Annotated in this window: 57 protein-coding genes (2 of these 57 cut by a window edge); 28 read left to right on the top strand and 29 right to left on the bottom strand. The window is 65.5% G+C overall.

What is annotated here, in order from left to right; genetic code table 11:
* From NDK18_RS11900 to NDK18_RS11915, 4 genes are all read left to right on the top strand, one after another.
* On the top strand, positions 1–329 hold the final stretch of the coding sequence (locus NDK18_RS11900; protein WP_250627896.1) for a peptidylprolyl isomerase. It extends 379 nt beyond the left edge of the window; the window shows 329 of its 708 coding nt (coding positions 380–708); its start codon lies beyond the left edge, outside the window; its stop codon occupies positions 327–329.
* A complete protein-coding gene (gene lpxH / locus NDK18_RS11905; RefSeq protein ID WP_250623747.1) occupies positions 326–1,054 on the top strand; it encodes a UDP-2,3-diacylglucosamine diphosphatase in 729 nt (242 codons plus the stop codon). The genes NDK18_RS11900 and lpxH overlap by 4 nt, the downstream gene beginning before the upstream one ends.
* A 56-nt stretch (positions 1,055–1,110) precedes the next feature.
* Positions 1,111–1,986, top strand: coding sequence for an ion transporter (locus tag NDK18_RS11910; RefSeq protein WP_250623748.1), 876 nt, complete (start codon positions 1,111–1,113; stop codon positions 1,984–1,986).
* 98 nt (positions 1,987–2,084) lie between these two features.
* Positions 2,085–2,405 carry a hypothetical protein gene (locus NDK18_RS11915; RefSeq protein ID WP_250623749.1) on the top strand — a complete coding sequence of 107 codons (321 nt, stop codon included), beginning with the start codon at positions 2,085–2,087 and terminating at the stop codon, positions 2,403–2,405.
* On the opposite strand, the gene NDK18_RS11920 is transcribed toward NDK18_RS11915, so the two are convergent.
* From NDK18_RS11920 to NDK18_RS11950, 7 genes are read right to left on the bottom strand one after another with little or no spacing between them, the layout of a single operon-like run.
* The gene (locus tag NDK18_RS11920; protein ID WP_250623750.1) at positions 2,400–3,218 is read right to left on the bottom strand and encodes a ferritin-like domain-containing protein; all 819 of its coding nucleotides are present in this window, start codon (positions 3,216–3,218) and stop codon (positions 2,400–2,402) included. The two genes, NDK18_RS11915 and NDK18_RS11920, sit on opposite strands and share 6 nt — an antisense overlap.
* Positions 3,190–4,665, bottom strand: a complete 1,476-nt coding sequence (gene purF, locus NDK18_RS11925; protein WP_250623751.1) for an amidophosphoribosyltransferase — start codon at positions 4,663–4,665, stop codon at positions 3,190–3,192. Before purF ends, NDK18_RS11920 begins: the two co-directional genes overlap by 29 nt.
* Before the next feature lie 21 nt (positions 4,666–4,686).
* The gene (locus NDK18_RS11930; protein WP_250623752.1) at positions 4,687–5,268 is read right to left on the bottom strand and encodes a CvpA family protein; all 582 of its coding nucleotides are present in this window, start codon (positions 5,266–5,268) and stop codon (positions 4,687–4,689) included.
* A 47-nt stretch (positions 5,269–5,315) separates the two neighbouring features.
* Entirely contained in the window at positions 5,316–6,335 is a 1,020-nt protein-coding gene (locus NDK18_RS11935) for an SPOR domain-containing protein (protein ID WP_250623753.1), read from the bottom strand.
* Between the two features lie 51 nt (positions 6,336–6,386).
* A complete protein-coding gene (folC, locus tag NDK18_RS11940; RefSeq protein ID WP_250627897.1) occupies positions 6,387–7,595 on the bottom strand; it encodes a bifunctional tetrahydrofolate synthase/dihydrofolate synthase in 1,209 nt (402 codons plus the stop codon).
* Positions 7,596–7,612: 17 nt separating this feature from the next.
* Complete coding sequence (locus tag NDK18_RS11945; RefSeq protein ID WP_250623755.1) at positions 7,613–8,533, bottom strand: copper resistance protein B; 921 nt, start codon at positions 8,531–8,533, stop codon at positions 7,613–7,615.
* Complete coding sequence (locus NDK18_RS11950; RefSeq protein WP_345777079.1) at positions 8,530–10,248, bottom strand: copper resistance system multicopper oxidase; 1,719 nt, start codon at positions 10,246–10,248, stop codon at positions 8,530–8,532. The genes NDK18_RS11945 and NDK18_RS11950 overlap by 4 nt, the downstream gene beginning before the upstream one ends.
* A 234-nt stretch (positions 10,249–10,482) precedes the next feature.
* Here NDK18_RS11950 and NDK18_RS11955 point away from each other — a divergent pair, with 234 nt between their 5' ends.
* From NDK18_RS11955 to mfd, 4 genes are all read left to right on the top strand, one after another.
* Positions 10,483–11,526, top strand: coding sequence for a 23S rRNA (adenine(2030)-N(6))-methyltransferase RlmJ (locus tag NDK18_RS11955; protein WP_425502695.1), 1,044 nt, complete (start codon positions 10,483–10,485; stop codon positions 11,524–11,526).
* A 95-nt stretch (positions 11,527–11,621) separates the two neighbouring features.
* Positions 11,622–12,122, top strand: coding sequence for a Slp family lipoprotein (locus NDK18_RS11960; protein WP_250623756.1), 501 nt, complete (start codon positions 11,622–11,624; stop codon positions 12,120–12,122).
* Between the two features lie 35 nt (positions 12,123–12,157).
* Positions 12,158–13,066 carry a cation diffusion facilitator family transporter gene (locus tag NDK18_RS11965; RefSeq protein WP_250627898.1) on the top strand — a complete coding sequence of 303 codons (909 nt, stop codon included), beginning with the start codon at positions 12,158–12,160 and terminating at the stop codon, positions 13,064–13,066.
* Positions 13,067–13,133: 67 nt separating this feature from the next.
* A complete protein-coding gene (gene mfd / locus NDK18_RS11970; protein ID WP_250627899.1) occupies positions 13,134–16,583 on the top strand; it encodes a transcription-repair coupling factor in 3,450 nt (1,149 codons plus the stop codon).
* Between the two features lie 19 nt (positions 16,584–16,602).
* On the opposite strand, the gene egtD is transcribed toward mfd, so the two are convergent.
* Positions 16,603–17,571, bottom strand: coding sequence for an L-histidine N(alpha)-methyltransferase (gene egtD, locus NDK18_RS11975; protein WP_250623759.1), 969 nt, complete (start codon positions 17,569–17,571; stop codon positions 16,603–16,605).
* Entirely contained in the window at positions 17,568–18,836 is a 1,269-nt protein-coding gene (egtB, locus tag NDK18_RS11980; RefSeq protein WP_425502802.1) for an ergothioneine biosynthesis protein EgtB, read from the bottom strand. Before egtB ends, egtD begins: the two co-directional genes overlap by 4 nt.
* Positions 18,837–18,982: 146 nt before the next feature.
* Between egtB and NDK18_RS11985 the strand changes: the two genes are divergently transcribed.
* The gene (locus tag NDK18_RS11985; RefSeq protein ID WP_250627900.1) at positions 18,983–19,432 is read left to right on the top strand and encodes a DUF6491 family protein; all 450 of its coding nucleotides are present in this window, start codon (positions 18,983–18,985) and stop codon (positions 19,430–19,432) included.
* A gap of 60 nt (positions 19,433–19,492) precedes the next feature.
* Here NDK18_RS11985 and NDK18_RS11990 read toward each other — a convergent pair whose 3' ends face one another.
* Genes NDK18_RS11990 through NDK18_RS12000 form a run of 3 tightly spaced genes read right to left on the bottom strand, consistent with a single transcriptional unit; the run spans position 19,493 to position 22,602 of the window.
* Positions 19,493–19,876, bottom strand: a complete 384-nt coding sequence (locus NDK18_RS11990; RefSeq protein ID WP_343219659.1) for a hypothetical protein — start codon at positions 19,874–19,876, stop codon at positions 19,493–19,495.
* Positions 19,877–19,930: 54 nt separating this feature from the next.
* Positions 19,931–22,084, bottom strand: coding sequence for a bifunctional 23S rRNA (guanine(2069)-N(7))-methyltransferase RlmK/23S rRNA (guanine(2445)-N(2))-methyltransferase RlmL (gene rlmKL / locus NDK18_RS11995; RefSeq protein ID WP_250623761.1), 2,154 nt, complete (start codon positions 22,082–22,084; stop codon positions 19,931–19,933).
* Positions 22,081–22,602 (bottom strand): alpha/beta hydrolase, encoded by a 522-nt coding sequence (locus tag NDK18_RS12000; RefSeq protein WP_250627901.1) that lies wholly within the window; start codon positions 22,600–22,602, stop codon positions 22,081–22,083. Before NDK18_RS12000 ends, rlmKL begins: the two co-directional genes overlap by 4 nt.
* Before the next feature lie 66 nt (positions 22,603–22,668).
* Between NDK18_RS12000 and NDK18_RS12005 the strand changes: the two genes are divergently transcribed.
* The 4 genes from NDK18_RS12005 to NDK18_RS12020 all read left to right on the top strand — a co-directional run bounded on the left by NDK18_RS12005 (position 22,669) and on the right by NDK18_RS12020 (position 25,311).
* Entirely contained in the window at positions 22,669–23,226 is a 558-nt protein-coding gene (locus tag NDK18_RS12005) for an N-acetylmuramoyl-L-alanine amidase (RefSeq protein ID WP_250623763.1), read from the top strand.
* Positions 23,227–23,276: 50 nt separating this feature from the next.
* Positions 23,277–24,140 carry an acyl-CoA thioesterase gene (locus tag NDK18_RS12010; protein WP_250623764.1) on the top strand — a complete coding sequence of 288 codons (864 nt, stop codon included), beginning with the start codon at positions 23,277–23,279 and terminating at the stop codon, positions 24,138–24,140.
* A gap of 6 nt (positions 24,141–24,146) precedes the next feature.
* Positions 24,147–24,545 carry a hypothetical protein gene (locus NDK18_RS12015; RefSeq protein ID WP_343219658.1) on the top strand — a complete coding sequence of 133 codons (399 nt, stop codon included), beginning with the start codon at positions 24,147–24,149 and terminating at the stop codon, positions 24,543–24,545.
* Positions 24,546–24,606: 61 nt separating this feature from the next.
* Positions 24,607–25,311, top strand: a complete 705-nt coding sequence (locus NDK18_RS12020) for an arginyltransferase (RefSeq protein ID WP_250627902.1) — start codon at positions 24,607–24,609, stop codon at positions 25,309–25,311.
* Here NDK18_RS12020 and NDK18_RS12025 read toward each other — a convergent pair.
* Together NDK18_RS12025 and purT are read right to left on the bottom strand one after the other, a co-directional pair.
* The gene (locus NDK18_RS12025; protein WP_250623766.1) at positions 25,308–26,819 is read right to left on the bottom strand and encodes an FMN-binding glutamate synthase family protein; all 1,512 of its coding nucleotides are present in this window, start codon (positions 26,817–26,819) and stop codon (positions 25,308–25,310) included. The genes NDK18_RS12020 and NDK18_RS12025 overlap by 4 nt on opposite strands.
* A gap of 20 nt (positions 26,820–26,839) precedes the next feature.
* Positions 26,840–28,021: a formate-dependent phosphoribosylglycinamide formyltransferase gene (purT, locus tag NDK18_RS12030; protein WP_250627903.1), complete on the bottom strand. Its 1,182-nt coding sequence runs from the start codon at positions 28,019–28,021 to the stop codon at positions 26,840–26,842.
* 142 nt (positions 28,022–28,163) lie between these two features.
* On the opposite strand from purT, the gene NDK18_RS12035 reads away from it, so the two are divergent.
* From NDK18_RS12035 to NDK18_RS12045, 3 genes are read left to right on the top strand one after another with little or no spacing between them, the layout of a single operon-like run.
* The gene (locus tag NDK18_RS12035; protein ID WP_250627904.1) at positions 28,164–29,657 is read left to right on the top strand and encodes a transglutaminase-like domain-containing protein; all 1,494 of its coding nucleotides are present in this window, start codon (positions 28,164–28,166) and stop codon (positions 29,655–29,657) included.
* A gap of 59 nt (positions 29,658–29,716) precedes the next feature.
* Positions 29,717–30,586, top strand: a complete 870-nt coding sequence (locus NDK18_RS12040) for an SPFH domain-containing protein (RefSeq protein ID WP_250623769.1) — start codon at positions 29,717–29,719, stop codon at positions 30,584–30,586.
* A gap of 4 nt (positions 30,587–30,590) precedes the next feature.
* Complete coding sequence (locus NDK18_RS12045) at positions 30,591–30,767, top strand: type II toxin-antitoxin system antitoxin (RefSeq protein WP_250623770.1); 177 nt, start codon at positions 30,591–30,593, stop codon at positions 30,765–30,767.
* Between the two features lie 3 nt (positions 30,768–30,770).
* Here the strand turns inward: NDK18_RS12045 and NDK18_RS12050 are convergent, their stop codons facing one another.
* The gene (locus NDK18_RS12050; protein ID WP_250623771.1) at positions 30,771–31,154 is read right to left on the bottom strand and encodes a DUF423 domain-containing protein; all 384 of its coding nucleotides are present in this window, start codon (positions 31,152–31,154) and stop codon (positions 30,771–30,773) included.
* A gap of 74 nt (positions 31,155–31,228) precedes the next feature.
* Here NDK18_RS12050 and NDK18_RS12055 point away from each other — a divergent pair, with 74 nt between their 5' ends.
* Both NDK18_RS12055 and NDK18_RS12060 read left to right on the top strand, forming a co-directional pair.
* Entirely contained in the window at positions 31,229–31,834 is a 606-nt protein-coding gene (locus tag NDK18_RS12055) for an SCO family protein (RefSeq protein WP_250623772.1), read from the top strand.
* A complete protein-coding gene (locus NDK18_RS12060; protein WP_250623773.1) occupies positions 31,831–32,283 on the top strand; it encodes a copper chaperone PCu(A)C in 453 nt (150 codons plus the stop codon). The genes NDK18_RS12055 and NDK18_RS12060 overlap by 4 nt, the downstream gene beginning before the upstream one ends.
* Positions 32,284–32,298: 15 nt before the next feature.
* On the opposite strand, the gene NDK18_RS12065 is transcribed toward NDK18_RS12060, so the two are convergent.
* The 7 genes from NDK18_RS12065 to NDK18_RS12095 all read right to left on the bottom strand — a co-directional run bounded on the left by NDK18_RS12065 (position 32,299) and on the right by NDK18_RS12095 (position 40,377).
* Positions 32,299–33,147, bottom strand: coding sequence for a cytochrome c oxidase assembly protein (locus NDK18_RS12065; RefSeq protein WP_250628038.1), 849 nt, complete (start codon positions 33,145–33,147; stop codon positions 32,299–32,301).
* A gap of 97 nt (positions 33,148–33,244) precedes the next feature.
* Positions 33,245–35,098: a GldG family protein gene (locus tag NDK18_RS12070; protein ID WP_250628039.1), complete on the bottom strand. Its 1,854-nt coding sequence runs from the start codon at positions 35,096–35,098 to the stop codon at positions 33,245–33,247.
* On the bottom strand, positions 35,095–35,829 hold the full coding sequence (locus NDK18_RS12075; RefSeq protein ID WP_250623775.1) for an ABC transporter permease subunit: 735 nt from the start codon (positions 35,827–35,829) through the stop codon (positions 35,095–35,097). The genes NDK18_RS12070 and NDK18_RS12075 overlap by 4 nt, the downstream gene beginning before the upstream one ends.
* On the bottom strand, positions 35,826–36,755 hold the full coding sequence (locus NDK18_RS12080) for an ABC transporter ATP-binding protein (protein ID WP_250623776.1): 930 nt from the start codon (positions 36,753–36,755) through the stop codon (positions 35,826–35,828). Before NDK18_RS12080 ends, NDK18_RS12075 begins: the two co-directional genes overlap by 4 nt.
* A gap of 138 nt (positions 36,756–36,893) precedes the next feature.
* Positions 36,894–38,264, bottom strand: coding sequence for an SRPBCC family protein (locus NDK18_RS12085; RefSeq protein WP_250623777.1), 1,371 nt, complete (start codon positions 38,262–38,264; stop codon positions 36,894–36,896).
* A 201-nt stretch (positions 38,265–38,465) separates the two neighbouring features.
* The gene (locus tag NDK18_RS12090; protein WP_250623778.1) at positions 38,466–39,107 is read right to left on the bottom strand and encodes a response regulator; all 642 of its coding nucleotides are present in this window, start codon (positions 39,105–39,107) and stop codon (positions 38,466–38,468) included.
* Between the two features lie 52 nt (positions 39,108–39,159).
* On the bottom strand, positions 39,160–40,377 hold the full coding sequence (locus tag NDK18_RS12095) for a sensor histidine kinase (RefSeq protein ID WP_250623779.1): 1,218 nt from the start codon (positions 40,375–40,377) through the stop codon (positions 39,160–39,162).
* A gap of 124 nt (positions 40,378–40,501) precedes the next feature.
* On the opposite strand from NDK18_RS12095, the gene NDK18_RS12100 reads away from it, so the two are divergent.
* From NDK18_RS12100 to NDK18_RS12120, 5 genes are all read left to right on the top strand, one after another.
* The gene (locus tag NDK18_RS12100) at positions 40,502–41,119 is read left to right on the top strand and encodes a GNAT family N-acetyltransferase (protein ID WP_250627905.1); all 618 of its coding nucleotides are present in this window, start codon (positions 40,502–40,504) and stop codon (positions 41,117–41,119) included.
* Between the two features lie 2 nt (positions 41,120–41,121).
* Complete coding sequence (gene minC / locus NDK18_RS12105; protein WP_250627906.1) at positions 41,122–41,898, top strand: septum site-determining protein MinC; 777 nt, start codon at positions 41,122–41,124, stop codon at positions 41,896–41,898.
* A 63-nt stretch (positions 41,899–41,961) separates the two neighbouring features.
* A complete protein-coding gene (gene minD / locus NDK18_RS12110) occupies positions 41,962–42,774 on the top strand; it encodes a septum site-determining protein MinD (RefSeq protein WP_250623782.1) in 813 nt (270 codons plus the stop codon).
* 3 nt (positions 42,775–42,777) lie between these two features.
* The gene (minE, locus tag NDK18_RS12115) at positions 42,778–43,038 is read left to right on the top strand and encodes a cell division topological specificity factor MinE (RefSeq protein WP_250623783.1); all 261 of its coding nucleotides are present in this window, start codon (positions 42,778–42,780) and stop codon (positions 43,036–43,038) included.
* A gap of 6 nt (positions 43,039–43,044) precedes the next feature.
* Complete coding sequence (locus NDK18_RS12120; RefSeq protein WP_250627907.1) at positions 43,045–43,503, top strand: hypothetical protein; 459 nt, start codon at positions 43,045–43,047, stop codon at positions 43,501–43,503.
* Here the strand turns inward: NDK18_RS12120 and NDK18_RS12125 are convergent.
* On the bottom strand, positions 43,500–44,711 hold the full coding sequence (locus NDK18_RS12125; RefSeq protein ID WP_250623785.1) for a multidrug effflux MFS transporter: 1,212 nt from the start codon (positions 44,709–44,711) through the stop codon (positions 43,500–43,502). The two genes, NDK18_RS12120 and NDK18_RS12125, sit on opposite strands and share 4 nt — an antisense overlap.
* A gap of 15 nt (positions 44,712–44,726) precedes the next feature.
* On the opposite strand from NDK18_RS12125, the gene crcB reads away from it, so the two are divergent.
* Entirely contained in the window at positions 44,727–45,152 is a 426-nt protein-coding gene (crcB, locus tag NDK18_RS12130) for a fluoride efflux transporter CrcB (RefSeq protein WP_425600640.1), read from the top strand.
* Positions 45,153–45,205: 53 nt separating this feature from the next.
* The gene (cfa, locus tag NDK18_RS12135; RefSeq protein WP_250623787.1) at positions 45,206–46,324 is read left to right on the top strand and encodes a cyclopropane fatty acyl phospholipid synthase; all 1,119 of its coding nucleotides are present in this window, start codon (positions 45,206–45,208) and stop codon (positions 46,322–46,324) included.
* Here cfa and NDK18_RS12140 read toward each other — a convergent pair.
* Entirely contained in the window at positions 46,296–47,915 is a 1,620-nt protein-coding gene (locus tag NDK18_RS12140; protein WP_250627908.1) for an alpha/beta hydrolase, read from the bottom strand. The two genes, cfa and NDK18_RS12140, sit on opposite strands and share 29 nt — an antisense overlap.
* Before the next feature lie 49 nt (positions 47,916–47,964).
* Complete coding sequence (locus NDK18_RS12145; RefSeq protein WP_250623789.1) at positions 47,965–48,531, bottom strand: YaeQ family protein; 567 nt, start codon at positions 48,529–48,531, stop codon at positions 47,965–47,967.
* Positions 48,532–48,641: 110 nt separating this feature from the next.
* Between NDK18_RS12145 and NDK18_RS12150 the strand changes: the two genes are divergently transcribed.
* A complete protein-coding gene (locus NDK18_RS12150; RefSeq protein WP_250627909.1) occupies positions 48,642–49,670 on the top strand; it encodes an oxidoreductase in 1,029 nt (342 codons plus the stop codon).
* Positions 49,671–49,682: 12 nt separating this feature from the next.
* Here the strand turns inward: NDK18_RS12150 and NDK18_RS12155 are convergent, their stop codons facing one another.
* On the bottom strand, positions 49,683–50,936 hold the full coding sequence (locus NDK18_RS12155) for a putative bifunctional diguanylate cyclase/phosphodiesterase (RefSeq protein ID WP_250623791.1): 1,254 nt from the start codon (positions 50,934–50,936) through the stop codon (positions 49,683–49,685).
* On the bottom strand, positions 50,933–52,150 hold the full coding sequence (locus NDK18_RS12160) for an HD-GYP domain-containing protein (RefSeq protein ID WP_250623792.1): 1,218 nt from the start codon (positions 52,148–52,150) through the stop codon (positions 50,933–50,935). The genes NDK18_RS12155 and NDK18_RS12160 overlap by 4 nt, the downstream gene beginning before the upstream one ends.
* Before the next feature lie 216 nt (positions 52,151–52,366).
* Between NDK18_RS12160 and msrA the strand changes: the two genes are divergently transcribed.
* Positions 52,367–53,053, top strand: a complete 687-nt coding sequence (msrA, locus tag NDK18_RS12165; protein WP_250627910.1) for a peptide-methionine (S)-S-oxide reductase MsrA — start codon at positions 52,367–52,369, stop codon at positions 53,051–53,053.
* A gap of 12 nt (positions 53,054–53,065) precedes the next feature.
* Here the strand turns inward: msrA and hutU are convergent, their stop codons facing one another.
* The gene (gene hutU, locus NDK18_RS12170; RefSeq protein ID WP_250623794.1) at positions 53,066–54,736 is read right to left on the bottom strand and encodes a urocanate hydratase; all 1,671 of its coding nucleotides are present in this window, start codon (positions 54,734–54,736) and stop codon (positions 53,066–53,068) included.
* A 140-nt stretch (positions 54,737–54,876) separates the two neighbouring features.
* Between hutU and NDK18_RS12175 the strand changes: the two genes are divergently transcribed.
* Entirely contained in the window at positions 54,877–56,133 is a 1,257-nt protein-coding gene (locus tag NDK18_RS12175) for an alkaline phosphatase family protein (protein ID WP_250627911.1), read from the top strand.
* A 126-nt stretch (positions 56,134–56,259) separates the two neighbouring features.
* Here the strand turns inward: NDK18_RS12175 and NDK18_RS12180 are convergent, their stop codons facing one another.
* Positions 56,260–56,478 carry the 3' end of a TonB-dependent receptor gene (locus NDK18_RS12180; protein ID WP_345777080.1) on the bottom strand. 2,775 nt of this gene lie beyond the right edge of the window, so only the last 219 of its 2,994 coding nucleotides appear in the window; its start codon lies off the right edge, out of view; its stop codon occupies positions 56,260–56,262.

The raw sequence follows: 56,478 nt of genomic DNA on the forward strand, positions 1-56,478 counted from the left end.
GTACGTCCCAGTTTTTCATCAACCTGGTGGACAACCGTCGCCTGGACTACGCCGGCAACCAGAGCGGGCTGACCTGGGGCTACGCGGTGTTCGGCAAGGTGGTCGAAGGCATGAACGTGGTCGACAAGATGGCAGGGCTGCCCACGCGTGCACTGGGTCCCTTCGTCAACGACGTTCCCAACCCGCTGGTGGTGATCGACGGCGCCAACGTGGTGGGCGAGGAAAAACCCGCGCCGAAGGCCGCACCGGCGCCGGCAACGAGCGCTGCGGCCAAGCCACCGGCAAAGACCCCCGTGAAGGCTCCGGCGACGCCGAAGAAGAAGGCATGACCACGCTATTCATCGCCGACCTTCACCTGGATGAAGCACGGCCCGCGATCACCGACCTCTTCGAGCGATTCCTGGCAAGCGGCGAGGTACGCGGGGCCGACGCGCTCTACATTCTCGGCGACCTCGTCGAGGCGTGGATCGGCGATGACGACGACGCCCCGCTTCCCGGCCGCATCGCCGCCGCCACGCGCGGCGTGGCCGATGCCGGGGTACCGGTCTACTTCATGGCCGGTAACCGTGATTTTCTCCTCGGCGAGGATTTCGCCAGGCGGGCTGGCATGCAGATCCTGCCCGATGGCGTGGTGCACGACATCGCCGACGAGCCAACGTTGCTGATGCACGGCGATGTCCTGTGCACGGACGACACCGCCTACCAGGCCGTGCGCGCCCAGGTGCGTACGCCGCAGTTCAGGGCACAGATGATGGCCATGACGCTCGACCAGCGCCGGGCCTTCGCCGCCAAGGCCCGTGCCGATAGCCGTGCCTATACCGGCAAGACCGACGAAACCATCATGGACGTCAACGCCGACGCGGTGGCCCGGGCCATGCGCGACGCGGGCGTCCGGCGCCTGGTGCACGGCCACACCCATCGCCCTGCCATCCACGATTTCTCCCTTGACGGGGAAAACGCCAGGCGTATCGTGCTCGGCGATTGGTACGAGCAGGGTTCTGTGCTGGAAATCCAGCCCGGCCAGGCCCGGCTTCGCGGCCTGCAGCTGGCCTAGGGCCGCGACGCGGCCGGCGATGGACGCCGGCCCTCCCATTGAGCGAGGAACGCCCCGTGAATCACGTCAATCCCGTCCATCGCGGCGAAGAACCCGGCCGCAGGCACTGGCGCCAGCGCCTCTACCGGGTGGTATTCCGCGCCGATACGCCCGCCGGGCTCGCCTTCGACGTCGCCGTGCTGGTAGCGATCCTGGCCAGCGTAGGCGTGGTGGTGCTCGACAGCGTGCCGTCATGGCACCAGCGCTTCGGATCGTGGTTCCTGCTGGCCGAATCGTTCTTCACCACGATGTTCGTCATCGAGTACCTGGTGCGCCTGCTTAGCGTGCGGCGGCCGCTGGCCTACGCCACCAGTTTCTTCGGCGTGGTCGACCTGATCGCCCTGCTGCCCACGCTGCTCGCATTGATGTTCCCCGGAGCCCACTACCTCATCGACATCCGCCTGCTGCGCCTGTTGCGTGTGTTCCGCGTGCTCAAGCTCACGCGGTACTTCCGCGAGGCGCAGGACCTCATGGAGGCGCTCAGCCACGCACGGCGAAAGATCATGGTGTTCGTCTGCACGGTGGCCGTGCTGGTGGTGATCCTGGGCACCGTGATGTACGTGGTGGAAGGCCCGACGCCGGGCTTCGAGTCCATTCCCGCGTCGATGTACTGGGCCGTGGTGACGATGACCACCACAGGTTACGGCGACATCACCCCCCAGACTGTCCTTGGCAAGTTCATCACTTCGGTGACCATCCTGCTGGGCTACGGCATCATCGCGCTGCCCACCGGCATCGTCGGTGCGGAGATGGCGGTGACGCTTTGGAGCCGCCTGAAACCGGTAGGCCCTACCTGCCCCGCCTGCAACCACGCGGGAACGGAAACTGACGCCCGCTTCTGTTCGCAGTGCGGTCAGGCCCTTGCCAGCGGCGCTGGCCCACCCACTGCCTGAACGATCACAAGGGCTTCACATTCTTTGAGATTCCTCCGATTCCCGCGGTTCGCGGGGCGCAGCAAGCTGTCAGGAATTCCAGCAAACCGGAAATTCCCATGCATCCGCGCACTCTCAAGAAACTGGCCCAGGCGGCCTACGCCAACCGCGACATTACCTCGGCCATCGGGTTCTACCTGCGTGCCTGGGAAGCCGTGGAGGCGGAGCCTTCGCTTGCGCCGGGCATCGCCAATGAACTTGCCTACCTGTGCCTGTACGACCTCAGCGATACTGAAGCAGCTGGGCGTTGGGCCATGCGCATGGAAGCCACGGCAACCAACGATATCGACCAGGCGCGGCTGGGATTGCTACGGACACGGGTGGCAGCAGGTGCTCCCGGCACGCCACGCAGCAGCTTTGCCTCGGCGCAAGGGCTATAGCGTCGCTAGCCAGGCGAGTTCCTCGTCGCTGAAGCCGGCCTGTTTGCGTGCCGCCACGTTGAACGGGCCGCGCAAACTGCCGCGCATGTACTCATCGAGATAGCGCATGAAGGTGGGTACCGGCTCCAGTCCGTCGCGCGCGCAACAGTAGTGGAACCATCGCGTGCCGGCCGCCACATGAGCCACTTCCTCGGCCAGGATCACTTCAAGGACGCCGATGGTCGCCGTGTCGCCGCAACCACGCAGGCGCTCGATCATGCCTGGCGTTACGTCCAGGCCGCGCGCCTCCAGCACCCGCGGCACCAGCGCCATGCGCACGGTGTCGCTGTGCGCCGTGCGTTCGACCATGTCCCACAGGCCATTGTGCGCATCGAAGTCGCCGTAGGCGTGGCCCAGTTCCGCGAGCCTCGTGGTGAGCATGGAAAAGTGCCGGGCTTCGTCCGCCGCGCAGGATGCCCAATCGCGATAGTACGCATCGGGCATGCCGCGGAAACGATAAACCGCATCCCAGGCCAGGTTGATCGCGTTGAACTCGATGTGCGCTACCGCGTGCACCAGCGCGGCGCGCCCTTGCGCGCTACCGAGGCCCCGTTGCGGCAGGCCGCGGGAGGAGATCAGTCGAGGCAGCGCCGGGCGTCCTGGTGGCCCGATGGGTTCGGGCGCGACTGCCGATGCATGGGGCGTCAAACTGCCATCGACGACAGCCTGCCAAGTCATGGCCGTCAGGCGGAGCTTCTCCGCCGGATCCGGGCAATCCAGGCAAGCCTTCGCTGCGGCGTGCAGGTCAGGCCGTGCGGCGCTTGTGCTTGGCATCGTCCGAACGCAGGGTTTCCTGCTGGGCCAGGAAGTCCTTGTCCAGGCCGGTGACGTATTCACCGGAGAAGCACGACGTGTCGAAGTGCTTGAGTTCTTCGTTACCGTCGTTCACGGCCCAGATGAGGTCTTCCAAATCCTGGTAGATCAGCCAGTCGGCGCCAAGGATCGTTTCCACTTCCTTGTCGGTGCGGCCGGCGGCCACGAGTTCGGCCGTGGCCGGCATGTCGATGCCATACACATTGGGATAGCGCACCGGCGGCGCCGCCGACGCGAAGTAAACGTTCTTCGCGCCCGCGTCGCGGGCCATCTGGATGATCTGCTTGCTGGTGGTACCGCGCACGATGGAGTCGTCCACCAGCAGCACGTTCTTCTTGCGGAACTCAAGGTCGATCGCGTTCAACTTGCGGCGCACCGACTTCACCCGCTCGCCCTGCCCCGGCATGATGAAGGTGCGGCCGATGTAGCGATTCTTCACCAGGCCCTCGCGCATCGGCACGCCCAGCGCCTGTGCCAGGGAGCTTGCCGCGGTGCGCGCGGTATCGGGGATGGGGATCACCGCATCGATGCCGTGGTCGGGACGCTCGCGCAGGATCTTCTCGGCAAGCTTCTCGCCCATGCGCAGGCGCGCCTTGTACACCGAGACGTCCTCGATCATGGAATCGGGGCGTGCAAGATAAACGTATTCGAAAATGCACGGTGCATGCACCGCTTCCGGCGCGCAATGACGGGTGAAGAGTTCGCCAGCGTCGCTGATGAACACCCCCTCGCCCGGTTCCACGTCCCGCAGGCGGGTGAACCCCAGGATGTCCAGCGCCACCGATTCCGATGCCACCGCGTACTCCTTGCCCAGGGCTGTGACGCGCTCACCCAGTACCAGCGGACGGATGCCGTTGGGATCGCGGAAGGCAAGGATGCCGTAGCCCTGGATCATCGCCAGGCACGCGTAACCGCCGCGCGCACGGGCGTGCACGCCGGCCACTGCCTTGAAGAGCTGGTCCGGCGTGAGCGCATTGCGGTCGTTCAGCTGCAACTCGTGCGCCAGCACGTTCAGCAGCACTTCGGAATCCGAATCGGTGTTGATGTGGCGGCGGTCGTCCTCGAACATCTCGCGGCGGAGCTGCTCGGTGTTGACCAGGTTCCCGTTGTGGGCAAAGGCGATGCCGTAGGGAGAATTCACATAGAACGGCTGGGCTTCGTCGGTGCCGTCGGAGCCTGCCGTGGGATAGCGGCAGTGGCCAATGCCGATGCGCCCGTGCAGCGTGCGCACGCCTGGCTGGTTGAAGACGTCACGCACCAGGCCGTTGCCTTTGTGCAGCTGCAGGCGGGCACCGTCCACCGTGGCGATGCCGGCGGCATCCTGGCCACGGTGCTGCAGCACGGTCAGCCCGTCGTAAAGCGACGAGGCGACTTCGGCGGTGCCGACGATACCGATGAGTCCACACATGGGTGTTTCTCTTTATTTAGCTTAAGCCGTGGTGGTGCTGGCGGCGGGATGGTTATGTCGTTCGCGGTCGCCCGCAGGTGCGGGCAGCTTTGGCAATTTGTCCAGCATGTCGGCTGGCGGGTGCAGGTAACGGCGCACGTTCTCGGGCACGCGCTCGCCTAGCCAGTCCGCCACGCCCTGGAAATACGGCGGCAAGGTGGCATCGCGCCAGTACGGGTCGCGCGTGAAGGGTGTGAACCCTAGCAGGAATACCGCGAGGGTCACGATCAGCACGCCGCGGACGAAGCCGAACACCATGCCCAGCAGGCGATCCGTACCGCCCAGGCCCGTGCCCTCGACCAACCGCGCCAGCAGGAAGCGCAACAGCGCCCCAAGCAGCAATACCACCAGGAAACACAATCCGTAGGCCACGATCACCCGCACCGACGGCAGCGGGATGGCGTGTTCGAAATAGGTCGCCACGGACGGTCCGAAGGTCCAGGCGAACCAGAATGCCGCTATCCATACGGCCAGCGCCAGCACCTCTGAGATAAGGCCGCGCCACAGGCCGATCAAGACCGAAAGGCCCAGCACGGCGATGATGATGTAGTCGACCCAGGTCACCGCAGGCTCACTGTAGGAAAGGCGGGCACGATGCCCGGGGCGTGTTTCTAGGGAACGGTGACGACGTTGCCGTCGACGCCGAGCTTGGCCTTGAGCTGGTCACGGACGCGTACGGCGTCCTCGCGCTGGGTCTGCGGGCCGGCACGGACGCGCCATAGCTTGGCCCCGGTGCTGCTGGCGATGCCGTCCACATAACCGGCTACACCCGCCGCGCGGATCTTGTCGCGCAGCTTGTTGGCGTCGGCCTCGTTGGAAAATGCCCCAAGCTGAACGGCCCAGCCGCCGGCCCGTGCGGTGGCAACAGGGGCGGGACTGGCGGCCGCGGGTGCACTGGCCCGCGGCGTGGCGGCGGCCACGGCCGGGGCATCGCCCTTCTGGTCGGCCACCTGGCCGGACAGGCTGGCCGGGACACCGGGCACCGCGGACTTGATCTTCAGCCGTGCGGCCTCGGCGGCCGTGCGGGTATCGAAGGGACCGGCATTGACACGGGTGAGCTGCTTGCCGGCCTGGGTGATCACGGCGGTACTCACTGGATAGCCCAGTCCACGGACCTTCTGCACCAGGGCATCAGCCTTGCCGCGGTCGGCGTAAGCGGAAAGATTGAGGCTGAAGCTGCCGCGGGCGGCCGTGCCCGTGGGTAGCGGCGCTGTGGGGGTGGGCGCAGCGGCGGGGGTAGCAACCGGGGGCTTATTGACCGGCGCACGCGTGGGCGCCGCCGCAGGTGCCGTCGAGGGGGTTGGACCGGCCGGGGTCGCCGCCGGAGCGTTGGCTTCGACGTCGGGCGGACGGCGCGAGGCAATATCCACCGAAGCCAGCTGGCCAGCGTTGCCTGGGGTGACCGAGGTGGCCGGCGGGGTGCCGAACGCGGTGCGGGCGGCTGCCGGGGCGCTGCCGGTCGAGGAGACGTCGAGCGTGCGCGACTGCAGGTCGCGGTCGGGCGCGGCGGGAATTTCCAGGCTGAGCGATTGCTCGGCGTCCGTCTTTGGCGGAGCGCTTGAGAACAGCATCGGCACGATGATCACGGCCAGGGCAAGCAGGACGGCGGCACCGAGCAGGCGGGTTTTCAAATGCGGGCTCCAGCTTAGGGCGCAGACATGTATCGACTGGATTATACCTTCCTAAGACGCCGCCAAGACGGCCGAGGCGACAAAGAATGAGCCGAACGCCAGCACCAGGCCATCGGCGCCCGCTGCCATGCGGGCCGCAGCAAGCGCTTGGGCCACGCCTGCGTGGAGGTCATGGGGCGCCCCGGGCAGCACGATGGCAAGCCTCGCGGCCAGGGCGGCAGCGTTGAGGCCACGCGGGGTGTCGCCATCGAGCGAAGCAAGGTGCCAGTGGGCGATGCGTGGTCCCAGGGCGTTCATCACGCCGTCGATGTCCTTGTCGGCCAGGGCGCCAAACACCGCGTGAACAGCACCTCGCGGCGTCTCGTCCAGCCATGCCGCCAGGGCCCGCGCGGCATGCGGGTTATGGCCCACATCCACCACCACGCCGGGCTGGCCCGGCAACACTTGCAGCCGCGCGGGCACCCGCGCGGCTGCAAGCCCGGCCGCCATGGCGGCATCGTCCACCCGGAGGCGGGGCAAGGCGCGCAGCGCGGCCACGGCTGCCGCCGCATTGAATCGCTGGAAGTCGCCGGCCATGGCGGGGGCGCCCGGAGCGTCGCTGAAGTGGGTGCCTCGGATGAGCACATGCGCCCCGATCTGCGTGGCCGTCTCCAGGAGCCTCGCGGGCGGCTCGGCCTCCCCCAGCACCAAGGGCCTGCCGGCGCGCGCGATGAAGGCCTTTTCGCGGCCAATGGTGTCGCGGTCGCCGCCGAGCCATTCCTGGTGATCGAGGTCGACCGACGTCACGATGGCAGCATCCGCATCGATGATGTTCACCGCATCAAGGCGTCCGCCCAGGCCCACCTCAAGCACGGCTACGTCCACCCCGGAGCGGGCGATCAAATCGATCGCCGCCAGCGTGCCGAATTCGAAGTACGTCAGCAGCAACTCGCCACGCGCCGCCTCGATCCGTTCGAACGACGCCACCAGCGCAGTGTCGCCGACATCCAGACCATCGATGCGGATACGCTCGTTGTAACGGAGCAGGTGCGGGGAGGTGAAGCAGCCCACGCGATAGCCCGCCGCCTGCAGCATGGCCTCGAGGAATGCCACTGTCGAACCCTTGCCATTGGTGCCCCCCACGGTGATCACGATGGGTGCAGGCCGCGGCGCACCCATGGTTTCCCACACGGCGCGAACGCGCGCCAGGCCAAGCTCGATGGTGCGTGGATTGATGCGTTCCTGGTACTGCAGCCATCCGGCGAGATCCCGCGTGGTCATCGTTGGTCTTTTTCCTGTCAGAACCACAGCCGCAAACCGGCCACCCAACGCCATTGTCCCGCGTCTTGTCCCTGCGCGCGCGCCATCGACGCCGTGTTGCCCAGGCGACGTTGCCAGTCAAGGCCAAGATAGGGAGCAAAGCGGCGGGTGAATTCGTAGCGCAGGCGCAAGCCGGCTTCCACATCGCTCACGCCGGAACCAATATCGCGCGAGGGGTCGCTCTTGCCATAGGCGTTGAGTTCGAACTTCGGCGTCAATACCAGGCGCTGGGTAAACAGCACTTCGTAGCGGGCCTCCACGCGTACCGCCGTACGGCCGCCCTGCCCCAGGTAGGCCGTGGCTTCCAGGTCGAACCAGTACGGCGCCAGGCCATGCACACCGAACGCTGCCCATGAACGGGACGCTCCATCGCCGACGTCCTGGCGCACGCCGGCCTGGATGTTCCAGAAAGCGGCCACGGCATGACTATAGAAGGCCTCGACGCTGGCATCGTCGGTGCCACGCTCGAGCTCGCCCTCGGCGCGCCAGGCGAAGCGATCGAGGTCACCGCCGATCCATCCTCCGGCATTGAACGATGTCACGGCCGAGCCTGTGCCGAAACCGCGCTCAAGTTCGTCCACCCGGGTGAACACGTTGAACGGCGTGGCGTGCATGTCCATCTCGCCCATGCCCGGGTGCGTCGGATAGGTCGATGGCGGCGCCGGCGCGACATGGCCGTTGGGTACCACGGCGGCGGTCGATGGCGATGCAGGCACATCCTGCGAAGACGCTGACGTCTGCACCGGCGTTTGCGCCGGTTGCGGCATCGGCATGCCCGACATGCCTTGCATGCCGGACATATCGTGCATGTCGTGGGCCTGGTGCTCGGTCTGGGCGGCGACGCCTGACGCCACCAACAGCGATGCTGCCAGTAGCGCATTTGCCTGCTTCGTCTTCATGCCACCACCACCGCGCGGAACATGCCCGCCTCCATGTGGTAAAGCATGTGGCAGTGGTACGCCCACTGCCCCACGGCGTCGGCACTGACCCGATAACTCACCTGTTGCGCCGGCTGCACCGTCACGGTGTGCTTGCGCGCCAGGTACGTGCCGTCGGGTGCTTCCAGTTCGCTCCACATACCGTGCAGGTGCATCGGGTGGTGCATCATGGTGTCGTTGACAAGGGTAAAGCGCACATGCTCGCCAAGCCTCAGGCGGATCGGCGGCGCCTTGGCGTAAGGCACGCCATCGATCGACCACATGTAGCGCTCCATGTTGCCGGTGAGGCGCAGGATCATCTCGCGTTCCACCCCCGGCGAGATCGGGCTGTCCACGCCGTGGAGGTCCGCGTAGGTCAGCACGCGGCGGCCGTTGCCACGCAAGCCCACGCCGGGATCGTCCAGGTTGGTCCGGGGCATGGAAACCTTCATGTCCACGCCAGGATTGCCGGTGCGCTGCATGCCGGCGTGGTCCATGCCTGTCGTCGCCGCGCCCTGCATGTCGTGCGAGGCGCCCATGCCGGGCATCGCGCCCATGGCTCCCATCATGTCGGCCATGCCCAGCAGCGGGCGCGCATCCATGGCCGGTACCGCGGCCGTCATGCCCGGAACCGGCGACAGCGTGCCGCGCGCATAACCGGAACGGTCGATCGACTGGGCGAAGATCGTATACGCGCGATCGGCGGCAGGCTGGACGATCACATCGTATGTCTCAGCCGCACCGAAGCGGAATTCATCCACCGTCACCGGCTCAATGTCCTGGCCATCGGCGGCTACCACTGTCATCGCCAGGCCCGGAATGCGCACGTCGAAGAAACTCATCGACGATCCGTTGATGAAGCGCAGCCGGATCTTCTCTCCGGCTGAGAATGCGCACGTCCAATTGCCCACGGGCGTGACGCCATTCATCAGGTAGGTGAAGGTAGCGCCGGAGACATCGGCAAGGTCGGTCCGGTCCATGCGCTTGCGGTTCCACATCGAACGTTGCGCCAGTGCCGAACGCATACCTTCCCCGCGCGCGTCGCGGATGAAATCACCGGCCGTCTGCTTGCCGTAATTGTAGGCATCGCCCTGTTTTTTCAAGGTGGCGTAGATGTGTTCGGGGTCTTCGTCCGTCCAGTCCGCCAGCAGCACCACGTAGTCGCGGTCGGCCCGGTAACGCTCGCCGGCTCGGGGCTCGATCACGATCGGCCCGAAGAGGCCCGTCTGTTCCTGGAAGCGCGAATGAGCGTGGTACCAGTACGTGCCCGACTGGTTCACGGTAAAGCGGTAGAGGTACGACTGCCCCGGGGCAATACCATCGAAACTCAAGCCAGGCACGCCGTCCATATCGGCTGGCACGATAAGCCCATGCCAGTGCAGCGACGTAGGCACCGCCAGGTGGTTACGCACCAGGATCGATACCTCCCGGCCCTCGCGCAGGCGCAGCAGCGGCGCGGGCAACTGGCCGTTGACCACCGTCGCCACGCCTCGCCGGCCGGTGAAATCGACGGGAAGCTCGCCCACGTCCAGCACCAGTTGCGAACCGGATAGTTCACGCGGCGCCGCCGCGGGCGCGCCGAATGCCAGTCGCCCACGCAGGTCCAGGCCCATCGCGATGCCGCCCAGGCCTAAGCCCTGGACGAAACGGCGTCGACCGCCATGCGGCCCGCCAGGCCGCTCATTCTTTTTGTTCACCAATGAATACCTCGCACGCAACACCGGGCTACCCCAAGGGACAGCCATGCACCACAGTCGGCCTGTTCAGGCCGAAGGGGGGCGCAGCAGCGGTGTCTGCGGGAAATCGCCAACGGAAGCTGGCGCGGCCGTGGGCGGGTTCGCGCCCGACACGAGCGGATACGCCGGCAGCGACGACAGGGGGACGCTTGCGACGGCGGCGCAGGCCATCGCGCAGGTGCAGGCGCCGTGGCCATGACCATTGGGCTGGGCATGATCCTGCCCGTGCGCCATGGCCATGCCGTGGTCCATGCCAGCCGCCGGGGCTGCGCACCCGCAGGGCATGGCATGTGCACCGAACGCCATCACCAGCCAGGCAAGCATGGCGAGCAGGAACAGGCGGCGATGGCGGCGGCAAGGCATGCACCCACGATAGCCCCTGGCCCGTCGGGCTACAATTGCCCGATGAATTATCGCCACGCCTTCCATGCCGGGAATTTCGCCGACCTCCTCAAGCACACCGTGCTGCTTGCCCTGTTCGAGGCGCTGAAGGCCAAGGACAAGCCCTTCGCCTACGTCGACACGCATGCCGGGTCCGGCCGTTATGACCTCAAAGGCGTGCATGCGCAGAAGACGGGCGAATCGGAGTTGGGCATCGGCAAGCTTGCCGTGGCCAGCGGGTTGCCTCCACTGCTATGGAGCCTTTTAGGCCATGTGCGCGCGATCAATGATGGCGAAACCATCCGGCATTACCCCGGCTCGCCGCTCCTGGCCCAGCGCGTGCTGCGCCCGAACGATTCGGCCCAGTTTTGCGAATTGCACGCCGATGAAGCCGAAGCACTTCGCGCGGTGCTGGGCGAGGACACGCGCATGCACGTGCACAAGCGCGACGGCTACGAGGCCATGGGCGGCCTGTTGCCACCCCCGGAAAAACGCGGCCTGGTGTTGATCGACCCGCCCTTCGAGCGCGAAGACGAATTCCGCGCCATCGAAGCCGCCCTGCGCCATGCGCTGCAGCGCTGGCCCACCGGCATGTATGCGGTGTGGTATCCGGTAAAGCAGCGCAGCACCGTGCAGCCCTTCCTGCGCTGGGCTTCGCGCGCGGCCCGTAGGGTGCTTTGCGCCGAGATCATGCTTCACCCGGACAACACGCCGCTGCGCCTGAACGGCACCGGCATGCTGGTGTTGAACGCGCCCTGGCAGCTGGACCAGGCCTTGTCCGAGTCGATGGATGTACTGGCCCGGACCTTGGGGGGGCAAAGCCGCCTCACCTGGCTTGCCCAGGATAACGACGCCTGAATCACATGGCGCCGGTTATCAACGGATAACCTCCCTCGCCCTTACGATCGGGCCAAGGGCGCCGATCACCGGAGCCCAGGCCCAAGGACACCGCCATGACTGCCCCTGCCGTTCGCCTGCTTGCCCCGATGCTCGTCGTCGCCCTGGCCGCGTGTGCCCCGGCGCCGATCTACAAGACCTCCGGCAGCACGCTCAACGTGCCACCCCAGCAGGTATCGTCCTCGCCGCAGCGCTACCTCAATTCCGATGTGGTGTGGGGCGGCCGCATCGTCAGCGTAAGCAACCTGGCCGACCACAGCGAGATCGAGATCCTGGCCTATCCGCTGGACAACTCCCAGCGACCCAAGCCCAGTGACAACGGCAACGGGCGTTTCATCGCGGTGATGCCCGGGTACGTGGAGCCGCTCAACTTCCCTTCTGGCAAGCTGGTCACCGTCAGCGGCCGCCTGGCCGGTACGCGAAATGATCGCGTCGGTGAAGCGGCGTATGTCTTTCCCGTGGTCACCACCAACGCCTCGCACGTCTGGACCGCCGAGGAACTTCGCAGCGGCAAGAGCAATTTCAGCTTCGGCGTGGGCGTGGGCGTGATCCGCTAGAATCGGCAGGTTCTTGCCATGGGGAATATTCGCGCATGTCCGGTGAAGCCAATTCGCTGAGGGCCATCCTGCTGGCGCTGGGTGCCAATTTCGCCATCTTCGTGGCCAAGCTGGTGGCGGCGATCTTCACCGGATCCGGCGCCATGCTCGCCGAGGCGGTGCATTCAATGGCCGACTGCGGCAACCAGGGCCTGCTGCTGCTGGGCATGCGGCAGGCCGGGCGGCCGCCTTCGAGCGAGTACCCGCTGGGCTGGGGCCGCGCGCTGTATTTCTGGTCGTTCCTGGTAGCCATGCTGCTTTTCAGCGTGGGCGGCATGTTTTCCCTCTACGAGGGCATCCACAAGCTCACCCACCACGAACCACTGAAGTGGCCGTGGCTGGCCGTGGGCGTACTGGTGTTCGGCATCGTCGCCGAAAGCGTGTCGATGCACGGATGCATGAAGGAAGTGAACAAGGCCCGCGGCGACCGCAGCATCTGGCGCTGGTTCCGCCAGACGCGCGCCAGCGAGCTCCTGGTGATCTTCGGCGAAGACCTTGCCGCGCTCATCGGCCTGGCTTTCGCCCTCATAGCTGTGCTCCTGACCATGGCCACCGGCAACCTGCTGTTCGACGCCGTGGGCACCATCGCCATCGGGGTGCTCCTGATCGTGGTGGCGGTAGCGGTGGCCATCGAAGTGAAGGCCCTACTGATCGGGCAAGGCGTGGAGCCGCAGCGCCGCGACGAGATGCTCGCCTTCTTGAATGCTCGCCCGGAAATCGCCCAGGTGTACAACCTCCTCACCTTGCAGATGGGCAATGACGTGATGGTGGCGGTGAAGGCGAGGATGAATCCCACGCCCACCAACCGCGAACTGGTCGAGGCCATCAACCTGGTCGAGATCGACTTCAAACGGGCATTTCGCGATATCCGCTGGAGCTTCTTCGAGCCGGACATCGCCGACTGACGGCCGGTTACACCCGGTGGCGGTAGAATGGAGGGTCCTGCCCTCCCCAGCCGTCGCCTCCTTCTCAATGCCGTCCGCCCTCAAACGCCCGCCCCTGCCCACCACCGTGAAACAACGCCGCTACTGGGCGGCACCCGCGGGCTCGTCCTGGGCACTGACCGTGGCCGAGGCCGCGCGCGACCACCAGGGCCTGCTGGTGGTGGTCACCCGGGACACGCAACGAGCGCATGCGCTCGAGGACGAACTGAAGATTTTTTCAGGCTCCTTGCCGGTACTGCACTTCCCTGATTGGGAGACCCTCCCCTACGACGTCTTCAGCCCGCATCCGGAGATCGTTTCCCAGCGCATCGCCACGCTCTATCAGTTGCCGTCGGTGCAGCGCGGGGTGCTGGTGGTGCCGGTCAGTACGCTGATGCAGCGACTGGCACCTCGCTCGCATGTCACGGGATCCGGCCTGGTTCTCAACAAAGGGCAGAAACTCGACCTGCAAGCGGAGCAACGCCGCCTGGAAGCGGCGGGCTATCGCAACGTGCCCCAGGTCGCGGAGCCGGGCGATTTCGCCGTACGCGGCGCGCTGATCGACATCTTCGCCATGGGCGCGGTTGAGCCTTATCGCGTTGAGTTGTTCGACGACGAGATCGACTCCATCCGCAGTTTCGACCCGGAAACGCAGCGCTCCCAGCATCAGGTGGAAAGCGTCGAACTGCTGCCCGGCCGTGAATTCCCGCTCACCGATGAAGCGGCCAAGCATTTTCGCAACGCGCTGCGCGAGCGGTTTCCGATCGACGTGCGCCGTTGCCCGCTCTACCAGGACATGAAGGAAGGCGTGACACCAGGCGGCATCGAGTACTACCTGCCGCTGTTCTTCCCGAAAACCGAAACCCTCTTCGACTATCTCGCCGATGACGCGCTCTTTGTCCTGGGCGAGGGCGTGCTCGATGCCACCGACGCCTTCTGGACGCAAACCGCCGAGCGCTACGACCAGCGCGCGCATGACATCGAGCGGCCGGTACTGCCGCCGGATGAAATCTACCTGCCGCCCGATCGCTTGCGCGAGCGCCTCAACGCCCGCGTACGGGTGGACGTGGTGCCGGCCACGCACGAGCATGCGGTTTCGCTTGGTACCCAGCCGGCGCCCGACCTTCCGCTCAACCGCAAGGGAGAGGAACCAGGTACGGCCCTGCGCCATTTCCTGGCGTCCTACCGTGGGCGGGTGTTGATCGCGGCCGATTCGGCCGGGCGACGCGAAGCGCTGAACGAGCAACTCGCCGCCGCAGGCTTGCGACCACTGGTGCTCGATGGCTGGCGTGAGTTCCTCGACGGGGACGACGCGCTGGCTATCACCGTAGCTTCGCTCGAACAGGGCTTTGCCCTGGATACGCCGCGCATCACCGTGCTTACCGAGCGCGAGCTCTTCGGCGAGCGCGTGCGCACCGACCGCAAGAAACGCCGGGGTGCCGCGCGCGATCCGGAAAGCATCATCCGCGATCTCACCGAGCTTTCCATCGGCTCGCCCATCGTGCATATCGACCACGGCGTGGGCCGCTACCAGGGCTTGGTGTCGCTGGATGTCGGCGACATGCCGGGCGAATTCCTCACCATCGAATACGCCAAGGGCGACAAGCTGTACGTGCCCGTGGCCCAGCTGGGCCTGGTCAGCCGCTACACCGGCACCGCACCGGAACTGGCGCCGCTGCATTCACTCGGTGGCGACGCCTGGGAGAAAGCGCGCAAGCGCGCGGCCGAGAAGGTCCGCGATGTCGCAGCGGAACTGCTGGCCATCTACGCCCAGCGCGAGGCCCGGCAGGGCGAGTCGCTCGCTGTCGACCGCCAGCTGGTGGAAGAGTTCGCTGCCACCTTCCCCTTCGAGGAAACCCCCGACCAGCAGCAGGCGATCGATAGCGTCATCGTGGATCTTGCCGCACCCCGGGCCATGGACCGCGTGGTCTGCGGCGACGTCGGCTTCGGCAAGACCGAAGTGGCGCTGCGCGCGGCATTCGCGGCCGCCACCGCGGGCAAGCAGGTGGCCGTGCTGGTACCCACTACCCTGCTTGCGCAGCAGCACTACCGCAATTTCGCCGACCGTTTCGCCGATTGGCCGGTGCGGGTGGACGTGCTCTCGCGCTTCAAGTCAAAAAAAGAAGTCGATGCCGCGCTAATTCGCCTTGCAGACGGCGACATCGACGTCATCATCGGCACGCACAAGCTGCTGCAGGCGGATGTCCGCTTCAAGAACCTTGGGCTGGTGATCGTCGACGAGGAACAGCGCTTCGGTGTGCGCCAGAAGGAGCAGCTGAAGAAGCTCCGAGCGGAAGTGGATCTGCTCACCCTCACCGCCACGCCCATCCCGCGCACGCTGAACATGGCCATGAGCGGCCTTCGCGACCTGTCGATCATCGCCACCCCGCCGGCCCATCGCACGGCCGTTCGCACACTGATCAGCAGCTGGCAGCCAGCGTTGATCCGCGAGGCGCTGCAACGCGAGCTGGCCCGCGGCGGCCAGGTCTACTTCCTGCACAACGAAGTGAGCAGCATCGACCGCACCGCGCGCGAACTGGGCGAACTGGTGCCCGAGGCACGCATCCGCATCGCCCACGGCCAGATGCCCGAGCGCGAACTCGAACAGGTCATGGCCGACTTCCACCGCCAGCGGTTCAACGTGCTGGTGTGCACCACGATCATCGAGTCGGGCATTGACATTCCCAGCGCCAACACCATCGTGGTCAACCGCGCCGACCGCTTCGGCCTGGCACAGCTGCACCAGTTGCGTGGACGCGTGGGACGGTCGCATCACCGCGCCTATGCCTACCTTATCGTCCCCGACCGCAAAGCCATGACGGGCGATGCGGAGAAGCGCCTGGAAGCGCTTGCCTCGCTTGAGGAACTGGGCGCCGGCTTCACCCTGGCCACGCACGACCTGGAAATCCGCGGCGCCGGTGAGATGCTGGGCGAAGAACAATCAGGACAGATCCAGGAAATCGGCTTCGGCCTGTATACCGAACTCCTAGACCGCGCCGTGCGGGCACTGAAGTCGGGCAAGGTGCCCGACTTCGACCTTGCCAGCGAACACGAAACCGAAGTGGAGCTGCACCTGCCGGCGCTGATCCCCGACGACTACCTGCCGGACGTGCACCAGCGGCTGACCTTGTACAAGCGCATCGCCAGCGCGCGCAACGAAGATGAATTGCGCGAATTGCAGGTGGAGATGATCGACCGTTTCGGGCTGCTTACCGATCCAACCAAGCAGCTGTTCTCGCTGGCGACGCTGAAGCTGATGGCCACGCCCTTGGGCATTCGCAAGCTCGACTTCGGCGCCAACGGCGGACGCGTGACATTCCGCGAGAAGCCCGACGTCGACCCCATGGCGATCATCAAGCTGGTGCAGCAGCAGCCGAGGGTCTACAAGCTCGACGGCCAGGACAAGCTGCGGGTGATCCTTGAACTTCCCGGTGCCACCGAGCGCGTCCGCACGGCCATCGACGTGCTGGTGTCACTGGGAGCGCGGCGCCCCGGATAAGGGCGCCGCGGGTGCAGGTTCAACGCACCAGGTACTGCACGCTGAACTGTTTTTCCGCGTCGAACCAGACATGCCCCACCCGCAGGCCGGCTTTGTCGGCCAGTTCGGCGAAATCCTCCAGCGAGTACTTGCAGCTGTATTCCACCTGCATCGCCTCGTCTTCGCCGAAGGCGAACACCTCGTTGCCGACGTGGACATCCTGGCGCTGCGTGCTCACCAACGTGGTTTCGATACGGCCGGCCATCTGGTTGTAATGCGCGCGATGGGCGAAGGATGCGATGTCGAAATCGGAGCCGACCTCGCGGTTCAGCCGTACCAGCATGTTCAGGGTGAATTCGCCGGTGATGCCGGCTGCGTCGTTGTACGCCGCCTCGATCAGGGCCGGGTCTTTCTTCAGGTCCACGCCGATCAACACCGCGCCGTTGTCGCCCATCTCCGCGCGCATCAGCCGCATGATCGCCACCGCGTCGCGGGCGACGAAGTTGCCGATGGTGGAACCGGGGAAGTAGATCACCGTGCGACGTGGTGAACGCACGGGCACGGGCAGCCGGAGCGGCTGGGTGAAGTCGGCGCAGACCGGCTGCATCGGCACCTGCGGAAACACGGTGGAGAGCGTGGCCACCGAATCGAGCAGGGCCGAGCGCGAGATCTCCACCGGAACGTAGGCCACGGGCGTTGGAAGCTGCTCGAGCAATAGCCGCGTCTTGATCCCGCTGCCGCTGCCGTATTCCACCAGGCGCACGTCAGGCCCGAGCGCGGCCGCGATATCGCTGGCATGCTCTTGCATCAGCGCGATTTCCGCGCGCGTGAGGTAGTACTCCGGCTGCTCGCAGATCGCCTCGAACAACTGCGAGCCGCGCTCGTCGTAGAACAGTCGCGAAGGTAGGCGCTTGGGGTTGGCGCGAAGGCCCCGGCGCACGACATCGAGCGTGTCGGCCACCGCCGGATGGCGGTCGTCCAGGCGAATGTCGTTCGGTAGTGCGCTCATCTATCCTGTCCCAACCTGATCCCCGAAAATTGCCACCGCGCGTGGGGAGGAAAGAAATTGCGGTAGCTGGCGCGAAGGTGGCGGGCGGGCGTGGCGCACGAGCCACCCCGGAGCACCCACTGGCCGTTCATGAACTTACCGTTGTACTCGCCCAGCGCGCCCGGCGCCGTCCGGAACGCCGGATAGCTGGTGTAGGCGCTCATCGTCCATTCCCAGACATCGCCGAACATCTGCAGCAAACCCGGCCCGGGTTCGGCGGCCAACGGATGGAAGCGGCCGGTGTCCTGCAGGTTGCCTTCGATATCCAGGCCACTTGCCGCGTGCTCGAACTCTTCCTCGCGCAACAGCCGCGCGCCGGTCCAGTGGGCAAAGGCATCGGCTTCGAAATAGCTCACATGCGACACCGGCGCATTCGGATCCAGCGGCTGGACGCCGGCGAGGGTGAACTCGCTGGCCAAGTCCTCTTGCCAGTACAACGGCCGCTCCCAGCCTTCGCGCTGGATCAGGTCCCAGCCATCGGACAGCCACAAGGTGGGCGTGCGGTAACCGCCATCGGCAATGAAGGCCCGGTACTCGGCGTTGGTGACCGGGCGATTGGCCAGCGCATGCGGCAGCAGCAACACGCGATGGCGCGGCCCTTCGTTGTCGAAACTGAAACCGTCGCCCTGATGGCCCACTTTCACGATGCCCTCGGCACCGGCGACGAAAGCCAGCGGCACGGCCTGGCTGGGAACAGGCTTCGGTGCTTCGTGATAAGCCGGCAGCAAGGGATTACGCGAGAAGGCGTGCTTGATGTCGGTCAGCAACAATTCCTGGTGTTGCTGTTCGTGTTCGGTACCCAGGCGGACGATGGCGCGTTCGGTATCGTCCAGGGCGTTGTCGTCGATGAGGCGCGCGACACGTTCGTCTACCCAGGCGCGGTAGTCGCGCACTTCGTCAAGCGAGGGACGCGTCAACAGGCCGCGCGCCGGACGCGCATGCATCGCGCCCACGCTCTGGTAGTAGGAATTGAACAGGTAGTTGAGCCGTTCGTCGTAAGGCCGGTGGCCCGGCCTTGGCGCCAGCAGGAATTGCTCGAAGAACCAGCTGGTGTGGGCAAGATGCCATTTGGTCGGGCTGCAGTCGGGCATCGACTGCACCATCGCGTCTTCGGCCGACAACGGTGCGGCCAATGACAGCGATCGTGCTCGAACAGCCGCGAACCGAAGCGAAAGTGCTGCTTCGGGCGCTACCGCCGCCGCCTTCAGCGGCATCGGGGAATTCACGCGGAATGCTCCGTCGGGGTCATCGTCACGAGCGGCAGCCTGGCCAGGGTCATCCGGTAATGTTCCCACCCCAATCGTTCAGGACTTGTGATCCCGACCCACCGCGAGCATTCTTTGAATCATCACACAGGCCGAAGGTAATGACGATGAAATGGACCCATGCCAACGTGTTGGTACTGTTGCTTGCCTTGCCCACCGGTGTCTTGTGCGCGCAGGACGCTTCCCATCAGCCGCTCCGCCCCGTGTCCGACTGCATGCGCATCGACCGCATCAACGGCTGGGCCGTGGTCGACGACCGCACGGTCATCGTAAGCAACGGCCCGAACCGCTTCAAGGTCACTACCGAGGCCTCGTGTCCCCGTCTGGGAACCGGCAACTCGCTGCGCTTCCGCGCCGCACCAGACAAGAATTCCCTCGGCCTTTCGGCGATCTGCGGCGAGACCGGCGAAGCGGTATTCGCCCGGGACCAGCCACCGTGCGCCATCGCGTGGGTAGAGAAGATCGACAAGCCCGCTTATGACAAGCTGGCCAAGAAGGCACACCACCGTGGCAGCGGCGCCGACCAGCCCACCGCGCCACCGGCAGGTGGACGTTGAATCATAAAAAAACCCCGGCCTAGGCCGGGGTTTTTCGTTGCCGTTGGGCGATAGGATCGATCAATAGCCGTCGTCACGCACATAGCGCGTGCCGTAGCCGTCCTCGTAGGTCGTGGTGGTGACCGTACGACGAACCACGGGCTGGTCTTCGTACACCACCGTGGCCGGACGGGAGTAGACCACGGGGGAGTCGTAATAGACCGGTGCCGGACGCGTGGCGCTGTAGATCGCGCCGCCGACCACGCCTGCAATGATCGCTCCGCCGATCCAGCGACCGCCGCTCCAGTAACCACCATGACCACCCCGGTAGTAACCACCACCACCGTGGTATCCGCCGCGGTAGTAACCACCGCCGTGCGGACCGTAGGCGAAAGCGCCCGGCGCAAATGCCATCAGGCCCGCCGCGGCGAGTGCCAGGACCGTCTTGGACTTCGACATCTTCATGGGTACCACCTCCGGTTGATGGTCGACATTTTCCTCTAATCCCATGAATGACTGCTAACCGTTTTTGCCCCAGGGATCAACCGAGTGGCCGCGAAGGATCCAGCAACCATGGATGTCTGAACGGCGGGCGAAATCGAAGGGGATGCTGGCGGCGGAAAAGTCTTCGATGGTGAAGTCGGCCGCGAGCGCCTCGCGGTCCAGGCGGAAGCGGCGGAAGTTGTTCGAGAAGACGATGGCGCCACCGACGGCAAGCCGCGCGCCGCAAGCCTTCAACAGGGCTACGTGGTCGTTCTGGACGTCGAAATCCTCCGCCCTCTTGGAGTTGGAGAAGGTGGGCGGATCCACGTAGATCAGCCCGTATTTCATGCCCGGCTTGCCGATGAAATACATCGCGTCTTCCTGAATGAGCCGGTGGCGCTCGCCGGTAAATCCATTCAGCGCCAAGTTACGCGACGCCCAGTCCAGGTAGGTGGCCGAGAGGTCCACGCTGGTGGTGTCGCGGGCGCCCCCGGCCGCGGCGTACACACTGGCAGAGCCCGTATAGGCAAAGAGGTTGAGCATGTGCTTGTTGGCGGCAAGCTCGCGTATCTTGGCGCGCACCAGGCGGTGGTCCAGGAACAGGCCGGTGTCCAGGTAGTCGGTGAGGTTTACCTCGAAGTCCAGGCCGCCCTCGTGGACGATGATGAACTCCCCGCGCTGGTCCATCTGGCCGTATTTGGAGCCTCCCTTGCCGCGCGAGCGCGTCTTCACCGCGATACGGTCGCGGCTGACACCCAGCACTTGCCCCGCCACCCGCACAGCCTCGCGCAGGCGCGTGGCGGCGATCTCCGGCGGCACCGACTCCGGCGCCTTGTACTCCTGGACGTGCAGCCAGTCGCCGTAGACGTCGATCGCCACGGCGTATTCGGGAAGGTCCTGGTCGTAGGCGCGATAGCACTCGATGCCTTCGCGGGCCAGGCGCTTGCGCAGGTGCCTGAGGTTTTTCTCCAGCCGGTTGGCCAGCATCTGCGCGCCGGGCGACAGCGGCCGGACCTCGCGGGGGGAGGCGTCGTCACGGGTATGCAGGTCGAAGGTCAGCAGCACCGTGGCCAGGGCGCCGTTGAACAGTGCGTAGCGCTTGTCCGGGCGCAGCCGCATGGCCTGGCCCAGCTCAGTGTCGCCGGCCAGCACCGCGGCGCGCCAGCCGCCGAAGCGGCTGCGCAGCACCTCGCCGAAATCGCGGTAGAGCGAGGGTAGTTCCGCCCGGTCGCCCAGGCGCTCGCCGTAGGGCGGGTTGGTCACCACCAGGCCCGTGGGCGTGGCCGGCGGCGGCTCCACGTGGAGGGCATCGCGCTTGTCCAGATGCATGAAACCGGAAACACCCGCTTCCTGGGCATTGCGCTTGGCGGTCTGCACCATGCGCGGGTCGGCATCGCTGCCGAAGAACACCGGACGAAGCTCGCGCAGTCCCGCCATCGCCCGTGCGTTGGCTTCCTCCAGCAGGCCGCGCCAGAGCGCAATGTCGTGCCCGCGCCAGCCAAGGAAACCGAAGTATTCCCGGCGCAGGCCCGGGGCGACGTCGGCCGCCATCAACGCGCCTTCGATCAGCAGGGTGCCTGAGCCGCACATCGGGTCGAGCAGCGCTCCACCGGCGGCATAGGTTTCCGGCCAGCGCGCCCGGAGCAGGATCGCGGCGGCCAGGTTTTCCTTCAGCGGGGCCTCGCCCTGCAACTCGCGCCAACCGCGGCGATGCAACGGGGACCCGGCCAGGTCCAGCGACACGGTCAGCCGGTCGCGGCGCAGGCGCAGGTTCACGCGCAGATCCGGTTCGTCCGGGTCGACATCGGGCCGGGCGCCACTGGCCTGGCGGAACTGGTCGACGATGGCGTCCTTGGCGCGCAGGGCGATGTACTGGCTATGCGTCAGCTTCGAAAGTGCGGTGTTGGCGTCCACGGCCAGCGTGCCGTGCGGTGCCAGGTGCGTGGACCAGTCGATCGAGCCGATGGCATGGTAGAGGGCATCGCCATCGACCGCATCGAACTCGCCCAGCGGCATCAGGATGCGGCTGGCAAGCCTCGACCACAGGCAGGCCCGGTAGGCCACGGCCTTGTCGCCTGAAAAATGCACGCCCGCAAGGGCTTCGTGTACGTCGGTGGCGCCCAGGGCGACCAGTTCGTCGCGCAAAAGAAGTTCCAGGCCCTTCGGGCAGGTGGCGAACCAGGTATTCATTCGCCGAACTGCTCCAGGAACAACAGGAACTGGCCGGCGATGGCCTCCACGTGCGCCGAAAGCCGATGGTCGTCGGCCAGCAGCAGGGTGGGCATACCGGCCCCGGCGGCAAAGCCCAGGGCCCGGTCGGCAGGGCAGACATCATCGTCGTAGCCATGGACCAGGAACGAAGGCACGTCGCGCGCCAGGTCCAGGCCCTTTTCGAACCCCGGGATTTCCACCGGCAGGGCCATCAGGAAAAGCCCGGCCACGGGCCGGTCCAGAGACGCCAGGGAAGAGACGAAGGCGCCCATGCTCGAACCCACCAGCACCGGTCGGCTGGGCGAGGCGTCGATGGCGGCGCGCAGCCGTTCCAGTCGGGGAAGTACGGAAGCGGCGTGGCCAGGGAGATCGTCCTGGCGGTAGTCCAGCTTCTGGCAGGTCCAGCCGATCGCGCTTGCCAGGGCCGCCAGCACGCTGACCTTGGTCGCGTCCGGGCCGCTGTCGGAGCCATGGGAAAGGATGATGTGGCCGGCCATGGCGGCCTCCGGGGGTAACGGGTGACCGCGTATCGTATCAGGCGGCGCCCATGGCAGACTCCCGGCATGATCCCCATCACCCAACAATTCCTGCCGTACGTCGGCATCCTGGCCGAACGTCCGCTCGCGGCGATCGATCTGGTGATCATCCACTGCACCGAATTGCCGGACATGGCCATGGCCCGGGAGTACGGGACACGCGTGGTGCACGAAAGCGGCGCGGGCAACAGCGGCCACTATTACATCGACCGCGATGGCAGCACTGTCTGCTACGTGCCGCCGGAGCGGATGGCCCACCACTGCCGCGGCTATAACCCCCGTTCGGTGGGCATCGAGCTGGTGAACATCGGCCGTTACCCCGACTGGTTCGACTCACGCCGGCAAGTGATGACCGAGCCCTATCCCGCGGCGCAGATCCATGCGCTGGATGGCCTGCTGGCGAGCCTGCGCGCGCAGCTGCCCAACCTTGCCTGCATCGCCGGCCACGAAGACCTGGACACCGACATGGTGCCAGCCAGCAACGATGATTCGGTGGAAGTGCCTCGTAAGCGCGATCCTGGCCCCCAGTTTCCCTGGGGGCGCGTACTCGATGCCTGCCGGCTGCGACGCATAGGCACCGGGTAACGCCTTCGCTTCCACCTATAATGGCCTGCTTCCATGACCGGGCCGGACCCATGCACGACAACCACGTCGCCGAACTCGTCGACCTCCTGAAGCTCGAGCGCCTGGAGGACAACCTGTTCCGCGGACAGAGCCGCGACATCGGCACGCCCTACGTGTTCGGCGGACAGGTGCTGGGTCAGGCGCTTTCCGCCGCCCAGCAGACCACCGACCCCAGCCGCGAGGCACACTCGCTGCACGGCTATTTCCTGCGAGCCGGAGACATCAACGCGCCGATCGTCTACAGCGTGGAGCGTACCCGCGACGGCGGCTCGTTCTCCTCGCGGCGCGTGGTGGCGATCCAGCACGGCCAGCCGATCCTGGATTGCTCGGTGTCCTTCCAGGCGTACGAGAAGGGCGTGGAACACCAGATGGCCATGCCCGAAGTGCCGATGCCCGAAGACGTCGAACCCCTGCCGCCGCTGCCGGCGGAGGAACTTGCGAAGCTGCCGGAGAAAGCCCGTCGCTGGCTGGACCGCCAGGGGCCCTTCGAATTCCGCCACGTATGGCCGCGCGACGAATTGCGCCCGGCCAAGCGCCCGCCGTACCAGCACATCTGGTTCCGCCTCACCGCCCCCGTGGCCGACGAGCAGGCCCTGCACCGTGCGTTGCTTGCCTATGCATCGGATTTCCACCTGATCGGCACGGCTACGCTTCCGCACGGGCTTTCGCTGTTCACCCACAATATCCAGATGGCAAGCCTGGACCACGCCATCTGGTTTCATCGCCCGTTCCGTACCGACGAATGGCTGCTGTATTCCTTCGACAGCCCCACGGCGCAGGGCGGCCGTGGCCTTGCCCGCGGCATGATCTTCACCCGGGATGGACGCCTGGTGGCTTCCACTGCGCAGGAAGGCCTGATCAGGCTGCGATCATGATGACGCTTGGCTACACTCACCATCATGCGTGAGCTCTATACCTCCCCCCGCCCGGAAAACATCGACCGCGTCGTGGCCCTTCTGGCCGACGACGGCATCGAAACCAAGATCGAAGGCCGGTCGGTGCTCAAGCGCTCGACCTACCAGCGTTTCAGCTACACGCAGAAGCAGCCGGACCGCTCTGCCTGGGAGCAGGTATGGGTGATCCATGCCGACGACTACGCCCGGGCCCGCGCCACGATCAAGGCACTGGGCATCGAGCCGGTGGTGCGATTCGGCGACGAACTGGCCGCGTCCCGGCAACCAGCGCCTCAACGCACCGCCTCGCGCATCCGGCTGATGACACTGGCCGTGGTGCTGGGCGTATTCGTGGTGGTGGCGCTGAAGATGGTCCAGTTCATCTGACGGGCGCCATAGCCCGGTTGCCGTAAACGAAAGCAAGCCGCGACCGGGCTAGAATCCTCCCATGCGCTCCGAACGCGTCCGCCTGTTCCAGACCCTGCCCCACGCCTGCGGGTACTTCCCCGAGCGCACGGCGCAGAACCTGGTGATCGACCCTGCGGCCCCACAGCTGGATAAGGTTTACGGCACGGCGCTGGCCGGTGGATTCCGCCGGGCAGGCGGCCACCTGTACCACCCCAATTGCGACCAGTGCCGGGCGTGCGTCGCTTGTCGCATCGATGCCGATCATTTCTCGCCCGACCGCAGCCAGCGCCGCTGCGAGCGGCGCAATGCCGACCTCACCGTCACCGAGACGGAACCTGGTTATACCCGCGAGCGCCACCGACTGTACGAACGCTACCTGCGCGCGCGCCACGCCGGTGGCGGCATGGACGCCGCCGACGGCGACGACTTCGCCCGGTTCCTTACCGCACCGTGGAGCCCCACGTTGTTCCTGGAGTTCCGCCACGAAACGAAACTGCTCGGCGTGGCAGTCACCGATGTGTGCCTCAATGGCGTTTCGGCCGTCTATACGTTCTTCGACCCAAGCCATGACGAACGCGGACTGGGCACCTTCGGCATCCTGAGCCAGGTGGCGCTGGCGCGCCGCCGCGGACTGCCGCACGTCTACCTTGGCTTTTGGATCGAAGGCCATCCGAAAATGGACTACAAAAAGCGTTTCCGTCCGCTGGAAGTACGCCGCAACGGCCTTTGGCAGCCGCAGGCCTAGGAGGCTGGCGGCGGTACCGGATAGGGGTGCTGCTTGGCCAGCGAGATCGACAGGCCGTCATCGCCCACCACGCGGCAGTGCTGGCGGCGCAGCTGGCGCGGCTCCTTCACCCCGCAGCTATGCGCGATGGTGCCAACCTCACGCATGAGGTTGGTGGCGTAGTGGTACACGCGCTCGCTCTTGTCGCCCACCACAAGGCCACGCTGCAGGCGCCGGTTGTGCGTGGTGATGCCGGTGGGACAGGTGTTGCGGTTGCACTGCAGCGACTGGATGCAACCCAGCGCCAGCATGAAGCCCCGGGCCGAGTTGACGAAATCCGCGCCCATCGACAGCGCCCAGGCCACGTCGTACGCGGTAATGCATTTGCCCGAACACACCACCTTGATCCGTTCGCGCAGCTGCTTGGCCAGGAGCACGTCCACCAGCGCAGGCAGCGACTCGTGCAACGGCAAGCCGACGCCTTCCATCAGGGTTTGCGGCGCCGCGCCCGTGCCGCCTTCGGATCCGTCCACGATGATGAAGTCCGGCGCGCTTTCGATGCCGCGTTTCCATATCTCGTCGCATAGGTCGCGGATCCAGTCGACGTCGCCGAGCACTGCCTTGAAGCCCACGGGCTTGCCGGTGAGGTCGCGGATATGGGTAATGGCATCCATCAGCTGCGCAATGCTGCCGATGTCGATATGCCGGTTCGGGCTCTGTGAATCCTGGCCCACGGGAATACCGCGGATGGCGGCGATCTCGGGCGTCACCTTGCTTCCTGGCAACAGGCCGCCCAAGCCAGGCTTCGCGCCCTGCCCCAGCTTGATGGACACCATCTTCACCTGCTTGTGCGCACACACCTCCAGCAGGCGCTGGTCGTCGAGCAACCCTTGCGCATTGCGCACGCCGTACTTGGCGGTGCCGATCTCGAAGATGATGTCGCAACCGCCTTCAAGGTGATACGGCGCCAGGCCGCCTTCGCCTGTATCCATCCAGATGCCGGCCTTGGCCGCCCCGCGCGACAGGGCACTGACCGCCGGTGCGGACAACGCACCGAAGCTCATGGCCGAGATATTGAAGAACGCCGCATGGGAGTAAGGCTCGCGCGCATACGGCCCGATGGTGGTCGGCCGCGGTTCCACGTGCCCGACGTCAAGTTCAGGGAACGGTGCATTGACGAAGAATGGCACGCCTTCGGCGCGGAGGTCGCGCGTGGAACCGAAAGCCACCGTGTTTTCCACGTTCTTCGCCGCCCGGTACACCCACGTGCGCTCGGCCCGGTTGAAGGGCATTTCCTCGCGGTCCATGGCGAAGAGGTACTGCCGGAAGAATTCGCCCAGTTTCAGGAAGCCATAGCGGAAGTGCCCGATCACCGGATAGTTGCGCAACACCGCGTTGGCGGTCTGGTTGCGGTCGACCACCCAGGTGACGGCGATGACCATCACCAGCAGGGCCATGGCAAGCAGCATGGCGGCGGCGGCAACCTCCACCACCACGACCAGCCAATGTGCGAATCCGACCTGTTCCATGTTCGCTTTCCTTCGATGGGTTAGAGCTCGACCTTGATCGAGCCCGCTGCGCGCACGGCCTTGTCGCGGGCATCTTCCGGGGTGTCGCCACGGGCCAGGGTCACGGCCATGCGGCGGCGGCCATGGACCTCGGGCTTGCCGAAGATGCGGAGCATCGTATCGGGTTCGGCCAGCGCCTGGTCGATGCCGTGGTAGCGCGGCGCGACACCGTCGCCCTCCACCAGCACCGCACAGGAAGCAGCCGGGCCATAAAGCCGTATTGCCGGCACCGGCAGGCCGAGGATCGCGCGCGCATGCAGCGCGAACTCGGAAAGATCCTGGGAAATAAGGGTGACAAGGCCTGTGTCATGGGGCCGCGGGCTCACCTCGGAGAAGATCACCTCATCGCCCCGCACGAAGAATTCCACGCCGAACACGCCCCACCCACCCAGCGCGCCGGTGATGGCCCCGGCCTGGCGCTGCGCCTGGGCCAGTGCCGTGGCGCTCATCGCCTGCGGCTGCCATGACTCGCGGTAATCGCCGTCTTCCTGGCGATGGCCGATCGGCGCGCAATAGGCAACGCCTGCGGCGTGGCGCACCGTAAGCAAGGTGATCTCGTAATCGAAATCGATGAAACCCTCGACGATCACCCGCCCCTTGCCCGCGCGGCCACCTGACTGCGCGTAATCCCACGAGGCATCGGCGTCGGCAGGCTTACGCACCACGCTCTGTCCCTTGCCCGACGAACTCATCACCGGCTTCACCACGCATGGCGTGCCCAGTGCCTGGACGGCTTCAAGATATTCCTCGCGCGTGCTGCAAAAACGATATGGCGACGTGGGCAGCTGCAGTTCTTCGGCAGCAAGACGGCGGATGCCTTCGCGGTCCATGGTGAGCCATGCCGCGCGCGCGGTCGGGATCACCTTCAGGCCCTGCTTTTCCATCTCGACCAGGGTGGGTGTATGGATGGCTTCGATCTCCGGCACCACCAGGTCCGGGTTTTCTTGCTCGATCACCGCGCGCAATGCCGCGCCATCGAGCATGTCGATCACATGGCTGCGGTGGGCCACCTGCATCGCCGGTGCGTTCGCGTAGCGATCCACCGCGATCACCTCCACCGCAAGGCGTTGCAACTCGATGGCGACTTCCTTGCCCAGCTCCCCGGAACCGAGCAAAAGCACGCGCAAGGCATGCGGGGAATGGGGGGTGGCAAAGGGCTTCATCGGCAACTCCGGGCAAGGTCCTTGGGCATTCTAGCGGGCCAGCCCGGGATTGGCCTTTGGGAGGCTGCCCAAGTGGCTATTGACGCGCAGCCTTGGCGGGAGTTAAGTGCAACCACGTCCCCACGAAAACCCGGTGAAAGCCATGGCCATGCGACGCGGTTTGTTTGTCGTTGTACTGGTGTGCCTGTGTCCCGCGCTCCATGCGCAAGACACCTGGATGAGCGTCCTGCTCGATGGCCGCAAGATCGGCCATATGGAGATCGTCCGTAACCACGAAGGCGACACCCTCACCACCCGCCAGGCACTGGCCATCCGCATCTCGCGGGCTGGGCAGCCGCTGGCGTTGTCCTCCACCACGACCGCCGTGGAGGACACCGTTGCGCAGCCCCTGGCCTTCAGTACCGAAACGGGCATGTCCAAAGTCACCAGCGGCAGCCATGGATCGCGCCGCGCCGATGGCCTGTTCGATGTCACCACCAGCGTGGGTGGGCAGGTGCAGCAGGACACGCTTGGCTGGCCCTCGGGCGCACAGCTGGCGGAAGGCCAGCGCCGGACCATGCTTGCCCGTGGGTTCATTCCCGGCACGCGCTACACCATGCGCAACTTCGACCCGAATTCCCGTTCGGCCATCGACGTGTCGATGGAAGTGATCGGCCCTGAGGCGGTGGAGATGCCCGGCGGCCGCGAACGCCTTCACCACGTGCGGCAGACCCTGCGCCTGGCGCGCGGCGAGCAGGTGATGGACCTCTGGGTCGACGACCAGGCCTATGTCAGGCGTGGCATGACACCCTTCCTCGGCTTCCACATGGAAATGGTGGCCTGCGACCGCGCCTGCGCGATGGCGCCGGACCAGGATATCGACGTGCTGCGCATGGCGATGATCGATGCGCCGCGGCCGATGACGCAAAACCTCCGCGAGACGCCGATGCGCTACCTGGTGAAGGTGACCGGCAACGCACGGGGCGAACTGATCCAGACCGACGAGCAATCGGTCACCCAGCTTGGCACCGACCTCTATGCCCTGGATATCGGCGTGGGCAAGCACGGCAACGAATCGCCACCCACCGACGACGACACCGCGGCCAACGCCTGGCTGCAATCGACATCGCCGGAACTGCATGCCGCAGCGCTTGCCGCGGTGGGCGAAGCCGGATCCGACCTGCAGCGCATGCGGCGCCTGCGTACCTTCGTGTCCGAGCACATCGACAGCCACGGCCTGGACGTGGGCTATGCCTCGGCGCTCGAAGCCCTGCGCAGCGGCCATGGCGACTGCACCGAAAACGCGGTACTGCTGACGGCCCTGGCCCGCTCGCTGGGCATCCCGGCGCGAGTGGTCACCGGCGTGGTCTACGCCACCCGTTACGGCGGGGCTTCACGCGTATTCGTGCCCCATGCCTGGATGCAGGCCTGGGTCGAGGGACGCTGGCGCAGCTACGACGCGGCACTACGCCGCTTCGACAGCACGCATATTGCGCTGGCCACCGGTAATGGCGATCCGTGGAAGTTCTATACGGCCATGGCGCTCCTGGGCAACATCCGCATCGACCGCGCCACGCCGCTGGATGGGATCATGGACACCATGCCGATCGCCGATTCCGCGCCGGCGGGACCCCCGGGCGGAGGCGGCATGCGCTAGGGGCACTTGCACTTGATATCTTTTTGATATCAAATTCTCCCACCAAGGGAGAAACCACCATGAACGAACGTACTGCGTTTTCCGCCGCCGGAATCCCGGTGGTCATCGGCTTGCTGCTGCTCGCCATCGTGGCGGGGAGCCTGATCATCCATGGAGCCACCACGCCAGCCATGCCCATGCAGCCGGTGGCTGGCATGGTGGTGTTCGGGCTGGTCGCGTTCCTGGGCAAGGGTCTGTTCCAGGTGCAACCCAACCAGGGCCAGCTGATGCAGTTGTTCGGCAAATACGCAGGCACCGCGCGCATCGAGGGCCTTCGTTGGACGAACCCGTTCTATAGCCGCCGTCCGGTGAGCCTGCGGGTGCGCAACTTCGAAAGTGGCCGGCTGAAGGTCAATGACAAGAACGGCAACCCGATCGAGATCGCCTCGGTGGTGGTGTGGCAAGTGGTGGACACCGCCGAGGCCGTGTTCTGCGTGGACGACTACGAGAATTTCGTGCACATCCAGACCGAATCGGCCCTGCGCCAGATGGCCCAGAGCTATGCCTACGACACGCACGACGATGGCACGCCGTCCTTGCGCAGCCACGGCGACGAGATCAACAACCACCTTCGTGACCAGATCGAGGCCCGTTTGCAGAAGGCCGGCGTGCAGGTGATCGAGGCGCGCATCAGCCACCTCGCCTACGCGCAGGAAATCGCCCAGGCCATGCTGCAGCGGCAGCAGGCCAGCGCCATCGTCGCAGCGCGCAGCCGCATCGTCGAGGGCGCCGTGGGCATGGTGGCGATGGCCCTGGACCAGTTGCGCCTGCAGGGCGTGGTGGAACTGGACGAAGAACGCAAGGCGGCGATGGTGTCGAACCTGCTGGTCGTGCTGTGCGGCGACCGCTCGACGCAACCGGTGGTGAACACCGGCACGCTGTACGGCTAGCCCGGTGGCATCGGAGAAAAAAGCCTATCCGTTGCGGATCAGCGCCGTGGTCCTTGAGGCCATGCAGCGCTGGTCCGACGACGAACTGCGCAGCCTCAATGCGCAGATCGAGTACGTCCTGCGCGAGGCCTTGCGCAAGAGCGGCAGGATGAAAACCCCCGACGAGCCGGCCGACACTTAAGGCTTACGCTTGGCTGGCCCTGGCTTTCATCGATACCGCCAGCGCGATCCAGCCGGCGATGAAGGCCAGGCCGCCGAAGGGCGTTACCACGCCAACGAGCCGCGGCGCCCCAAGCGCCAGCGCGTACAGGCTGCCGCTGAACAGCACCACGCCTGCGAAGAAGAGCCAGGCAGCCGCGGCACGCCAACGCCCTTCTCCGCCCGCCACGGCCACGCCCAGTGCCAGCGCGTGCCATAAGTGGTAATCCACACCCGTGCGCCAGATGTCCAGGGCATGCTCGTCCAGCACGCCGCGCAACGCATGCGCGCCGAAGGCGCCGCAGATGACGCCACTGGCGCCGGCCACGGCTACCAGGACAGCCAGTGAAGTAGGGACAGGTTGTCGCATGGGGGCAGATTCCTTGGCCATGGCCGGGATGCCATGGCGTATCCTTCATTCCGATCTCAAGGGCGGAGTTTCGCATGAAGTTGCCACGGGCCTGGGTGCTGGCCTTCGGAATCACCCTCGCCCTGCTGGCGGGCTGCCACCGTGACGCACAACCTTCGTGGCGGCTGACAGACGTCAGCGGCCACCTGCCCGACCTTGCGTTCAAGCTCACCGACGACAACGGCAAGCCCGTCACCGCTGCCGACTACCGGGGCAAGGTGCTGCTGGTGTATTTCGGCTACACGCACTGTCCCGATGTCTGTCCGCTCACCCTGGCCCAACTGCACGTGGTCATGCAGCGGCTGGGAGCAAAAGCCGACGATGCGCGCATCCTGTTCGTCAGCGTCGATCCGGCCCGCGATACGCCACAAACCATGCACGCGTACGTCAATGCGTTCGACAAGCGCGCCGTGGGCCTGGTGGGGCCGGACAAGGACATCGAGGCGCTGGCCAAGCAACTACGATCGGCCTACACACGCGAACCGGACAAGGGCGACGGCAGCTACGACGTCAGCCACAGTTCGGCCATCTACCTTTTCGACCGCGATGGCAAGGCACGCGTGCTTGCCACGCCTTCCGCCTCGCAGGATGACATGGTGCACGACCTTTCCCTGTTGATCGACCTTGGAGCCAAGGCATGATGCCCCGCCCTTCCCTGCTTGCCGCCGTGGCAGCCACGCTCTGGCTGCTGATCGCAGGCTCCGCCATCGCCGGCGACGCTGACACCGTCACCGCAAGCAACGCCTGGATCCGCGTGCTGCCGGGAAACCTGCCCGCCGGCGCCTTTGCCGATTTCACCAACGCAAGCGACCACGCCGTGGCACTGACCGGCGCATCAAGCACCCGCTACGGCCAGGCGATGCTCCACCGCAGCAGCACCGAGGGCGGCATGGGTCGCATGGAGGCGGTCGACAAGATGGAGATTCCCGCCCATGGCAGCGCCAAACTTTCACCCGGCGCGTATCACGTGATGCTGATGCAGGCCAAGCCTGCCGTGGTGCCGGGCGACAACGTGGTCATTACGCTGAGTTTCTCGGACGGAAGCCACAAGGACGTCACCTTCCAGGCACGGCCCGCCAACGCCCTGTAACGCGTTCGACGCGCGCTACCCCGCGTTGGGCGCCCTGCGCACCACCCGCGCCACCACGGCACGCCGTGGCAGGCGTCCGGAGCGCGACAATCGCAGCCATTGCCGCAGTGCCAGCAAGCCGCCGATCGATTCGATGATGGCCGCGGGCACCCACATGATCACGCCGCCGATCAGCTGGCCAGTGAGCACATTCATCGAGAACGCCCGCCCGCAGATCTCGAAGATCGGGTAGAGGTCGGTCCGGGAAAAGGTGACGATGGCGCCGGCGACGATCTGCGGTGTCATGGTCAACGCCGGCGACAGCACGCGGATACCGGCCGTCATGCGTCCAGGCGGATGCGGGCGGTGATCGAGCACCAGCCACCAATACGCCAGGCCGCTGAACACCATCGACCAGTTCATCGCGCGGTAGATGCGCCAGTCGAGCATGGCCAGCGTCTGCATCGACGGGATCAGCCAGACCAGGATCAGCGCCACGAAGGACAGCGTGACGAAGGTGGGATTGAGCAGCAGCGCGTATACCGCCCGGAAGGGCAACGACGCCTGCACCCGCCGCAGTACGACCCTCGCACGCACGGGCAAGCCCTCGCGCAGCACCGTGCCCGGATAACTTGCAATCACCAGCAAGGGCGCCAGGTGGTGCAGCAATACCTGCTGGATCCGATGCATGAAGAACTCATGCCCGGCGTAGTAGTCGAAGTAGGTATGCATCGCGAAGTAGAACATCGCCATGCCCGTCCAGAACGACACCTGGCGCGAGGCAGACGGACGGCGATGGCGGGTACCGCGCAGGTAAAGCACCGCGGTGCCGATGAACAGCACGAGGAACGTCCAGGAAAATTCCCAGGGATCGATCCACTTCATCACGTCGGGTGTCTCCTGGCGGACCTAAGGTGCCGCATGCGGCTGCCCAAGGATAGCGCCTGCGGCAGCCCGGACCGCCGCGATGCGACCGATTGCCCTAGTTCCGGCGGCGGGTACGGCGCCCCCGGCGCCAGCCGTAGAGCAAACCTGCCAGCGCCACCAGGGCCGGCACCAGCACGATGTTGACGAACTTCACGCGCAGGCCCAGTGCATCGATCTCGGCATTGAGCTGGTGCTGCACGTCGCGCAGTTCCTTGCTGATGGCAAGTTTCCGTTGCAGGAATTTCTCAAGTTCGTGCTTCTGCTCGGCGCTGGCGGTACCGCCCTTGCCCGGCTGCAGTTCGGCTACCCGGCGCTGGGTCTCGAACAGTTCGCGCTCCAGCTCCCGTTTCTTGGTCAGGTATTTCTGGTCGGCCTCCGCGCGCAATCCCTCCACCCGCGTGAACGGCCGCTGGGAACCGGCTCGTCCACGAATCGACAGCAGCGCCGACGAACCGCTCAGGTTGTCCACCAGGTTGGAGACAAAATCGCCGTTATTGGCGAAGGCCTGCACCACCTGCGGCCCCAGCACGTTCTGCGTCACCAGCCACAGGCGATCGGAAAGCAGATCCGTGTCGGCCACCACCAGCACCTCGTTGGGGGCCGCGGCGTGATCCAGGTGGCCTTGCTCGTGCCGTTCGGGGAAGGCGGTGCGGAACGTGCCGCGCACGCGCGCTGCCAGCACGTAGTGTTCGTCGCCCGGGGTGTAGTTGGTGAGCAGCGTCGACGGATCGCCGCCGGCGTCGCGCACCCGCGTGACCGGTGCCAGCATCGCTTCGCTGGAGCTCTGGATCAGCGGGAGCAGGGTGCTGTCGCTATCCCGGGCAAGCTCGAAGTGCCCGGCAGTGGACACATTCACCCGCTGCAGGCTGGCGGTGACCACGTCGTCGTGGCTTAAGTTCTGCGCACCCAGCCACATCATCGCCGGATGGTTGACGCTCAGGCCGCCCAGTTCGATCGGCAATGACTGGCCTCGGTCCAGCACCACCTGGTCGGCGTTGTAGTCGATGCCCCAGGCGGCGAACAGCCGCGGCAACGACGACTGGTGGTCGTCGGCCACGCCGTTGGCGTCGACGAAGGGCGCATTGTCCATCTCGGCCAGGGGATCGACGAACACCAGCAAGCGGCCGCCACGGAGCACGTATTGGTCCAACGCATAGAGCGCTTCGTCGCCCAGGTGCTTGGGATGGACCAGGATCATCACCTTGATCGCCGGGTCGATCGCCTTCAGGCTGCTTGCGTCGATCATCCGCACATCGAACAGCTGGCGCATCTGCCGCACCACCGTCCAGGGCTCTTCGCCGATCAGCGGATTGCCGTTGACCGGCAGGCTCGACACCACGCCGATCACCGGGCGCGTGCGCCCGCTGAGTTCATACACGAGCTTGGCCACGTCGTATTCGAGGAAAGCCTCGCGGGCCGGATCGAAATATGGCAGGGACAGCGTGTCGTTCACTGCCGTGTCGGCCACGCGCCGGCCCACCAGGCCGAAGAACACGCGCTCGCCATTGCTGCCGCCGCTCATGGCGTTCAGGCCGGCGCCTTCGGCGGCGTCCTCGTCGTCGGAATAGGGCACCGGATCGATCACCCGCAGGCGGATGCGCCCGTGGCTGCGCGCGGTAACCTCGCGCAGCATTTCGCGCACGCGCTGCTCGTAGCTCCGGATCTGCGGCAGGTTGCGCGTGGCGTGGTCGGAGAAATACACCGTGAGCTGGATCGGTTGCTCCACGCTGTCGATGATGTTGAGCGTGCCCGGCGTGAGCGTGTAAAGGTGATCGGCAGTGAGGTCCATCCGCGCCGTGCGCATGGTCCTTGCACTGCCCAGTACCACCAGGACGAACAGCGCGGCCAGGGCCAACAGGCCCAAGCCGATCCGCAGGCGCCGATTGGCGATCAGGTGCACCGGCTTCATCGCGCCCGCCGATAATCGAGCAGGATCACGCCAGCCGTCAGCCATGCCAGGATCGTGGCCACGAAATAGATGACATCGCGGAAATCCAGCACGCCGCGCGCGATCGCCTCCGAATGCCGAGTGATCGACAGGTAGGACAGTGCGCCGAGCAACCGTGGCGATACCGCGTCCTGGAAGAAATCAAGCACCTGGGACTGCCCGGCCAACAGCAACAGGAAGCAGACGCTGGCGGTAAGCAGGAAGGCGATGATCTGGCTGGACGTGGCCGCCGACATGCAGATGCCGATGGCCAGGAAGGCACCAGCCATCAGCCAGCTGCCAAGGTAGCTTGCCAGGATCACGCCGTTGTCCGGAACGCCCAGGTAATTGACCGTGATCCAGATCGGGAAGGTCAGCACCAGCGCGATGGCGACGAAAACCCAGGCCGCAAGGAACTTGCCCAGCATCGCCTGCGTGGTGGATAGCGGCATGGTCAGTAGCAGCTCGATGGTGCCGCTGCGCGATTCCTCGGCCCACAGCGGCATGGCCACCGCCGGTACCAGCACCAGGTACAGCCACGGATGCATGGCGAAGAAAGGCTGCAGGTCCGCCAGGTTGCGATCGTAGAAATCGCCGGCGTAGAACGTGAGCAATCCCGCCAGCACCAGGAAGATCACCAGGAACACATAGGCCAGCGGAGTGGAGAAGTAACTGCCCAGCTCGCGGCGGGCGACGGCAGTGATGGCGCTCATGCGGCCCTCGCACCGGAGGTGATCTGCCTAAACACTTCGTCCAGGCGTCCACGTTCAAGCTGGATTTCGGTCACGGCAAGGTTCTGCGTGCGCAGCAGCTGCTGCACTTCTTCCATGATTGCCTTGCCTTCGCGCGGGAAGACAGTAACGCGGCCATCGAGGGGATCTACTTCCACCGACGCGACATCCGGCAAGCGGCCGAGCATCTCCTGCGACACGCCACTGCCGGGCGCGCTGAACGACACCGCGCCGTGGTACCGCGAACGGGCCTCAAGTTCCGCCGGCGTGGCATCGGCCAGCAACCGTCCGTTGGCGATGATCGCCACGCGATTGCACAACGCGTGCACTTCTTCCAGCAGGTGGGTGGAAATCAGGATCGTACGCTCGCGGGCCATGGCGTCGATGAGCGCGCGCACGGCATGTTTCTGGTTCGGATCCAGTCCGTCTGTCGGCTCATCGAGCATCAGCACCGGGGGGTCGTGCAGGATGGCCTGGGCCAATCCGACGCGGCGGCGCAACCCCTTCGAAAGCGTGGCGATGGTGGCGTCCAGTACTTCTTCCAGTTGCAGGCGGGCCACCACCACGTCGAAACGGCGGAAAATGACATCCGCCGTCATGCCGCGTACGCGGGCGACGAAGGTGAGGAATTCACGCACCGTCATCTCGCCATAGCTGGGCGCCCCTTCGGGCAAATACCCCAGCGCCTTGCGTGCCTCGCGCGGTTGCGTGCGCACGTCGAAACCGCACACGCGGGCGGTACCCGAGGTGGGCGTCAGGAAGCCTGCGATCATACGCATGGCGGTGGACTTGCCGGCGCCATTGGGGCCCAACAGGCCCAGCACCTGGCCAGGCTCCGCCCGCAAGGTCAACGCGTCGACGGCGGTGAGGCTGCCGTAGCAACGGGTGAGCTGGTCGGTTTCGATCATGCGACGCGTCTGGCCCCTGGTTTGAGCGAATGTAACACTGCGGGTAACTGTCTTAAGAACACACAGGCACCGGCAAGTTCATCCGGGCAAAAAAAAGGCTCCCGTAAGGAGCCTTTTTTCGCAGCACGCGCTTGACGCTTACTGCTGCGTCGGTGCGGTGCCCGAGGCTGCGGGCTCGCCCGCGGTGCCGGAGGACGCCGGGGCGCCAGCCGTGCCGGACGAAGCCGGGTTGTCCTGCAGGCCCGGGTTCTTCATGCCCGCTTCCTGTTCCGGGGTCTTTTCCGGAACGTCGCCCGAGAGCGGCAGGTAAACCTCGAACTTCTGCTCGTCGTAGCCCGCCACCGTGCCGTGGGCATCGGTGGTCGGTGCCTTGACCTGGATGTCGTAGATGCGGTTGGTGAAGTCGTCGTACTTGTAGCCGTGGGTCTGCGCGAACTGCTGCTCCTGGATGCGTACCACCGGCACGCCGGCGGGATTGCCGTTCCACTCGGCCTTCAGCGCCTTGCCACCGAAGGCAAGTACCGCGCGAACCTTGTCGTCGACGATCACGTTGTTGAACTTGTCCTTGCTGCCCGGCGTGTTGTCGCCGGCGGCGGGAGCGGCCGAACCACTGGTGGCGGCAGCCGCCGGATCAAGCTTCGGCCGGCTGGCGGCGGTGAGCTCGACGCTCTGGCCGTTCAGGTTCAAGGTGGTGCTGCTGATCGGCAGGGCCACGTCGAACTGGTAGTTCTGGTCGCCGTAGTTGGTGGTGAAGGTGATGCGCGGGCCGGTGACCTGCACGTTCAGCTTCTTGGCCGCGGCCTGCAGCTGCTTGACTCCGTCATCGAGCGCGGTGTCGAGCTCGGTGAGGTTGCGCGGCGCCTGACCGGAGATGAAGAGCACCGGCGTGGGCTGCGTATCGACGATTTCCGGATACAGCTTGCTGTAGTCGCCCTGCGGGATCGAGGCCACCATGTTCTGCATGTTGCCCAGGCCAAACTGGATGAAGTTATCCGGCTGGCCGTGGATGTACAGGTTGGAATAGCGGTTGAGCAGGTTCCAGCCGTAACTCACGTCGTAGGCCATCGTGACGTTCGTCAGCTTGCCTTCGCGACCGGTGCGCTGCAGGTCGATGGTGAATTTCTTGTCGGTACCGCTCCAGTCGTTGTCGAGGTTCCACACGATGGTGGCCTTGCCCTCGTCACCGACCTGGGTAAAGGCGGGAGTAAGCGATGCGACTTCCAGGCTGCCGTTACCGACGGACTTGTCGTCGGAGGTCCAGGAGATCTTGGCACCCTGGCCATAGGCCGGGCCGGAGAGCTGGTACTTCAGGCCGCGGTCGAGCTGCCCGAGCATGGAGTACTCGGGAAACCGGCGGAAATTGGCAAAAACGTCGTAGAGCTGGCGAACGTCCTTGTTGACCTTCACCGTACGATCCACATGGCCCTGCGAAGGCATGGCCACACCGGCGACGACGCCGAGGATGGCAACGATCACCAGGGCGGCAAGAAATTCTAACAGACGCGTCATTCCACGATTCTCCGAACGTCTCAACTTGGTCGGGCCGCCGCCTGGGGATGCTGGTCGCCGGCACGGGATCCCCACCCTCGGAAAAGCCCGTGGCGGGGCTTTCGCCGGCGCCAAAGTGGACGATGGTAGCTGCTTGGGCGCGCGAACGCCATCAGCTTCCGACGGCCTTCCGGAAGGCCATATCGAGGCGCGGCGCGCCTCCTAGACGATACCCAGCTCCAACGCCTTGAGCACCGCGCGCGTACGGTCGCGTACGCCAAGCTTGGAGAGGATGTTGGAAACGTGGTTCTTCACGGTGCCTTCGGCCACCCGGAGGGAATTGGCAATTTCCTTGTTGCTGTAACCCCCGGACAGAAGCCGGAGGATTTCCGTCTCGCGCTCGGTGAGCGGATCGGGCTGCTCCAGCGAGGAAAACTGGTTCTGGATCCGCCCCACCCCGGCCAGCAGGCGCTGGGTCACCATCGGCGCTACCAGCGAGCCGCCGGCGGACACCGTGCGCACGGCCTCCACCAGTTGCTCCAGCGAGACGTCCTTGAGCAAATAGCCACGGGCGCCGGCCTTCAGGCCCTGCAACACGAGCTGGTCGTCGTCGAAGGTCGTCAGGATGATGGTCGGGGGAAGCTCATTGCGCGCCGACAGGGCCTGGAGCACTTCCAGGCCGCTCATGGTGGGCATGCGCAGGTCAAGCAGCACCACGTCGGGCTTGACCTGGGGAATCATCTGCACCGCCTGCGCCCCATCGGCACATTCGGCGACCACGCGGATGTCGTCGGCCAGGTCCAGAAGCGAGCGGACGCCTTGGCGGACCAGGTTCTGGTCGTCGACGAGACAGACGGAAATCATGGGTTATCCCCTGCGATGGGCCAATGGGTGAAGTATCGGATAGTCAAGGAGGTTACGCCTCCACCGGCCACGCACCGGGCCCGCGGGCCGGCGAATGCGCCAGGGAGGGTTCCTCGCCCAGGGGCAAGGTGACGCGAAGGCTGAAGCCGCCGGGCACGGAAGTGTCGACGTTGACGGTACCGCCGAATTCGGCCAGGCGCTCGCGCATGCCGTTCATGCCGTTGCCGGGCCGGTAATGCGCGGCGCCGCGGCCGTCGTCGCGGGCCACCAGCTGCAGCGAGCTGGGATCGGGGTGTTCGAAGGCCAGCCAAAGGTTGCGGGCGCCCGAATGGCGCACGGTATTGGTGACGATCTCCTGCAGGCAGCGCAGCAGCATCTGCGCGCGGCGCGGATCTTCAATTTCGAATCGCGGCGGCGTGGACAGGTGCACGTTCAGGCCCGGCACGCCTTCGATGAGGCTGCGCAGCGCCTGGGTGAGGTCGATGGCGTCGTCCTGGCGAAGCTCCGAGACCACGTCACGGACGTCGGCCAGCAGGTGTTTGGCGGTGGACTGCGCCTTTCGCACGTGGGCGCCCGCCGCCTCGTTGGTGAGGTGGCTGGCCACTTCCAGGTTGAGGGTGAGCGCGGTGAGGTGGTGGCCGACCAGGTCGTGCAGGTCGCGGGCGATGCGCATGCGCTCGGCGATGCGGCTGGACTCGGCCAGGAGCGCCCGCGTGGCCCGCAGCTCGGAGTTGAGCCGGCGCTGTTCCTCGCGTTCGCCGGCCTGCTGGCTGGCCACGGTGGAAGTGACGAACGTCAGCGCCGAGAAGCTGAAATACATGCATGACTGCATCAACGCCACCAGCCAGGTGAAGCCGGGCGTATTCCTGATAACGGGAATAAGCGCCAGATGCGCCATCACCATCCATACCAGCCCCAGCGGCAGCGGGACCAGCCAGGGCAAGGTCGCAGCGATGATCACCAGCAGCAACGCGTGCAGGCCCGACTGGCTGAACCAGCCGATGGCCATGGCCATGAAGGTAAGCATCAGCAGCCCCGCCACCTTGGCCCAGGAACTGACCCTTGCATCCAGGTCGCGCGTCATCAGCCAGTAGGTGATGCCAAACAGCACGTAGCACACCGTCCACAGGGTGAGCGACAACTCCGGGCGACCCAACTGGTGCAGGCGCTGGGCTGTCAGCGGCGTGGAAAGCGGCATTCCGACGCAGATATAGACGAAGAACGCCGCATATCGCAGCAGCCGGGTGTGGTTGAAATAAGGCCAGGGCATAGGCGCATCATAGGGCGAGCCCCGCCCCCCGGAACATGGCTAAGGTCATGCCTTAAATGCCATAATGCCGGCTTACCGGGGCCCGAACGCGGTCTTTAGTCGAAACAACTGGGCGGAGCACCGAATGGCCCTAGCCATCCGCGACGTGGAAGAGCGCGACCTTGACGCCGTGCTGGCGCTCAACAACACCGCTGGCGCGGGCATCCTCGCCACGGATCCGGCCCGTCTCCGGGTTCTTTTCGACCAGGCCCATTACTTTCGCGTGGCGGAAATGAACAGCGTGATCGCCGGCTTCCTGATCGCCTTCCGCGCCGATGCGGCCTACGACAGCCCCAATTACCGCTGGTTCCAGGCCCATTACGAGAGTTTCGTCTACATCGACCGCATCGTCATCGGCGCCGCCTGGCAGGGCCATGGCCTGGGCCGCATCTTCTACTGCGACGTGGGCAGCTACGCCGAGGTCCGCGTACCTATACTCACCTGCGAAGTGTTCCTGGAACCACGCGACGACATGGCCGTGCTGTTCCATGGCACCTTGGGCTTCCAGGAAGTGGGCCAGCAGACCATGGGCGCCACGGGCCCCAAGGTGAGCCTGCTGGCCCGCGAACTACCCAGTTTTTCCTTTGTCCGCGAGCATTACCTGGAAGGTGATGGCCTGCCGGACACACCCTGGCTGCACGAGCGCAGCCGTCCCTGCGACATGGCCGCGCCGCAAGCGTTGGCGGCCGGAGACAAGCACTGAAGATGAATGCCCGCGTGGATACCCTGGAAGCCGCCTGCGACCTGCGTTTCGGCCAGGTCGGCATGGCCTGCGTGCGCGTACGCCGCGCCGATGCCGCGGCGCTCTGCGACGAACTCGAGCGTCGCGTCCGCGCCGCGCCGCAGATGTTCTCCCGCGCCGCCGTGGTGCTGGACTTAAGCCACCTGTCCGCCCTGCCCGACGACGGCACGGTCGATGCCCTGCTCGAGGCCATCCGTAGCGCCGGCATGCTGCCGGTGGGCCTCGCCTACGGCACCGCCGCCACCGAAGAACTGGCCACGCGCATGGGCCTGCCGCTGATCGCCAAGTTCCGCGCAGCCTACGAGCCCGTCGGCGGCGAGGCCCAGCCCATGCCGGCCGCCGCCGCGCCGGTTCCCGCCGTATCGACGGCTCCCGCGCGCGAACCCATCCACGAAGAGTCCGCCGCCGCCCACACGGCGATGCGCCACGCCGCAGGCGCCGTGCGCTCGGGGCAGCAGGTGTATGCACGCGATCGTGACCTTGTGGTGAATGCCGCGGTGGCCAATGGCGCCGAAGTCATTGCCGACGGCTCCATCCACGTTTACGGTAGCCTGCGGGGCCGGGCCATGGCTGGCGCGCAGGGCGACACCAGTGCGCGCATCTATTGCACGGATTTCCACGCCGAACTCGTGGCCATCGCTGGCCATTACCGCGTTTTCGAACAAATTCCCGCCGACCTGGAAGGCCAAGCCGTGCAATGCTGGCTGGAAGGCGAAAAGCTGTTGATCGCCCGGCTCTAGGGCCGGACCTGCGATCGCCACCGACGCACCATCACAACAAGAACAAGCAAGTGGAGACCAACATTGGCTGAGATCATCGTCGTTACGTCGGGCAAGGGCGGCGTGGGCAAGACCACGAGCAGTGCCTCGCTTGCCGTAGGGTTGGCCCAGGCTGGCAAGAAAGTAGCGGTGATCGACTTCGACGTCGGCCTGCGCAACCTCGATCTCATCATGGGCTGCGAGCGGCGCGTGGTGTACGACTTCATCAATGTCGTGCAGGGCGAAGCCTCGCTCAAGCAGGCACTGATCAAGGACAAGCGCTACGACAGCCTCTACGTGCTGGCCGCCTCGCAAACCCGCGACAAGGACGCCCTCACCCAGGAAGGCGTCGAGAAAGTACTTGATGGCCTGGGTACCGAAGGCTTCGAGTACGTCGTATGCGACTCCCCCGCCGGCATCGAGAAGGGCGCGCACCTTGCCATGTACTTCGCCGACCACGCCGTTGTGGTGGTGAATCCGGAGGTGTCCTCCGTGCGCGACTCCGATCGCATCCTGGGCTTGCTTGCCAGCAAGACGCGCCGCGCCGAGCGTGGCGAAGGTCCGATCACCCAGCACCTGCTGCTCACCCGCTACAACCCCACGCGGGTGGAAGCGGGCGAAATGCTCTCGGTGAAGGACGTTGAGGAAATTCTCGGCATCAAGGTGGTGGGCGTGATCCCCGAATCGGAGAACGTGCTGGCCGCGTCGAATGCCGGCGTGCCGGTGATCCTCGATGAAAATTCCTTCGCCGGGCAAGCCTATACCGACGTTGTTTCCCGACTGCTGGGCCAGGAACGTCCGCTGCGCTTCATCGAGGTGCAGAAGAAGGGCTTCCTCAAGCGCGTCTTCGGGGGTTAAGGCATGGGTATCCTCGATTTCCTCAAGCGCAAGCCGGAAGCCACCGCAGGTGTCGCCAAGGAGCGCCTGCGCATCATCGTGGCGCAGGAACGCAGCACGCGCGGCGCCCCGGACTACCTTCCCCTGCTCCGCAACGAACTGCTCGAAGTGATCCGCAAATACGTCAATGTCGACGTGGACGCGGTAAACATCAGCCTGGACCGCGACAGCGGCCATGAAGTACTGGAGCTTTCCGTCGCCCTGCCCGAGCACAAACCCGGCTAGGCGCCCATGGATGTATTGCGCATGCGCGATGTCGGCTTTGCCGCATCGCGCGAACTGTTGAGCCGGCACGGACTGGAACTTGTCGAGGTCGCCGAGGGCCACGCTATTCCCGGCAGCTACTGGGGCGATGAAGAAGCCGGGCTTATCGGCCTTACCGTCTACGCCCGGTCCGACACCCCCGTGCACTCACTGCTGCATGAGGCCAGCCACTTGCTGGTGATGCCCGCCGAGCGCCGGGCCACCGTGCACACCGACGCCACCGATTCGATCGAAGAGGAAGACGCGACCTGCTATTTGCAGATTGTGCTGGCCGATGACTTGCCCGGCGTGGGCGCAGAACGCCTGATGCAGGATATGGATACGTGGGGCTACACGTTCCGGCTTGGAACAACCCGGGCCTGGTTTGAAAGCGATGCCGCGGAAGCCCGGGCGTACGTCATCAAGGCAGGCTATATCGCCGGCTAGCTGACGAGTGCTGGCCTGGTCAACCGCAGATACCACCACCACGACAGCAGCCCGATGCCGCACAAGGCGGTGGCGCCCAGCGCAAGTCCCAGCATATCCACCGATAGCAACGGCGACAGCACGCCGGCCACGACGGCAGTGAACAGCAGGCTGGCGAACGCCTGCACTGAAGACGCTCCGCCGCGCTGGCGAGGGAAACGGTCCAGCAGCATCAGGGTGAGCGAGGGAAAAGCCATCTGCACGCCGGCGCCGTAGAGCAGTAGCGGTAGCGTTGACCACGGCACCATCGGATGCGGCAAGGTGAGCGCCAGCACGATGTTGATCGCGCAGCTGCCCAGCATCAGTACGTAACCGATATTGACCGTGCGCGTAGGCGCCACGCGCCCAGCCAGGCGACCGGAGGCAAAGGCACCGGCCACCATGCCGCTCACCACGGGAATGAACAACCACGGAAAGCCCTGCGCGGAAAGCCCCAGCAGTTCGCGGATCAGACGCGGCGCCGAGGCGATGTACAGGAACAGCCCCGAGAAATTGATCGACGCCGCGATCATCAACGGCCAGAACGGCCGATCCCTGGCGATGTTCGCGTACGAGGTCAACAGGGGCCGGGGGCGGAAACTGGTGCGGGCCTCATGCGGATGTGTTTCGTCCAGGAAATGCCACAGGGCCACGGTGAGCACCACGGCAAAACCCGTGAGCGCCCAGAAAATGCCGCGCCAGCCATCGATCCCCAGCAGCCACGCACCGATCATGGGCGCCACCGCGGGGGCGATGCCGAAGATCATCATCACCTTCGACATCATCTTCTGCGCATCTTCCCCATGCAGCGTGTCGCGCACCACGGCGCGGCCGACCACGATGCCGGCGCCGGCGAACAGGCCCTGGAGTATCCGGAAGGCGAGCAGGCCCGTGAAGGACGTGGCCATGGCCGCACCCGCCGAGGCCACGGCGTACATCCCCATGCCGATCACGATGACGGGCTTGCGCCCGAAAGCATCGGAGATGGCACCGTGGAAAAGGTTCATCGCAGCATAGGCGAACAGGTAGACGCTGATAGTCTGCTGCAGTGCGACGTCGCCCACGCCAAAGGCGTGGCCGATCTCAGGGAAGCCCGGGAAAATCGCGTCGATCGAAAACGGGCCGATCATCGACAGGCCAGCCAGCAACCACGGCAGGTTGCGCCGGAGGGTATGGGCGGACGAAGTCATCAGGCGGCAAGTATAGTGACGGGCATCCTTCAGATGCGCAGGCTGGAAGACATGGGTTTGAACGCATTTCTGGCCGTCGGTGTTGGCGGCATGCTCGGTTGCTGGTTGCGCTGGGGCCTGGCCGTGGCCTTCAACGCGGCGGTGCCGAACCTGCCGATGGGCACGCTGGCAGCCAACCTGGTCGGCGGACTGCTGATGGGCTGCACGCTGGGCGTGATCGAGCACTACCCCACCCTGTCGCCGGAGCTGCGCCTGCTCATCGCCACCGGGTTCCTGGGGGGGCTCACCACCTTCTCCACTTTCGCCGGCGAGTCCGCCACGCTGCTCCTGAAGGGCCAGTACGGCTGGCTCGCCGCCCACATCATGCTGCACCTGGCCGGGTCCATTGCCGCCGTGATTGCCGGGCTTGCACTGGTGCGGATGCTTACCCGTAGCGCGTAGTCCCTTCGTGGCGCCACAATGGGTCGTGGCGTCCTGACCTGGGGGGTTTTGGCGTGAATTCCGACTCGCTCAAGCAACGCGCCCGCGACCTGCTTGCCCAGGCCGGGGTAGCCATCGACGGCCCCGACCCGACGGACCTTCGCGTCCACCATGAAGGCTTCTATGCACGGGTGTTCGCCCACGGCACCCTGGGCCTGGGCGAAAGCTACATGGACGGCTGGTGGGATGCCGCCGACCTTGCCGGCTTCTTCACCCGGGTGCTGCGCGCGAACCTCGACGACGCGCTTACCACCATCGATACCCTGCTCGCCCACCTGAAGGCGCGCCTGATCAACGTGCAGCGCGGTGCCCACGCCTGGGAGGTGGGCAGGCGCCACTACGACCTGGGCAACGATCTGTTCGCCGCCATGCTCGGCAAGCGCCTGGTGTATTCGTGCGGTTACTGGGCGCGGGCCCAGGACCTGGACCAGGCCCAGGAAGACAAGCTGGACCTCATCTGTCGAAAGCTTAACCTCAAGCCCGGCCAGCGCGTGCTGGACGTGGGCTGCGGCTGGGGCGAGGCGTTGAAATTCGCAGCCGAACGCTACGGCGTGGCAGGCGTGGGCATCACCGTGTCCGCCGAGCAGGCGGCTTACTCCCGCGAACTATGCGCCGGCCTTCCGATCGAGATCCGCCTGCAGGACTACCGTGAAGTCGATGAGCGCTTCGATGCCGTCCTTTCGGTGGGCATGTTCGAACACGTCGGCGCGAAGAACCATCGCGCCTGGTTCGAAATGGCGCGGCGTTGCGTTATCGACGATGGCCTGGTGCTGCTGCATAGCATCGGATCGCATGCCACCGTGACGCGTCCGGACCCGTGGATCGACCGTTACATCTTCCCCAATTCACTCATTCCCAATGCATCGCAGGTGGCGCACGCGCTGGAGGGATTGTTCGTGGTGGAGGACTGGCACAACTTCGGTGCCGACTACGACCTCACCCTGCAGGCCTGGCGGGCCAACTTCGACGCCGCCTGGCCTGCGTTACACGGCCGCTACGATGAGCGCTTCCGCAGGATGTGGTTGTTCTACCTGTCGTGCTCGGCGGCGATCTTCCGCAGCCGGCGCGACCAGCTCTGGCAGCTTACCCTGAGCCCCCGCGGCGTCATGGGTGGTTTTCGGGTGCCGCGTTAGGCCGCGCCACGGCGTACATCTGCCAGGCGATCTTCTTCAACAGCGCCTGGCGATCGTCACCTTCGACGTAAAGGTCGAAATGCGTGCGGCCCTCGATGAACTGGACGCTCGAGGTCGCGTGCAGGGCGTCGAGTGTGTCCTTCAAGCGGTGCGCGGCGCCGTCGAGGTAGAACGTATCGGCGGTACCGACATAGACGTGGATCTTGCCGTCGAGGTCGCTCTTCAGCGTCGGCCAGTCGCGCTTCAGGCGATAGGCGATGTCGAAGTGATCGCGCCAGTACGCCACCACCGCAGGATCCACGTTGCCGGTGGCACGGTCGAACATCGGCACGGGGCGGCCGTCGGCGCCGCGCGGTGAGAACACCCAGTCGAAGGAGGCCAGCTGGCCGCCATAGGCGTTGATCGTCTGTTCGAGCTTGGCGAATGTCTCGAAAGTGGCGATCACCTGGCCCTTGTCGCGCACCAGCGGCGTGGCCGTGCCATCGGCCTTGCGATACATGTTGGCGTTGGGCGCATAAAGATCGACGCCGGTGAAGTCATGGAAATCGGAAGGGTCCGGCGAGGTCGACCAGGTGCCGCCGAAAATCTTCGGGTAGCGCACCTGCAGCCACAACGTGGCCCAGCCGCCGGACGAATGGCCGTTGAGAAAGCGCCCGTTCACACGAGCATCCATGCGGTAGCTCTTCTCCAGGTACGGGATGAGCTCGGCGGTGAGCGCCTGGCCCCACGGGCCGTTATTCACCGAATCTGCGAATTCGTGCGTACCGGTGGGGCTGGATTCGTCCAGGAAGACCCAGATCATCGGCGGCATCTGGCCCTTCTGCATGGCTTGCCACACGGTCGCCAGCGGCGCGGTGAGAGTCGCGGCCGTGGCGCCGAAACCGTGCGTGTAATACACCACCGGCCAGGTCTTGGACGACTTCGCATCGTAATCGGGCGGCGTGAGCACCCAGCCCTTCATCAGGGTCGGCCGGCCCCAAAACCCGGTGAGCGCCGGGCTTTGGAAATCGATCGCGGTAGCGTGCGGGCGCGCAGCGGTGAGCATGTCCTGCATGCCCGGCGGCGCCTTGGCCGAGGCCGTCCATGGGTCGCGCCCGGGTTGCACCGCGTCCAGCACCAGCGCCGGGACGGCGGCATTACCCAAGGTTACCGGCACCACCTTGCTGAGCAAGTCGCCTGCCCCCCGGCCGTTGTAGTCGTAGCTGTGGTCGGTATCGAGCACGGCCTGGGCCAGGTAGTCGCCCGCCGGCAGCTGCGAGAGCCCTTGCGGGAAAGCTTCGGTATCGCCGTCCACGACGATGGCCTGGCCCGGTTCCAAACGGCCGACATCGCGCGCGATGACGGTGGCGTCCTTGGGCGAAAACGGGTTGGTGTCGACGCTTGCCACCTCGCCACCCTTGGCCGCTGCGCGTGCGGTCTTGGCATCGGTAACGAATACCAGTAACCGACCGGATACGGGCGCGGTGGCGCTGGTTGGCAAGGTCACGGTGAAGCTGCGGTGGGCCGTGGTGGGCGCCAGTGCATAAGCGCCTGCGGCAACGCCCAGGCCAAGGGCAAGCACGATCAAGGCAAGACGAAGTCGAAAGGTCACCTGGAATTCCTTCGCGTGAGGAGTCTGAAGGCGCCCATCCTAGCGGGACTCATGCCTGGGCGCGCGCCTCTTCCATGGAGCCGGCAAGCACCGTCAACTCCACCGGCACGATGGCTTCGGAGCCCATCAATTGGACGATCCCATCCTGCACGAACAACTGCAGTTGCATCGTGCGCTGGGTTAGCGCTGCGAGCGCAGCCGTGGTGGCAGGCGCGATGTCGATCACGGTGACATTCTTCGCCCGGCCGATACCCGATGCGGTCTTCTTCCACCAGACCTCAGCGCCACGGCCGCCATAGGAATACACCACCACGCGTTTGGCGCGCCCACAGGCACGGCGGATGCGTTGTTCGTCAGGCTGGCCCACCTCGATCCAGAGGTCGATCTCGCCGGTGAGTTCCTTGCGCCAGAGGTCCGGTTCGTCATCGGAACTCAAGCCCTTGCCGAACACCAGCGCATCGTCCGCGTGCAAAGCAAAGGCCAGCAACCGCACCATCATCCGCTCGTCGGTCTCCGATGGATGCTGGGCAATCGTCAGGGCATGGGACTGGTAGTAGTTGCGGTCCATGTCGCTGACCTGAAGGTCGGCCTTGAACACGATGGATTTAAGGGCCACGGGGGTTTTCGTCTGTACAGGGCAATCATCCAGAATACCACCGGCGCGCCAAAGGCAGGTTTGCCCACCGGCGCTACACTTTTGATCTTATTTCCCGAAGGAGAATCCCCATGGCACGGATCGGCACCGGACTCATCGGTTATGGCACGGCAGGCGCTTTCTTCCATGCGCCATTGATCGCGGCCGAATCCGGCCTTGCCCTGCGCCGGGTGGCAAGCAGCCGCAGGCAGGCGATTGAGGCGGACCACCCCGGCGTGGATGTCGACGCGGAGCCCGCCACGCTGATCGGCGCAGCGGACGTCGAACTGGTGGTGATTGCCACGCCCAACCAGACCCACTACCCCCTTGCCATGCAGGCGCTCGCGGCAGGCAAGCACGTGGTGATCGACAAACCCATGGCGCTGGACCCGAAAGAGGCGCGCGAACTGATCGATGCCGCGGCGACAGCCGGGCTGATGCTGAGCGTGTTCCACAACCGCCGCTTGGACGACGATTTCCTTACCGTGCAGGATCTTTTAAACCGCGATGCCCTGGGCGAGATCAACTACTTCGAATCGCATTTCGACCGTTACCGCCCGGCGATCAAGCCGGGCTGGCGCGAAGGCGACGGCGAAGGCACGGGTGTGCTTTTCGACCTGGGCTCTCACCTGGCCGACCAGGCGTTGCACTTGTTCGGCATGCCTGAAGCGGTGACGGCCGATGTCCTGGCACAACGGCCACAGGCGCATGTTCCAGACTACTTCCACGTTCAACTGCACTACGGCAGGCGCCGGGTGATATTGCATGGCTCGACGCTTGCCGCGGCGCACGGTACGCGTTTCATCGTGCATGGCGAACGGGGCAGCTTCACCACGCATGGACTGGACGGCCAGGAAGCGATGCTGCGCGCTGGCCACCGGCCCGGGCAAGCGCCATGGCCGCCCTCAGCCCGGTCAGGCTTGCTCACGGCAGGTGATGGGACGGAAAGAGCGATGGCACTGCACGACGGGGCGTACACCCGTTATTACGCCGGCGTGGTGCATGCAATCAAGGATTCATTGGCACCGCCCGTCACCGGCAACGAGGCCCTCGACGTGATGCGGGTGATCGAAGCGGCGCAGGCGAGCGCCGCGGCGGCAAGGACGATCGCCTTCGACTGACCTTGTGACTTATCAGCCCGTGGCGGCAACGGCGCCGTGCGAGCGCTCGTGGACGTATTGCACAGCCGGCGCGGGACGACCCAGGTGATAGCCCTGCAGGTAATCGCAACCCATGGCGATCAGCTGGTCCATGGTGGCGGCATCCTCCACCCCCTCGGCCACCGACTCCAGCTTCATGCGACGGGCGACGTCGACCATGGCGCCAACCAGATGGCCGGTATGGGCGTCGGCGAGCATGGTGCCGACGAAAGACTTGTCGATCTTCAGTTCCGTGGCGGGAAAGTGGCGAAGGTACGAGAACGAGGCGTAGCCCGTACCGAAGTCGTCGATGGCCACGCGCACGCCTCGGTCGCGGAACCGCCGCAATACGCGCACGCTCATGTCAAGGTCGGTGAGGATCGCCGTTTCGGTCACCTCCACGATCACGTTCTCCGCCGGTACGTTCCATATCTCCAGCGCGCCCAGGAACTGTTCGGTGAAGCCTCTTTCCACGAACACGCGCGGGGACAGGTTCACCGAGACATCAAGCATCACCTGTGCGTCGCGCATGGCTGCGGCGTGGCGGAGGCTGGCGTTGAGGTTCCACCGCGTGAGCGGAATGATCAAATCGCTACGCTCGGCAAACGGAATGAAATCCGAAGGCATCACCATGCCGCGCGTGGCCGAGGTCCAACGGCTGAGTGCCTCGACGCGGGCCACCTTGCCACTGGCGCAATGCACCTGCGGCTGGAAGTAGACCTCCAGGCGGTTGGCCTCGATGTCGTCGCGAAGTTCACCGTAGAGGATCTCGATCTGGGTGCCTTCGGTCTCGTACATGGCGAACGGCTCGCCCGTGCGCATGGCTTCGTCATGAGCCATTTCGGCCCGGCGGCACAAGAGCTCGGCATCCACGCCATGTTCGGCGTAGAGCGCCCCGCCCACCACCGCACGACCAAGCCACGGACGGCTTGGGCAGGCCAGGGGTTCTTCGAACGCGCTCAACAACCGTGTAGCCGCCAGCAATGCATGAGTGCGGTTGCGCAATGACGGCAGTACCGCGATGAAAGTGTCCTCGCCTGCCTCGAACACCCTGTCGACATGACGCAGCAGGCGCACGACGCGCTCGTACGCCGCGCGCATGATCTGGTTGCCGAAATCATAGCCGTGGCGCAGCTGAGCCTCGCGCATGCCCCGCAGGCGCAGCACCAGCACGCCGCAAATGGCCTCCTCTGCCTGCCTGTCCAGCATCACCTGGATCGTGCTGAACAGGTTGGCCCGCGGGGTCATGACAGGAAATAGTCGGCCGGGTCGATGCCATAGGCACCGACCGGCAGCGTGCGGATGACTTCCCGGCGGTCTTCGCCCGATTCGGCGATAAGGTCGACCACGATGAAGTCCGCGGTGGGCGACTTGCCGCGGTCGGTAAGGATCACCACCTTCGGCTGCAGGCGGCGCGACTGGTTCTGCACCATCACGATGGCCACTTCACCGCTATTGAGCTCCACCAGGGAACCTGTGGGATATACCCCCAGGCAAGCCTGGAACTGCTCCACCAGTTCGCCCTGGAATTCGCTCTCGCGCGCACTGTAGATGCGGCGCAGGGCCTGGTGCCGGGACAGCGCCACGGCATATGGCCGCGAAGAGCACATCGCGTGGTAAGTGTCGATGATGGCAGCCATGCGGCCAGCCAGGGGAATGGCCGTACCTGCCAGGCCATCGGGATAACCGCTGCCGTCGAAGCGTTCGTGGTGCGTGCGGACCATATCGCGCACCTCGCTGTCGAGCATGGCCGATTGGTCGAGGATGTCCATCCCTTCGGCCACGTGGGTGCGCACCAGCATCATCTCGTCGTACTCGAGCGGTCCCTGCCTTGCGAGAAGTTCCGGCGGCAGTTGCGACTTGCCCACGTCCAGCAACAGGCCGCCGGCGGCCATGCTGACAATGGTTTCCTCGGCAAAGCCCATGTGGCGCCCGAACGATGCGGCCAGGGCGCTGCAGCCGATCGCATGGTTATAGATATAGCTGGCGCGCCGGCGCAGGGCATCGATCCAGAAGAAGGCATCGCTCGACCGCAGGATGCTCTCCACCAGGGGACGGACCGCACGGTCGACGTCCTCGGGCGAGATCACGCCGGTATCGGCAATGTCCTGCATGATCTTCTCGATCGACTGCGTGGCGTTGTCGAAAGCCTCCCGAGCCCGCGGTGCCTCTTCCTCGAACGTCGCAGTGTCGGCGTACACCACCGCGCGCTGGAAGCGGTTGCCGCTCTGGATGCGCTTGCGCAACGACTGCAGGCGGGTATCGGCCACCAGCTGGCGCTGGGCATCGACGTAGACGAACTCGCACCATTGGGCGAGGCCCTCGATGTCCTCAGGCGAGCCGATCTCGATGCCTTGCAGGGGGTACGGCGTGCCGTCCCACGGGCGGTCGAGCCGGCATACGAACATGCCGATCTCCAGGTTGCCCACCTCCACCCTGCGTTCGACCAGTTCGTAGGCCACGTCTTACCCCAATGCCAGCAAGTGCCATAATCGCTTTACCATCAATAAGTTAGCGAGACGGCTTCGATGCGCCTGCCGCCGCGGAGGTCTCGTCGACGGCAGGCTACAAATCATTATCGACAGGGCTGCCGCTAACTTGATAGGCCTGTATGGAATCGCGGCCCATGCCGGTCTGCTTGGATGGGCCCGTTCGGCCCATGCAGCGAGGTTGCCACCATGATTCGTCGTTTTCCCCTCATCGCCGCCCTGGCCATCGCCGCCGCCGGCGCAGGCTTGGCCTACGCGCACACCGAAGGACTCGCCCTGCCCGACCCCGTCGCCGCGCCTGCCACAGCCGTGGGCGGTGATGAAGTGGCCGTGTTCGCCGGCGGCTGTTTCTGGGGTATCGAAGCCATCTTCGAACACACCAAAGGTGTGAAGTCGGCCACCACCGGGTATTCCGGCGGCGAGGCAAAAACCGCCCACTACGATGAAGTCAGCGATGGCGACACCGGCCATGCGGAGTCGGTTCGCGTGGTGTTCGACCCCAAACAGGTGAGCTACGGCACCTTGTTGAAGGTGTTCTTCTCGGTGGGACTGGATCCGACCGAAAAGAATCGCCAGGGGCCGGACTCAGGCACGCAATACCGCTCGGTCATCTTCGCCACCTCGCCCGGACAACAGCGCGAAGCGTCCGCGTATATCGCGCAGCTGGACAAGGCCAAGGTGTTCGACGCGCCGATCGTGACGGAAGTACAGCCGCTCAAAGCGTTCTATCCGGCTGAAAACTACCATCAGGATTACGCGTTGCTTCATCCGGACAACATGTACATCGTGATCAACGATGCGCCGAAGGTGGCCAACCTGAAGAAGTTGTACCCAGCGCTATACCGCGACTGGACGCCATCGACCGTGTCACGTTGATGGCATCGGATTTCAGATCATCGGCAGGTTAAGCCCCTGCTCCTTTGCGCAGGCGATGGCGTCGGGGTAACCGGCGTCGGCGTGACGCATCACGCCGGTGCCGGGATCATTCCATAGAACACGAGCGATACGGCGATCGGCATCGGCGGTACCGTCGCAGACGATCACCACGCCTGAGTGCTGGCTGTAGCCCATGCCCACGCCGCCGCCGTGATGCAGGCTTACCCAGGTAGCGCCGCCAGCCACGTTGAGCATGGCGTTCAAGAGTGGCCAGTCGCTTACCGCATCGCTGCCATCGCGCATGGCCTCGGTCTCGCGGTTGGGGCTGGCGACGGAACCTGAATCCAGGTGGTCGCGGCCGATCACCACCGGGGCCTTCAATTCACCGTTGCGGACCATCTCGTTGAAGGCAAGGCCAAGCTTGTGGCGCACGCCCAGACCCACCCAGCAGATGCGCGCGGGCAAACCCTGGAAGCTGATGCGTTCGCGGGCCATGTCCAGCCAGCGGTGCAGGTTGGTGTCGTCAGGGATCAGTTCCTTGACCTTGGCGTCGGTCTTGTAGATGTCTTCGGGATCTCCCGACAGGGCCACCCAGCGGAACGGCCCGATGCCACGGCAGAACAGCGGTCGAACGAACGCCGGAACGAAGCCAGGGAAGTCGAAGGCGTTGGTGAGCCCTTCGTTCTTCGCCATCTGGCGGATGTTATTGCCGTAATCGAAGGTGGGTATACCCATCGCATGGAAGGCCAGCATGGCTTGAACGTGGGTGCGCATCGACTTCATCGCGGCATCGCGCGTGGCCTCGGGCGCGGACTTCCGGCGCTCGAACCATTCCTCCACCGTCCAGCCGGTGGGCAAGTAACCATTCACCGGGTCGTGCGCGCTGGTCTGGTCGGTAACGGCATCCGGCCGTACACCGCGGCGCACGAGTTCGGGCAGGACATCGGCGGCGTTGCCCAGGAGCGCGACGGATTTTGCTTCTCCCGCTGCCGTATATTTGGCAATGCGCGCGAGCGCGTCGTCGAGGTCGGTGGCCTGCTCGTCGACGTAACGCGTTTTCAGGCGGAAATCGATGCGGCTCTGCTGGCATTCGATGGTGAGCGACGATGCACCGGCGAGGCTCGCTGCCAGCGGCTGCGCGCCACCCATGCCGCCGAGGCCCGCGGTAAGGATCCACTTGCCCGAAAGGCTTCCGCCGTAGTGCTGGCGGCCCAACTCGACGAAGGTCTCGTAGGTGCCCTGCACGATGCCCTGCGAACCGATGTAGATCCACGAGCCAGCGGTCATCTGGCCGTACATCATCAAGCCCTTGCGATCGAGCTCGTTGAAGTGTTCCCAGTTGGCCCAGGCCGGCACCAGGTTGGAATTGGCGATCAGCACGCGCGGGGCATCGGCGTGCGTGGGGAACACGCCCACGGGCTTGCCCGACTGCACCAGCAGGGTTTCATCTTCGCGCAGCTCGCGCAGGGCGCGCAGGATGGCATCGAAGCATTCCCAGTTGCGTGCAGCGCGGCCGATACCGCCGTACACCACCAGTTCCGCAGGATTTTCCGCCACGTCCGGATCGAGGTTGTTCTGCAGCATGCGGAACGGGGCTTCGGTGAGCCAGCTACGGCAGCTTAATTCCGTGCCACGTGGTGCGCGGACGATGCGGGTGGTGTCGATGCGGGTGGGTGCGGTCATGGTGCCCTCGGCGCGCGATGCGTAAGCCTCCGATTATGCGGGGCCTGCGCAGGTGGGGAAAGGCACGCCGCAGCATGCCGTGAAGCCGTCATGGGATTTTGCCATCATGGGTGGTCTTCCCCCTTGACTGTCTTGCCCGCATGAAGCCTATTCCCTGCCTGCTCCTCGCCCTGGCCCTGCTTGTCGGCTGTGCCACCACCCCGCCGGTGCCCGCGCCTGCCCCGGTGAAGGAGCGCATCGTGCTGCTGGTATCCATCGATGGCTACCGCGCGGATTACCTCGGCCGGCACTTGAGCCCCACGCTGGAAAAGCTTGCCGCCACCGGCGTCCACGCCACCGCCATGCAGCCTTCATTCCCGTCGCTGACCTTCCCCAACCACTACGCCATCGTCACCGGCAAGGTCCCGGACCATTCAGGCATCGTCAACAACACGATGGTCGATCCTGCGCTTGGCCGCTTTTCCATGGGCAAGCGCGAGGCTGTTGCCGATGGACGATGGTGGGAAGACGCCGAACCTGTCTGGGTCACCGCCGAGCGCCATGGCATCCACGCGGTAACGATGTTCTGGCCAGGCTCGGAAGCCGCGATCGAAGGCATCCGGCCTAGCCATTACCTGCCGTGGGACGAAACAGTCACGCCCGATGCCCGTGTCGACCAGTTGTTGGCGTGGCTCGATGTCCCGCCCGCGCAACGACCGCGCCTGGCAACGCTCTACTTCGATGCGGTGGACCACCAGGGCCACAAGTTCGGTCCTGATTCGAAAGAAGTGAACCAGGCCATCACCACCATCGACCATGCCATGGCGCGCCTTGTCGCCGGCCTTGGGCAACGGAACCTGCTGGGCAGTGTCGACCTGATCGTGGTGTCCGACCACGGCATGGCCGCCACGCCGGCCGACCAGGTGATCCTGGTCGATGACATCGTGGACCCTTCGACCGTCGATGTCGTTGCCACCGGAACGCTACCGAGCTTCAACCCGCTGCCCGGGCACGATTTCGCCAAGGCGCAGGCCGCATTGCTCGCCCCGCACGACCACATGGCCTGCTGGCGCAAGGCGGATATCCCGGCACGCTTCAACTACGGCCACCACGAGCGCGTGCCCGCGATTGTCTGCCTGCCGGACGTCGGTTGGCAGGTCACCACCAAGGCCTCGTTGGCCAAGCGCACCGACCCGCTGTCGCTTGGGCAGCACGGATACGACAACGCCGACCCATCGATGCGGGCATTGTTCATCGCCAACGGCCCATCGTTCGGCCGCGGCGTGACCATCGGCGAATTTCCCAACGTGGATGTCTACGACCTCGTCATGCACCTGCTCGGCCTGCCGCCGCTGCCCAACGATGGCAGCCTGGCACCGTTGCAGCCGGCGCTGGCTGAACCCACCCATTCGCGTTGATCTGCCCCGCGCCCCAAAAAAAGAGGCCGCCGGTGGGAAGCCGGCGGCCTGATCTGGGGAGAAACGTTGCGTCCAGGGGTGGGGCCGGGGAGCGGCCCGAACGCTTATTGTTGGTATGGGAAAAGGTCAGAAGTCGTAGCTGATGCCAAAGCGCAGGTAGCGCGGCGTGCTCCAGTACAGGACGCGCTCGTAGTTGGTGTTCGGTGCGGTGGACGACCCATGGATCGCATACGTGGCGGTAGCCACCGATTCGTTGAGGATGTTGTAGACCATCACGTTGAAGCCCAGCTTCTGCGCCGCCCACATCGGGCGATACTCGGCTGAAAGGGAAATGATGTGCTGCCA

The sequence above is a fragment of the Pinirhizobacter soli genome (assembly GCF_015905305.1).
Taxonomy (GTDB): Bacteria; Pseudomonadota; Gammaproteobacteria; order Xanthomonadales; family Rhodanobacteraceae; genus Pinirhizobacter; species Pinirhizobacter soli.

Coding starts and splice junctions, on each gene's coding strand:
- msrA (WP_250627910.1), top strand. CDS start 52,367: ATGATTCGTCGTTTTCCCCTCATCGCCGCCCTGGCCATCGCCGCCGCC.
- NDK18_RS12070 (WP_250628039.1), bottom strand. CDS start 35,098: ATGAAGCCGGTGCACCTGATCGCCAATCGGCGCCTGCGGATCGGCTTG.
- NDK18_RS12085 (WP_250623777.1), bottom strand. CDS start 38,264: ATGACGCGTCTGTTAGAATTTCTTGCCGCCCTGGTGATCGTTGCCATC.
- NDK18_RS11960 (WP_250623756.1), top strand. CDS start 11,622: ATGACTGCCCCTGCCGTTCGCCTGCTTGCCCCGATGCTCGTCGTCGCC.
- NDK18_RS12175 (WP_250627911.1), top strand. CDS start 54,877: ATGAAGCCTATTCCCTGCCTGCTCCTCGCCCTGGCCCTGCTTGTCGGC.
- lpxH (WP_250623747.1), top strand. CDS start 326: ATGACCACGCTATTCATCGCCGACCTTCACCTGGATGAAGCACGGCCC.
- NDK18_RS12050 (WP_250623771.1), bottom strand. CDS start 31,154: ATGCGACAACCTGTCCCTACTTCACTGGCTGTCCTGGTAGCCGTGGCC.
- minC (WP_250627906.1), top strand. CDS start 41,122: ATGAATGCCCGCGTGGATACCCTGGAAGCCGCCTGCGACCTGCGTTTC.
- NDK18_RS11920 (WP_250623750.1), bottom strand. CDS start 3,218: ATGCCAAGCACAAGCGCCGCACGGCCTGACCTGCACGCCGCAGCGAAG.
- purT (WP_250627903.1), bottom strand. CDS start 28,021: ATGAAGCCCTTTGCCACCCCCCATTCCCCGCATGCCTTGCGCGTGCTT.
- NDK18_RS11915 (WP_250623749.1), top strand. CDS start 2,085: ATGCATCCGCGCACTCTCAAGAAACTGGCCCAGGCGGCCTACGCCAAC.
- NDK18_RS11965 (WP_250627898.1), top strand. CDS start 12,158: ATGTCCGGTGAAGCCAATTCGCTGAGGGCCATCCTGCTGGCGCTGGGT.
- NDK18_RS12100 (WP_250627905.1), top strand. CDS start 40,502: ATGGCCCTAGCCATCCGCGACGTGGAAGAGCGCGACCTTGACGCCGTG.
- minE (WP_250623783.1), top strand. CDS start 42,778: ATGGGTATCCTCGATTTCCTCAAGCGCAAGCCGGAAGCCACCGCAGGT.
- egtD (WP_250623759.1), bottom strand. CDS start 17,571: ATGAGCGCACTACCGAACGACATTCGCCTGGACGACCGCCATCCGGCG.
- NDK18_RS12025 (WP_250623766.1), bottom strand. CDS start 26,819: ATGGAACAGGTCGGATTCGCACATTGGCTGGTCGTGGTGGTGGAGGTT.
- NDK18_RS12020 (WP_250627902.1), top strand. CDS start 24,607: ATGCGCTCCGAACGCGTCCGCCTGTTCCAGACCCTGCCCCACGCCTGC.
- NDK18_RS12080 (WP_250623776.1), bottom strand. CDS start 36,755: ATGATCGAAACCGACCAGCTCACCCGTTGCTACGGCAGCCTCACCGCC.
- NDK18_RS12060 (WP_250623773.1), top strand. CDS start 31,831: ATGATGCCCCGCCCTTCCCTGCTTGCCGCCGTGGCAGCCACGCTCTGG.
- NDK18_RS12035 (WP_250627904.1), top strand. CDS start 28,164: ATGGCCATGCGACGCGGTTTGTTTGTCGTTGTACTGGTGTGCCTGTGT.
- NDK18_RS11985 (WP_250627900.1), top strand. CDS start 18,983: ATGAAATGGACCCATGCCAACGTGTTGGTACTGTTGCTTGCCTTGCCC.
- NDK18_RS12120 (WP_250627907.1), top strand. CDS start 43,045: ATGGATGTATTGCGCATGCGCGATGTCGGCTTTGCCGCATCGCGCGAA.
- NDK18_RS12155 (WP_250623791.1), bottom strand. CDS start 50,936: ATGACCCCGCGGGCCAACCTGTTCAGCACGATCCAGGTGATGCTGGAC.
- NDK18_RS12150 (WP_250627909.1), top strand. CDS start 48,642: ATGGCACGGATCGGCACCGGACTCATCGGTTATGGCACGGCAGGCGCT.
- NDK18_RS12090 (WP_250623778.1), bottom strand. CDS start 39,107: ATGATTTCCGTCTGTCTCGTCGACGACCAGAACCTGGTCCGCCAAGGC.
- NDK18_RS12065 (WP_250628038.1), bottom strand. CDS start 33,147: ATGAAGTGGATCGATCCCTGGGAATTTTCCTGGACGTTCCTCGTGCTG.
- NDK18_RS12040 (WP_250623769.1), top strand. CDS start 29,717: ATGAACGAACGTACTGCGTTTTCCGCCGCCGGAATCCCGGTGGTCATC.
- NDK18_RS12095 (WP_250623779.1), bottom strand. CDS start 40,377: ATGCCCTGGCCTTATTTCAACCACACCCGGCTGCTGCGATATGCGGCG.
- folC (WP_250627897.1), bottom strand. CDS start 7,595: ATGACCACGCGGGATCTCGCCGGATGGCTGCAGTACCAGGAACGCATC.
- NDK18_RS12075 (WP_250623775.1), bottom strand. CDS start 35,829: ATGAGCGCCATCACTGCCGTCGCCCGCCGCGAGCTGGGCAGTTACTTC.
- hutU (WP_250623794.1), bottom strand. CDS start 54,736: ATGACCGCACCCACCCGCATCGACACCACCCGCATCGTCCGCGCACCA.
- mfd (WP_250627899.1), top strand. CDS start 13,134: ATGCCGTCCGCCCTCAAACGCCCGCCCCTGCCCACCACCGTGAAACAA.
- rlmKL (WP_250623761.1), bottom strand. CDS start 22,084: ATGAATACCTGGTTCGCCACCTGCCCGAAGGGCCTGGAACTTCTTTTG.
- NDK18_RS12055 (WP_250623772.1), top strand. CDS start 31,229: ATGAAGTTGCCACGGGCCTGGGTGCTGGCCTTCGGAATCACCCTCGCC.
- NDK18_RS11990 (WP_343219659.1), bottom strand. CDS start 19,876: ATGAAGATGTCGAAGTCCAAGACGGTCCTGGCACTCGCCGCGGCGGGC.
- NDK18_RS12000 (WP_250627901.1), bottom strand. CDS start 22,602: ATGGCCGGCCACATCATCCTTTCCCATGGCTCCGACAGCGGCCCGGAC.
- NDK18_RS11955 (WP_425502695.1), top strand. CDS start 10,483: ATGACCATTGGGCTGGGCATGATCCTGCCCGTGCGCCATGGCCATGCC.
- NDK18_RS12010 (WP_250623764.1), top strand. CDS start 23,277: ATGCACGACAACCACGTCGCCGAACTCGTCGACCTCCTGAAGCTCGAG.
- NDK18_RS12005 (WP_250623763.1), top strand. CDS start 22,669: ATGATCCCCATCACCCAACAATTCCTGCCGTACGTCGGCATCCTGGCC.
- purF (WP_250623751.1), bottom strand. CDS start 4,665: ATGTGTGGACTCATCGGTATCGTCGGCACCGCCGAAGTCGCCTCGTCG.
- NDK18_RS12125 (WP_250623785.1), bottom strand. CDS start 44,711: ATGACTTCGTCCGCCCATACCCTCCGGCGCAACCTGCCGTGGTTGCTG.
- NDK18_RS11945 (WP_250623755.1), bottom strand. CDS start 8,533: ATGAAGACGAAGCAGGCAAATGCGCTACTGGCAGCATCGCTGTTGGTG.